Source organism: Phytopseudomonas daroniae (assembly GCF_004327285.1).
GTDB lineage: Bacteria > Pseudomonadota > Gammaproteobacteria > Pseudomonadales > Pseudomonadaceae > Aquipseudomonas > Aquipseudomonas daroniae.
This window is the reverse complement of record NZ_QJUI01000001.1, coordinates 341,976-398,974: the sequence shown is the minus strand read 5'-3', so window position 1 is coordinate 398,974 and position 56,999 is coordinate 341,976. Positions and strand designations below refer to the sequence as shown.

Genomic DNA, 56,999 nt, shown 5'->3' with positions numbered 1-56,999 from the left:
GTGCCTACCCCCTGGCCGGCAGCCTGGTGCGCCTGCCGTGGCGGTTGATTCCTACGGCGGCTGTGCAGGTCAGCATGCACCCGCAGGAAGGCATGCCAGCCAGTGTTGCCGATCCGCGTCATGTACTGGTTCAGGTGATTGAGCGGCTACAGGCCGAGGGCTTTCACCCGGTGATGGCCTGCGAGCTGGAGTTCTATCTGCTCGATGCCAAGCGCGACGCCCACGGCAACCCGCAGCCAGCCCTGGATGCCGATGGTGGGCGGCCGCGCAATACCCAGGTCTATGGCTTGCGCGAGCTGGAGCAGATCGAGCCGTTTCTCGCGGATCTATATGCCGCGTGCAAGGCCCAGGGCATCCCCGCGCGCACGGCGATTTCCGAGTATGCGCCGGGGCAGGTGGAAATCACCCTGGAGCATGGCGATGCGCTGCAGGCCATGGATCAGGCGGTGCGCTACAAGCGCCTGGTCAAGGGCGTGGCTCACCGGCATGGCATGCAGGCCTGTTTCATGGCCAAGCCGTTCGATCACCTGGCAGGTACCGGCATGCACATGCATGTCAGCCTGAACGACGCCGTGGGCCGCAATCTGTTCGCCAGCGAGGCGCCTGCCGGTACGCCGCTGCTGCGTCATGCGGTTGGCGGCATGCTCGCCAGCCTGCTCGATTCGCTCTTGCTGTTCTGCCCCAACGCCAACTCCTATCGGCGTTTTCAGGCCAACAGCTACGCGCCGCTGGCTTTGAGCTGGGGTGTGGATAACCGCACAGTCAGCCTGCGTGTGCCGGGCGGCCCGGCGGTGACCCGGCATATCGAGCACCGTATCTGCGGCGCCGACGCCAACCCCTACCTGGCTGCTGCGGCGATTCTTGCCGGCATTCATCGCGGGATCAGCGAGGAGCTGGATCCTGGCGAGCCAATCGAAGGCAATGGCTATGCCCAGGCCACGACCCTGCTGCCGACCGACTGGCTGACTGCGCTGTGCGCGCTGCAGGCCTCGACCTGGGCGGCCGATGCCCTGGGGGCGGAGTTTCTGCGGGTGTATCTGGCGGTCAAGCGCGAGGAGCACCGGCGCTTCATGAGTGAAGTCGGCGAGCAGGACTGGCGCTGGTACCTCAATCAGGCGTGAACTTGCAAAACATGATAATCACGGCGCGCCCAGGCGTGCCGCTAAGGAACTGACATGAGAGACAAGGCGACGGCAGCCGAGCGCAGCCCGTCCTACTACAGCGCGAGCATCGACCAGGAAAGCGACTACCCGAGCGTGCAGGGTGAGGTGCGGGTGGATGTGGCGATCATCGGTGGTGGGTTCACCGGCGTGGCCACCGCGGTCGAGTTGGCCGAGCGCGGCTTCAAGGTGGCCGTGGTGGAGGCCAACCGCATCGGCTGGGGCGCCAGTGGGCGCAATGGTGGGCAGGTCACCGGCAGCCTGTCCGGCGACACCGCCATGGCCAAGCAGATGCGCAAGCGGCTGGGCGGGGAGGTCGATGATTTCATCTGGAGCCTGCGCTGGCGCGGCCACGCCATCATCGAGCAGCGTGTGCGCCGCTACGGCATCGCCTGTGACCTCAAGCACGGCCACCTGCACGCGGCGATGAAACCGGCGCACCTGAACGAACTGCGCGCCTCCTACGACGAGGCGCTGAGCCATGGCATGGAAGCGGACGTGACCCTGCTGGATGCGTGCGGCGTGCGCGCCCATCTGGCCAGCGATCTGTACCTCGGCGCGCTGAAGAACACCCGCAACCTGCACCTGCATCCGCTGAACCTGTGCCTGGGCGAAGCGCGGGCGGCACACAGCCTGGGCGCGCTGCTGTTCGAGCGCTCGCCGGTGCTGGAGATCGTGCACGGCGCCACGCCGACGCTGGTGACGGCCGAGGGGCGGGTGGTCGCCAATCAGGTGCTGCTGGCCGGCGACGTGTACCACAAGCTGGAGCCGGAAAAGCTCAAGGGCATGATCTTCCCGGCCATGGGCGGCATCGTCACCACCGAGCCGCTGGGCGAGCTGGCGGCGCAGATCAACCCCCATGATCTGGCCGTCTACGATTGCCGTTTCGTGCTCGACTACTACCGCCTGACCGCCGACGGGCGCCTGCTGTTCGGTGGCGGGGCCAACTACTCAGGGCGCGATTCGCGGGATATTGCGGCTGAGCTGCGGCCCGGCATCGAGCGCACCTTCCCAAGCCTGAAAGGCGTGCCCATCGAGTTCCAGTGGAGCTGCGCCATGGGTATCGTCATGAACCGCATCCCGCAACTGGGCAAGCTGTCGCCCAACGTCTGGTACTGCCAGGGCTACTCCGGCCACGGCATCGCCACCAGCCATGTGATGGGCGAGATCATGGCCGAGGCCATGAGCGGCGAACTGGCGCGCTTCGACACCTTCGCAGGTTGCTCGCATATCAAGGTGCCAATGGGCGACGTGTTCGGTAACCCCATGCTGGCGCTGGGCATGTGGTACTACCAGATGCTGGAGAAGCTGCGCTAGCAGGCTGTTGAAAAACTACCTGCGTTGCCGCTACGTCGTTAGAAACAGGCTCGTGTGCGAGTCCAGGCTAGGCGCCCCCATCAAAATGCTCATTTACAACTCGTAAACTCCGCTTTTTCGCCTGTTTCTGCCTCGCATCGGCTGTCTCACCTACGTTTTTTCAACGGCCTGCTAGAAGCGGCAAAGGAGCGTCACTGTGCAATTATCCCCGGCCATTTCCACCCGGCAGATTCTATTGCGCGGCATCACGCAAACGCTGCAAGTCGAGAATCTCGATTTCGCCATAGGTCAGGCGCAGGATACTCTGGGCTTCCAGCTCCTTGAGAATCTGGTTGGTGGTCTGCCGGGAAATCGCCAACATCAGTGCCAACTGTTCCTGGGCCAGGTGGATGATGCGCCGCGGGCCCTGGGTTTCGCCATAATGCTCGGCGATCAACAGCAGGCGCCTGGCCAGACGCTGGGCGGCGGGCAACAGGCTCATCTCTTCCAGCGTGATGAAGGCCAGACGTACCTTGTGGGCCATCAGCAGGGCGATGTCGCGCCAGTAGCCGGGGTGCGCGTCGAGCAATGCCAGCAGGTCGGCCTGGGGCACCCGCAGCAGGGTGCTGGTGCTTTCGGCGAAGGCGTCGTGGGTACGTGGCTGGCCGTCGAACAAGGATATTTCGCCAAACCAGTACGGTGGTTCGATCAGGGTCAGCAGGGCTTCCTTACCCTGGCGGTTGACCGCGCCGATGCGCATGGCGCCGCTCACCACGGCGTACAAGCCGCTGGGCGCATCGCCGCGGCGGAACAGGCGCTGGCCGGTCTCCAGGTGAACCTCCTGGCCCATTTCCAGCAAGGCTTGCTGGAGAGCGGCGGGCAGAGCGGCGAACCACTGGCCCTGAAGCAGGTGGGCGTGCAAGTCGGTCATAAGGGCTCCCGGTTTGTCGGCTACCTGACAGTACGCGGCCGGGTAGCGGGTTCATTATCGCTTGACCATTGCCTTGGAGAACAATAATGAAAACTCTGGTCGACCATCTGGCTCAATACGCGACCTATCACCGCGATCGGCGCAACATCGTCAGCCACTTCATCGGCGTTCCCATGATCGTGCTGGCGGTGGCCGTGCTGCTGTCGCGGCCTGGCCTGCCCGTGGCTGATGTGTGGCTGTCGCCGGCGACTCTGGTGACCTTGGTGGCCGTCTGGTTCTATGTGCGCCTGGATCTTCGTTTCGGGCTGGTCATGGCGTTGTTGCTCGGGCTCAGCCTGTGGGCCGGCGCCGTGCTGGCGACGAGCGGTACGCTGCTGTGGTTGAGTGCCGGGCTCGGCTTGTTCGTGATCGGCTGGGTCATCCAGTTCATCGGCCATTTCTATGAGGGGCGCAAGCCGGCTTTCGTCGACGACATCATGGGGCTGATGGTCGGGCCACTGTTCGTGGTAGCCGAGGCCGCCTTTCTGTTAGGCCTGCGCCATGAGGTGGAGCAGGCGGTGGTACAGCGCGCCGGGCCGACCTGCATCCGCGGCAGGAACGCCACGGTCTGAGCCGTTCAGGGCTGCGTCTGGGTCAGGCCACGCAGCCGCTCGGCACTCTCCGGGTCGGCGGGGAAGAAGGTCTCCAGAGCCAGCTCGGCCAGGGTTACATCGGTGGGTGTGCCGAATACCGTGGTGGTGCTGATCAGGTTGATCACCCCCAGGTCGCTGCGAAATTGCAGCGGCATCAGCACCCTATCCGCTGATGGCTGCGGGTCGCAGGCTGGTGCCGGATAGCTTTCCAGTTCCTCCAGCAGTGTCTGCAGCTGCGCATCCGCGCTGCTGTCGATGTCGCTGCGCAGGCGATTGAGCAGGTAGGCACGCCATTGCCCCAGGTTGACGATACGCGGCGCCAGGCCCTGTGGGTGCAGGCTGACGCGCAGCACATTGAGTGGCGGCCCGAGCAGTTGCGGGCTGATGCCGCTGAGAAACGGGGCGATGCAGGCGTTGGCCGCCAGCAGGTTCCAGTGCCGATCAAGGGCCAGGGCCGGGTAGGGTTCGTGGGCCTTGAGCAACTGATCGATGGCGCTGCGTGCGGCCTGCAGTGCCGGGTCAGCGAGACCATGCTGGCTGAACATCGGGGCATAACCAGCGGCGGTGAGCAGACGGTTCCGTTCGCGCAGGGGGATCTCCAGCTGTTCGGCCAGGTGTAGCAGCATCTCGCGGCTCGGCCGGGCGCGGCCGGTTTCCATGAAGCTCAGGTGGCGTGTGGAAATATCGGCCTCGCAGGCGAGGTCGAGCTGGCTGAGGCGACGACGTTGGCGCCATTGGCGCAGCAGGGCGCCGACGCAATGGATGGAGGCATTCATGGGCTGAACGATAGCCCAGCAACGTCATCGCAGCCATTACCTGGCAGGTAATCGACGGGCCGCGTCGATCAGGCAAATCTGGGTGCAGGCGCCAGATCCCGGCGTCGCATCCGGAGGAACGATCATGAATACGCTGCAACCTTCTCTGCTGCTCAGTCGCGCTCTGCTCGTCGATGGTCTGGCGGGAGCCTGCACCGGTGTCTCGCTGGTTCTGGCCAGCGACTGATGGGGCGCCTTTCTGCAACTGCCGAGCGAACTGCTGTTCGCTGCCGGCCTCACCCTGCTGCCCCTGGCGGCGTTGCTGCTGTGGCTGGGCAGCCGCACAACGCTCAATCGCTACGCGATATGGGCCGTGCTCGCCATCAATGCCCTGTGGGTGATCGACAGCGTGCTCCTGCTGCTCAGTGGCTGGGTGGCGCCTAACCTGATCGGTTATCTGTTCCTCGGCGCTCAGGCCGCGCTGGTGGCGCTGTTCTTCGAGCTGGAGCTGATCGGCCTGAGGCGTTCTCAGCCGTTGCCGGCATAATGCGTGTAGCTGGCGCTGCTGACCCGTGGCCTCAGAATCCACCGCGCAGCGCCAGATCCGCGCCGAGCAGTAGCAGGCCGATAAAGAACCAGCGCTTGAAGCGCTCCGGGCTGATGCGCCGGCGTAGCCATTGGCCGCCGGCCATGCCCAGAAGGGCTGGCAACAGCGCCAGGCCGGATATGCCTAGCACTGCTGGCTGCAGCAGTTCGCCGCTGTGCCCGAGGCTCAGCGCGAGGGCCAGGGTCGAGACGCTGAACGACAGGCCGAGGGCCTGCACCAGGTCGTCCTTTTCCAGGCCGATGGCCTGCAGATAGGGCACCGCGGGAATCGCGAACACGCCGGTCACTGCCGTGATCGCTCCAGTCGTGGCGCCGATCAGCGGGGCCAGCCAGCCTTCATGAGCCGGTCTCACGGCGAAACGCACCGATGCCAGGCCAAGTACTGCGTAGAGGATCAGCGCCAGACCCAGCCAGCGTGTGGCGTTCGGCAGGTTCTGGCCCTGCAGGTAGAAGCCGGTGGCCAGGGTGCCGACCATGATACCCAGCAGCTGTGGCCATAAACGGCGCATCATCGGTAGCGGGCTACGGCCGTCGCAGAGTTGCCAGATATTGGTGACCATCGACGGAATGATCAGCAGCGCCGCCGCCTGCATCGGCATCATCACCAGGCCCAGCAAACCGACCGCTATGGTGGGCAGACCGAGGCCGACCACGCCCTTGATCATACCTGCGAGCAGAAAAGTGAACAGGATCAGCGGCAGGTAGGCGGCGAGGCCGTCGAAGGTGAGCATGCGAACGCATCCATAGGGTGGCAGAGCCCCATGTTAGGTCAACGGAAGTGGTTTGCGAGAATGGATCGGCGCTGGTCATCGGCGCCCGGGTGATCACCGTGCCCATTGGGGCACGGTGTGGTGCAGGCTTTTAGCTGGCCGCGGTGACCGGTTTGCCGCCCTTGGGCTTGAAGTACAGGGTGGCGCCACGGCTGAGGTTGTCCAGGCTGAGGTGATCCTTGGCCACTTCGGCCTCGATCAGTTCGTCCTGGCCTTCGACCTTCAGGGTGATGCGGGTGATGGCACCGAGCAGGCGGATATCGCGCACTTCGCCCGCCTTGTGGTCGGCCTGTGGTTCGGTGGACAAATGCACTTCGTGCGGGCGGAACAACACGTGGTGGTCGTCGCCGACATACAGGCGGTTGGCGTCACCGAGGAAGTGGTAGACGAAGTCGCTGGACGGCTTCTCGTAGACCTCGCCCGGCGAACCGATCTGCTCGACCACGCCCTTGTTCATCACCACGATGCGGTCGGCCACTTCCATGGCTTCTTCCTGGTCGTGGGTCACGAACACGCTGGTCAGGTGCACTTCTTCGTGCAGGCGCGCCAGCCAGCGACGCAGCTCTTTACGCACCTTGGCGTCAAGGGCGCCGAAGGGTTCGTCGAGCAGCAGCACCTTGGGTTCCACCGCCAGTGCACGGGCCAGGGCGATACGCTGGCGCTGGCCACCGGAGAGCTGCTCCGGGTAGCGGTCGGCCAGCCAGTCGAGCTGTACCAGATCGAGCAGGTCGTGCACCTTCTTCTTGATCACGTTTTCGTTCGGGCGCTCGCCCTTGGGCTTCATGCGCAGGCCGAAGGCGACGTTGTCGAATACGGTCATGTGGCGGAACAGGGCGTAGTGCTGGAACACGAAGCCGACCTTGCGATCGCGCACGTCGTGCTCGGAAACGTCTTCGCCGTGGAACACGATGCTGCCGCTGTCCGGGACTTCCAGGCCGGCGATGATGCGCAACAGGGTGGTCTTGCCGCAGCCGGACGGGCCGAGCAGGGCCACCAGCTCACCGCTGTTGATGTTCAGGTTGATGTCGTTGAGCGCCTTGAACTGGCCAAAGTGCTTGTTGATGCCTTGAACTTGAATACTCATGGGTTACACCTGCTGATCTGTGTTGCCTGGGCTGCGCTCTGGCGCAACCGGCGGAATGATTCAATCGTCCTGATTCGCCTTGAGCTGCCGGCTCAGGCGCGCTTCGCTCCATTGGCGAAGCAGCAACACGACCAGGGCCATGACCAGCAACAGGATGGCCACGCTGAACGCGGCGACGATGTTGTATTCGTTATAGAGAATCTCGATGTGCAGCGGCAGCGTGTTGGTGTAACCGCGAATGTGCCCGGAAACCACCGATACCGCGCCGAACTCGCCCATCGCCCGCGCCGTGCAGAGCACCACGCCGTAAACCAGCGCCCATTTTACGTTAGGCAGCGTGACATGCCAGAACATCTGCCAGCCATTGGCGCCGAGCAGGCGAGCGGCTTCCTCTTCGGTAGTGCCCTGTTCCTCCATCAGCGGGATCAGTTCGCGCGCGACGAAGGGGAAGGTGACGAAGATGGTCGCCAGGACGATGCCCGGTACGGCGTAGATGATCTGCAGGTTCTGATCCTGCAGGTAGGGCGCCAGCTTGCTCTGCGCACCGAACAGCAGCACGTAGATCAGGCCGGCGACCACCGGCGAAACCGAGAACGGCATGTCGATCAGGGTGACCAGCACGCTCTTGCCGCGGAACTCGAACTTGGTCACCGACCAGGCCGCAGCGACACCGAACACCAGGTTCAGCGGCACGGAAATGGCGGTAGCCAGCAGGGTCAGCTTGAGCGCGGAAATGGCGTCCGGCTCGCGGATCGCTTCCCAGAAAAACGCCAGGCCACGGCTCAGGCCCTGGGTGACGACGATGTACAACGGCAGCACGAGGATCACCGCGAACACCGCCCAGGCGATGACGATCAGGGCGATGGCGCCGGGGGAGCGGCGTACCGGGCGCGCAGCCGTGTTCTTGCTAAGGGTTGCAAGGCTCATGACGGGCTCCTCAGATTTGCGGCTGGATGCGGCGCTGCAGCAGGTTGATCAGCAGCAGCAGGATGAACGAGACCACCAGCATCAGCACGCCAATGGCGGTGGCGCTCGGGTAGTCGTACTGATCCAGCTTGGAGACGATCAGCAGCGGCAGAATCTCGGTCTTCATCGGAATGTTGCCGGCGATGAATACCACTGAACCGTACTCACCGACACCGCGGGCGAAGGCCAGGGCGAATCCGGTGATCCAGGCGGGCAGCAGACTCGGCAACAGCACGTGCCAGAACACTTGCAGCGGCTTGGCGCCCAGGCAGGAAGCCGCTTCTTCGACTTCCTTGGGGAAGTCCGCGAGTACTGGCTGCAGGGTGCGCACCACGAACGGTAGGGTGACGAACACCAGCGCCAGGGTGATGCCCAGTGGGGTGTAGGCGATCTTGAAGGGGAACAGCGAGCCGATCATGCCGTTGGGGGCATACAGCGCGGTCAAGGCGATACCGGCCACCGCGGTGGGCAAGGCGAACGGCATGTCGACCATGGCATCGATGATGCGCCGGCCAGGGAAGGTGTAGCGCACCAGCACCCAAGCGATGACGGTGCCGAGAATGCCGTTGAGCAGGGCTGCCGCCAGGGCGGTGCCGAAGGATAGCTTGAGAGAGAACAGCACCTGTCGGTTGGTGATCAGGTTCCACCACTGCTCCAGCGACAGCTGCAGCGAGAAGAGGAACATGGAGCCCAGCGGGATCAGCACCACCAGGGCGAGATAGGTCAGGGTGTAGCCCAGAGTCAGCCCGAAGCCGGGTATGACCGAGGAGGTTCGACGAGACATGGAGAGTCCTTTTGATCAGGTCCGCAGAGCGAAGCCCGCCATTCCTTCAGGAATGACGGGCTTCGTCGATCGGGCTGAACTTACTGATTGATCTTTTTGAAAATGTCGTCGAACACGCCGCCGTCGTCGAAGTATTTGGGCTGTGCGGAAGCCCAGCCACCAAAGTCCTTGTCGATGGTGACCAGTTCCAGATCCTTGAACTGATCCTTGAACTCGGCAGCCACTTCAGCGTTACGCGGACGGTAGAAGTTCTTCGCCGCGATGCGCTGGCCTTCATCGCTGTACAGGTACTGCAGGTAGGCCTCGGCGGCTTTGCGGGTGCCTTTGCGGTCGACGTTCTTGTCGACTACGGCTACCGGCGGTTCGGCGAGGATGGACAGCGACGGGGTGACGATTTCCAGCTGGTCGCCGCCTTCTTCGGCCAGCGACAGGTAGGCTTCGTTTTCCCAGGCCAGCAGCACGTCGCCCAGGCCACGTTGCACGAAGCTGATGGTCGAACCGCGGGCGCCGGTGTCGAGAACCGGAGCGTGACGGTACAGCTCGGTCACGTATTCCAGGGCTTTTTCGTCGCTGCCGTACTGCTTCTTGGCATAGGCCCAGGCCGCCAGGAAGTTCCAGCGAGCGCCGCCCGAGGTTTTCGGGTTCGGGGTGATGATTTCGACGCCATCCTTGACCAGGTCATCCCAGTCCTTGATGCCTTTCGGGTTGCCCTTGCGAACCAGGAAAACGATGGTCGAAGTGTAGGGGGTGCTGTTGTCGGCCAGGCGGGACTGCCATTTCGGATCGATCAGCTCCTGGTTCAGGTTGATCGCGTCGATGTCGCCGGACAGCGCCAGGGTCACCACGTCGGCCTGCAGGCCGTCGATCACCGCACGGGCCTGTTTGCCCGAGCCGCCGTGGGATTGCTGGATGGTCAGGGCTTCGTTGCCTTGTTCCTGCCAGTGCTTGTTGAAGGCCTTGTTGAATTCGACGTACAGCTCACGAGTCGGGTCATACGAAACGTTGAGCAGGGTCTGAGCGGAAACCGGGCCGGCTACCAGGGCGCTGGCGAGTGCGGCGAGTGCGAAACGGCGAATGGACATGGTGAAGCTCCTCGATACTGAATACGGTGCTGGGCGTGTTTGGCGTGCTCTTTTATTCGATACCTGCTCTAGGCCGGCATTCGTGGGTTACATCGGGAGTAGCGGTAGGGGTTCATGCTGGGCGGCCCGTCGTCGGGTTGGCGAAACTGCTATCAGGCGTTCTTGCTACCGGATTGCTGCAGGCGGAATTTTTCTTTGCGTTCGATCTGAACCACCTGGCCGTTGTGCACGGTGATTTCTACCGAGCCGAACTTCAGGCCGTTCAGGGCGCTTTGGATCTCGCGCAGGATGGTGGCGTCATCCTGGCCTTCCAGATTGCGAAGGGTTGCGGTCATGGCTAAAAGGCTCCTTGCCCTCGTTCTAGATGCGACGACTGTCGGCTGTGGGGCGTGGAGCGGATACTAGGGAATCTGAAATATTCTTAAAAATACTGTTTAAGAACATTTATATTTCTTATTGGTATATGGGAGATTTGCGGCTGCTACGGATCGATATTTGCTTATATGGAATAAGTAAATAAGTTCTTATTCTTTTTAGTCTCTTTCTTGGCCTCCTACACTGCAAGCCATGCAGATACAGGAGGCGCCCTTATGCGCAGTGAAGCGATTCGATACCTGATAGTGCCGGGCTGGCAGGGCTCGGGCGACGACCATTGGCAAAGCCACTGGCAGCGCAGCCTGCCTAACAGTGCGCGGGTCGAGCAGCTGGACTGGCTGACGCCACGCCGTGAGGATTGGGTCGCGGCCCTGGAAAAGCAGATCGCCGCCGATCCGCGGCCAGCGATTCTCATCGCCCATAGCCTGGGTTGCGTCACCGTCGCCCACTGGGCTGCACAGGCGCCGGTGGCTTCGCTGCGTCGGGTGCGCGGTGCGTTACTGGTCGCGCCGGCTGATGTGCAACGCCCCAACTGCCCTGAGCCGTTGCGCAATTTCGCACCGATTCCCCAGCATCTGCTGCCGTTCCCCAGCCAACTGGTCGGTTCCGACAACGACTCGGCTGCCAGTGCTGCGCGCGTCATCGAGCTGGCCCGCGAGTGGGGCAGCGAGACCGCCATCCTCAGCGGTGCCGGGCATATCAATGTGAAGTCCGGGCACCAGCGCTGGGAGCAGGGGTTCGCCTACCTGTTCCGATTGCAGAGCCGGATAGAACAGCAGATGCGTCGTCGCGCCTGAGAAGCGCTGGCCGGTACCGGCTCGCTGGCCTTCATAGCGGCTTGAGCGCACTTCGCTAAGTCCATTTTCCCACTGGTCGTCTGCGGCCTGACCTCAAAGAGAGTGTGTTATGAACCTGTCATCGGCTGGCGATCAGTCGCTGCTGATTTTTCCCGACGCGGACAAGAGCCCACTGAGTATTCGTGCCAAGGCACTGGTGTTCATCGATCCACGAACCCGCCAGTTGCGCGAAGAAGTCGAGCGTCTGGCCGGTTTGCCAGTGCCGATCCTGATTCAGGGGGAAACCGGTACCGGCAAGGAGTTGCTGGCGCGGCACATCCATCGGGCCAGCGAGCGCCCCGGCCTGTTCGTCGCCCTCAGTTGCAGCGGGTTGAGCATCAATCATGCCGAGGCCGAGCTGTTCGGCTACGTGGCCGGTGCCCATCAGGGGGCGCCCAGCAGCCGTGCCGGCTGGCTGGGTTCCGCCAATGGCGGCACTCTCTATCTGGACGAGATCGCCGACCTGCCGCTGCCCTTGCAGGAGCAACTGCTCAGCGTGCTGGAGACCGGTGAGGCCTGGCGGGTTGGCGCGGCGCAGCCGACGCCGCTGGATGTGCGCCTGGTGGCGGCTACCAGCATCGATCTGTGGCAGGCCGTGAAGGCCGGCAAGTTCGACGAGCGCCTGGCCCACTACTTGAGTGATGGTCGCCTCGAATTGCCGCCGCTGCGCGAGCGAGTCGGCGATGTGCTGCCGCTGGCCGAGTACTTCCTCGGTATCTATGCCCAGCGTCTGCGTCTGCCGCTGCCTGGCATCAGTCTGGCCGCCCAGGCGGTGCTCGAACGGCACGACTGGCCTGGCAATACCCGTGAACTGGAGAACGTGGTGCACTTCGCGCTGCTGGTCTGCGGCGCCGACGAGATCGACGCGCAACACCTCAATCTGCCGGCGGCACTGCCGCTGAAACGCATCGAATACGCGCTCGAGCAACTGATCGATGATGGCGATGCAGCGCAGCTCTCTGCGCTGCGCGAGTTGCTACGCCGCGCCGAGGCACGGGCACCGGTGTTGGCAGCCTCATAAGTAGCCGTTGCGTTTCGCTGCGCTCAATCCGGGCTACGGAATGCGGTGTGGGTGAGTCAGGCGCTTGTTACGCTGGCGAACACGACGCAGGTTCGGTTGCGCCGTAACCCACCATGTGCGCAATACGGAAGATCGCCTGGTGGGTTACGCGGTGCGCCGCTATCGAAGTCACTGAAAATCCACGGTGCAGCGCCGCTGACCCATCCTGCTGAGGGTTAAGACGCCAGCAGCGACACCGATTTGACCTGCGCCCACAGTGGTTGCCCGGCTCGGATGTCCAGTTGATCGAAGGAGTAGCGGGTGATGCGCGCGATGATGCGCTGTTCGCCCAGCTGCAGTTCGACCAGCCGGTGGGCCGGGTTGGGCAGATCGAACCAGCGCTCGACCGTCGCCGGCAGCAGGTTGAGCACGCTGCTGTCCCGGGCCTGTTCCAGGCTCAGGCTGACGTCGCGGGCCTTGATCTTGATCCGCACCTGGCGTCCGGCCGGCAGTGGCGCGTGGGCCAGCCTCAGGCAGGCCGTGCTGCCGGCCAGGCTGATATCGAGCAGGTCGTAGCGCGCATCGTGACGCTCGACCTGCCCCTCGATCACCGCCTCGGCATCGTCCTCGAAGATGAACGGCAAATCGCTGCGAATCAGCGTTTCCTTGAGCGGCCCGCTGGCCTTGACCTGGCCTTCGTCGAGCACCACCAGGTGATCCGCGAGGCGCGCCACTTCGTCCGGTGCATGGCTGACATAGAGGATCGGGATATCCAGCTCGTCATGCAGACGTTCCAGATACGGCAGCACTTCCTGCTTGCGCTTGAGATCCAGCGCGGCCAGGGGCTCGTCCATCAACAGCAGGCGCGGGCTGGTGAGCAGGGCGCGGGCCATGCCGACGCGCTGGCGCTCACCGCCGGAGAGACGATCCGGCAGGCGCTGCAGCAGGTGCCCGATGCCGAGCAGCTCGACCGCCTGTTCAAGGGGCACGCGACGTTCGGCCCTGGCGATGCGTTTGAGGCCGTACTGCAGGTTGCGCAACACCGACAGGTGGGCAAACAGGTTGGCATCCTGGAATACGTAGCCGACCGGGCGTCGGTGGGCGGGCAGCCAGATGCCGTTGGTGCTGTCCTGCCAGGTTTCGCCGTTTATCTGCAGGTAGCCGCTGCCCGGCCGCTCCAGCCCGGCGACGCAGCGCAGCAGCGTGGTCTTGCCCGAGCCGGAATGGCCGAACAGGGCGCTGACGCCGCGGCCAGGCAACTGCAGGTCGACATCCAGGGTGAAGCCGGGATGCGCCAGGTTGAAGCGGGCGTGGATCTGCGTCTCTCTCATGACCAGGCCTTCTGGCCGCGACGGCCGCTGGAGTAAAGCGCCAGCAGCACCAGGAAGGAGAACACCACCATACCGCCGGCCAGCCAGTGGGCCTGGGCGTACTCCATGGTTTCCACGTGGTTGTAGATCTGCACCGAGGCCACCTGGGTCTTGCCGGGGATGTTGCCGCCGATCATCAGCACCACGCCGAACTCACCGACGGTATGGGCGAAACCGAGGATCGCCGCGGTAAGAAAGCCCGGCCTGGCCAGCGGCAGCACCACAGTGAAGAAGGTATCCCAGGGCCCGGCGCGCAGCGTCGCCGCCGCTTCCAGAGGCGCGCGGCCCATGGCTTCGAAGGCGTTCTGCAACGGCTGCACCACGAACGGCAGGGAATAGAAGACTGAACCGATCAGCAGCCCGGCGAAGGTGAAGGTCAGGGTGCCCAGGCCGAGTGCCTGGGTCAGTTGGCCGAAGAATCCGTTGGGCCCCATGCTGATCAGCAGGTAGAAGCCGATCACCGTCGGCGGCAACACCAGCGGCAAGGCGACGATGGCGCCGATCGGTCGCTTCAGCCAGGAGTCGGTGCGTGACAGCCACCAGGCGATTGGCGTACCGATCAGCAGCAACAGCACAGTGGTCAGGGTGGCCAGCTCCAGGGTGAGGAGAATGGCGGCGAAGTCGTTGGGGCCCAGAGGCATGCAGTGGCCTTTCAGCTGTTGGTGACGAAAAAAGTGCCGGAGCCGGCTCCTGATCTTCAGACGCAGGCTCCAGTATTTCAAATGGATGGCTGCAGAATGGCGTTAGCGGACGGTCGTAGGATGGGTGAAACCCATCGGAAATTGATGGGTTTCACCCATCCTACGGGCTGTAGAACGTAGCCTGGATTAGCCGCAGGCGTAATCCGGGGCCGAAGGCCGTGATCCATGGTTCAACGCGAGTCACCGACCGGCTGCTTCCGCCTTATAGCGGCCATCTATATCGCCTGACCCCTTGCTGCATCAGCACGCAAGAGATCGTTAACGGGCTCTTTAAAGCTGGTAACCATAGGACTTGATGATTTCTGCGGCTTTCGGGCCTTTCAGGTAATCGACCAGCGCCTTGGCAGCCGGGTTGCTGGCGCCTTTCTTGAGGATGAGAGCGTCCTGGCGAATCGGCTCGTACATCGCTTCGGGCACTATCCAGGCCGAACCGCTGGTGATCTGGCCATCCTTGTACACCTGGGAGAGGGCGACGAAGCCCAGCTCGGCGTTGCCGGTAGAGACGAACTGCAGCGCCTGGGTGATGTTCTGGCCTTCGACGATCTTGCCTTTCAGCGTGTCGCTCAGGCCCAGCTTGTCCAGTGTCTGGGTCGCTGCAAGGCCGTAGGGTGCAGCTTTCGGGTTGGCGATGGACAGGTGCTTGAAGTCGCCTTTCTCGAGCACTGCGCCCTTGTCGTCGACGAAGCCTTCCTTGGGCGACCACAACACCAGAGTGCCGATGGCGTAAGTGAAGCGTGAGCCGTCCACGCTCTGGCCTTCCTGTTCGAGCTTGGCTGGTGTGCTGTCATCGGCGGAGAGAAAGACCTCGAAGGGCGCGCCATTGCTGATCTGCGCGTAGAACTGCCCGGTGGCCCCGTAGGAAGCCTGCACGCTGTGCCCGGTGTCCTTTTCGAACTCGCTGGCAATGGCCTGCATCGGTGCGGTGAAGTTGGCGGCGACCGCTACCTGTACCTGATCGGCGAGGGCGTTGCCCGCCATGGCGAGGCTGGCGCAAAGAACGAAAAGCGGACGAACGAGGCGGGTGCGCATGGACAGCTCCTGAGGGTGTGGGCCGCGAACGGCGGCCACTTACGGTAACGCTATATACAAAAATATATGGCGATAGGGAAGTGAAACCGTCCGCTCGTTCAATCTATGTGCGCTGTTCGCTTGTGCTGGGTGGAGTATTTCGCCGTGGAGCGAGGACTTCTCCAGCGGCCAAAACGAAAAATGCCAGTCAGATCGCCTGACTGGCATTTTCGAGACGCCGCGTTAGCGGGCTGTCAGGGTTACTCCAGCCATTCGGCGACGCGATCCGGGTTCTTGTCGATCCATTGCTTGGCCGCTTCTTCCGGCTTCACGCCGTCGCGGATGGACAGCATCACCGCGCCCACTTCCTCGGCGCTCCAGGACAGCTTCTTGAGGAAGGCCGCGGCTTCTGGCGCCTTGGCTTCCAGGCCCGGATTGGCCACGGTATCGACGTGCTCGGCTTCGCCGAAGACGTTTTTCGGGTCTTCCAGGAAGCGCAGTTTCCATTGCGCGAACATCCAGTGCGGAATCCAGCCCGTCACCACGATCGGCTTCTGCGCTTTCTCGGCGCGGGTCAGGGCGGTGGCCATGGCCGGGCCCGAACTCGGCATCAGCTTGATGCTCTTGAGGTCGTATTCCTTGATCGCGTCTTCGGCACGGCGCATCACGCCAGCGCCGGCATCGATACCGGTGATCTTGCCGTCGAAGTCCTTGGCATATTTCTCCAGGTCGGCGATGGTCTTGGCTTCCACGTATTCCGGCACGATCAGGCCGATCTTGGCGCCGTCGTAGTTGGTGCCCAGGACGGTGACCTTGTCCTTGAGCTTCTCGAAATATTCACCGTGGGTGGCTGGCAGCCAGGCGGAAAGGGTGGCATCGAGGTCGCCGCGGGCCAGGCCCTGCCACATGATGGCGGGTTCGACCGGCTGCAGGGTGACGTCGTAACCCAGTTTGGTCTTGAGGATTTCACCAGCGACGTGGGTGACGGCGACGCTGTCGTCCCAGCCATTCACGTAGCCGATTTTCAGAGCGGGTTTGTCCGCTGCCATGGCGCTGGACATACCCATGGCCAGGGCGGCGACACCGAGGCTCTGTAGGCAGAGGCGTTTGAAGTTGTGCATAGGTCTTGCTCCGTCAGTGAGTGGCAGTTCGGGTGGTTTACTGGCTCGTTCTGATCGCGGGCCTTGCGGCACCGGCTGTGCAGAGCAGGGCATGGCCCTGTTGGCACCGGGCGCATGGGAGGCACGCCTCCCGGCGGACAGGCTTCGCACCTTGCGTCGCCTGTCTGTACCTGACCCGGTCGCTGGCAACCGAGTCGCGGTGAGTGCGGGTTCTTACAACCCGACGAATTTCTTCACAGCGGCAGCGCCGTCCTGACCGTCGAAGGTGGTGACACCTTCCAGCCAGGTGTCGAGAACCTGCGGATTAGCCTTGATCCATTCCTTGGCCACGGCGGCCGGATCCTGCTTCTCGAGCACTTTCTCCATCAGCTGGCTTTCGATATCGACGTTGAACTGCAGGTTGCTCAGCAGTTTGCCAACGTTGGCGCAACGCGCTTCGTAGTCTGGCGGTACCACGGTGTAAACCTTGGCGGCGCCGTAATCCGGGCCGAACACGTCGTCACCGCCGGACAGGTAGGTGATGTCCTGCTGGGTATTCATCGGGTGCGGTGCCCAGCCGAGGAAGACCACCGGCTCCTTCTTGCGAATCGCGCGCTGTACCTGCACCAGCATGCCGGCCTCGCTGGACTCGATCATCTTGAAATCGCCGAGATCGAAGGTGTTGCCCTTGATCATGCCGTCAATCAGCAGGTTGCCGTCGTTACCCGGCTCGATGCCGTAGATCTTGCCGCCCAGCTGATCCTTGAACTTGGCGATGTCCTGGAAGCTCTTCAGGCCCGCTTCTGCAGCGTAGGTCGGTACGGCCAGGGTGTATTTGGCGCCTTCGAGGTTGGCCTTGGGCAGTACCTTGACGCTGTTGTCCTTGGTGAACGGCTCGATCACCGCGTCCATGGAGGGCGCCCAGTAACCGAGGAATACGTCGATCTGCTTGTTCTTCACGCCGGTGAAGGCGATCGGCACCGAGGCCATGGTCTTGCGCGGCTGGTAGCCGAGGCCTTCGGTCAGCGTCATGGCCACACCGGTGGTGGCAGCGATGTCGGCCCAACCGATTTCGGCGAAACGCACCTGCTTGCAGCTCGCCGGCTCCTGAGCCCAGGCGCCCTGCATCAACGCGCAGGACAGCACGCCCACGCCCGCCGCCTTGTAGAAGTTGTTCATTCGCGGATCCTTGTAAAGTTGAAAGAATGCTGAGTATGGTCGGCTTTACTGGCGTTGCAGGCGAGCGCTCAGCCAGTTCAACCAGCCGGCACGGTTCGCGGCGGTTTGCGGGGTGCCGAAGCTCTCGGTAATACGGTCGAGGATGATCGCCAGCAGAACCACGGCCATGCCGCTTTCGAAGCCCAGGCCGATGTCCAGACGCTGGATACTGGCCAGTACGTCGTTACCCAGGCCGCCAGCACCGACCATCGAGGCAATGATCACCATCGACAGGGCCATCATGATGGTCTGGTTGACGCCTGCCATGATCGACGGCATCGCGTTGGGCAGCTGTACCTTGAACAGCAGTTGGCGACCGTTGCAGCCAAACGACTGGCCGGCCTCGACGATTTCCTTGTTGACCTGGCGAATGCCCAGACTGGTCAGGCGTACCGCCGGCGGCATGGCAAAGATCACCGTGGCGATGATGCCGGGCACGCGACCGAGGCCGAACAGCATGGCCGCCGGAATCAGATAAACGAACGCCGGCATGGTCTGCATGAAGTCCAGAATCGGCCGGATGATGGTCGACACGCGCTCGCTCTTGGCAGCCCAGATGCCCAGGGGAATGCCCATCAGCAGGCTGATCAGGGTCGCCGAGAAGGTCAGGCCGAGAGTGACTACGGTCTGCTCCCAGAAGCCGGTCATGACGATCAGCACGAATGCGATGGCGGTGAATACGGCGAAGCGCAGACCAATACGCCACAGACCGAGGGCGACGAAAATGGCGATCAGCAGCCAGGCCGGCGGCAGCATGAGCACGGCTTCGATGCCTTCGGAAAAACCACTGACCACACTGCCGATGCTGTCGAAGGCGCCGCTGTAGTTATCCAGCAGGTGTTGCACCGAGTCGTTGACCCAGCTACCCAGATCCAGTTTCTCGCTCATGTCATTCTCCCTGCAGACGAGTCAGGAGGCGGCCTTTGCTGATGGCGCCGCTGTAATTGCCATCCTGGTCGACCACCGGGATCGGACCCTCGTTGTCCACCAGGCGGCCGATCACCTGATCCAGTGGCATATCTTCGGGAACCGGGTTGATTTCCTTCAGAACGGCCTGCTCCAGCGAACAGGATTCGCCACCCTCGACCATCAGGGCGATCCTCTCCAGGCTGATGGAGCCCTGAAACTTGTTGTCTTCGTCGACGATGAAGGCGTAGTGCTTGTCCTGCTCCTGCAGCTCCCGGCACACGGTCTGCGCGTCCGGCGCTTGGCCGTTGTGCACGTAGATCGGCACGCTGTCGGCCTTGAGCTGGCCGGCGGTGAGATAGCGGCTGGTGTCGACCGTATCGAAGAAGTTGCGCACATATTCGTTGGCAGGATTGTCGATAAGCTCCTGCGGTGTGCCGACCTGGATCAGCTTGCCGCCTTCCATGATGCCGATGCGAGTACCGATGCGCATGGCTTCCTCGATATCGTGAGATACGAAGATGATGGTACGGCGGTCGGTCTTCTGCAGTTCGAGGAGGATGTCCTGCATCTCGCGGCGCTTGAGCGGGTCAAGGGCCGAGAAGGCCTCGTCCATGATGATCATCGACGGGTCGACGGCCAAGGCGCGGGCCAGGCCGACCCGCTGCTGCATGCCGCCCGAGAGTTCGTGAGGAAATTTGCCGGCGAAGGTATCCAGGCCAACCTGGGTGAGTACCTGCATGGCGCGTTCTTCACGCTCCTTGCGGCCCTTGCCCGCCACTTCGAGACCGAAGGCGGCGTTATCCAGAACGGTGCGCGACGGCATCAGTGCGAAGGACTGGAAGACCATGCTCATGTCGCGACGACGCAGATCGATGAGCTGATCCTTGGGCAGTTTGGCGACGTTTTGCCCGTCGATGTAGACATTGCCGGCGGTGGGCTCGACCAGTCGGTTGATCAGGCGGATGAGGGTGGATTTACCTGAGCCGGAAAGACCCATCAGCACGAAGATTTCACCTTCCTCGACGCTGAACGATACGTCGCTGACGCCAATCACGGCGCCCTTCTCGGCGAGAATTCTGTCCTTGCTCCAACCCTGCTTGAGCAGGTCGATGGCTTCTTGCGGCTTGTCGCCGAAGACCTTGTAGAGGTTCTCGACAACGATTTTTCCAGACTGCATGGGATGGTTCCCCTTCAGTAGACATCCAGAGCAGTTACACGCAGCTTGCCGCGCGCCCACAGGGCGTTCGTCAGGCGATGTCGACTGTTCTTGCTTGTGGGTATATACACGGTTCCGAGGTTTGGACAGCGGTCTGGTACATGGCGTTCTGCTGGCACTCGCGCACGCTCCCGAAGACCTGCTATGGCGGCTTGCAGCCCCCAGCATTCCTGGTTGATGTGTCGAATGAATATCGCGTTGCCGTGCTGCAAACTGCTTTCCAAACCCTCTGGCAGTGTTACGAAGCCCAATCCTTGGGGAATTCACATCTCATCCGAGATGCGCGTACGTCCGAAATTTCTTGTTGGGCTGGCGCCCTGTTGCGGTAGCCAGCACTTATCTGTTCTTCGGTCCGGAGCGGAGGGCTCCAGTCTGCCACTCTGGTCAAGAGGGACAGCGACGAAATCGGCTGACTCAACGATATAGTCTTGCGGTCGTGGCAATTATCGAATTGCGACCCTGACGTGTTGGGCGACGACACATAAGCCCTCGCCTAAAAAACCATAACAGATTTTTTCTACCCTTGGCCAAGGCTGAAAGCCACGCGCGGCGCGGTTTCCAGCTTTTCGGTAGGCCTTAGGCTAGGTGAGCCGGGGGCTGTAGCGAATTCGAAAAAAATCGTATGTAAAGCTGTCGGTAGAGGAAAAACGGCGGGTCGAGAGCGGTTTTTTTGCACCGTTTTGGTTCTTGCGTACATGCATGGGTGGCAGGGTTTTCGTGCAGAACGCCGCCTATGTGTGGCGTCACGTCGTCGCGAATTGACGGCGTTCATGGGCATGAGCGGGATGACGCTCAGTGCCATCGAGTACTGATTGCCGGATGATCGTCATGCCCAGCCGTTTGGAACGGTTTCTGTGTCCGCCCGTGAGCGCTTTTCGCTCAGATTTCCGGTCACCCGCCAGCTTTTGGTGCAGGCCATTCGATGGCCGAATCGTCACCTGAGTGACCGGGCGGTCACGCTCCCCGTTACTGTCGCCAGGTAACCACCCTAAAAGCGCGGGAACACCCTTTCCCGGGAGTGCTACCAAAATGCTCAGGCCCTTGTGGCATGGCACTTTGCGCCCGTTTCACGATTGCTGATCCCGCACGACAGGTTCCCGCCGCCGGGGCGTTCCAGCCTGGGCGATATTTTTTATTGAACGGGTGTTCAATGTCGGCATGACCTTTGCGTTGTATAGGCCATCTGCTTGACTACCGTATGCCGTAATCACAAGAAAATCAGAGCCTCGCGATGAAGGCTCACAACGTGCTTAGCGTGAGGGTTCACTGATGTCACAGTTCAATCAAGGAGCGCCGCTCCCGAGCCGTGTTCCCCAGTCCATCGGGTTTCTCCTGCTGGACAATTTCACCCTGATCTCTCTGGCATCCGCCGTGGAGCCCCTGCGCATGGCCAACCAGCTCTCCGGCAAGGAGTTGTATCGCTGGCACACCCTGACCCTCAATGGCCTGCCGGTCTGCGCCAGCGATGGTTTGCAGATCACTCCGGATGCCAGCATGGCCAACTCGCCGGCGCTGAGTGCGGTGATCGTCTGTGGCGGCGTGGACATCCAGCGCAGCGTCACCCGCGAGCACGTGCAATGGTTGCAGGCTCAGGCACGTCAGGGCCGGCAGATGGGCGCCGTGTGTACCGGCAGTTGGGCGCTGGCCAAGGCCGGGCTTCTCGATGGCTACGATTGCAGCGTGCACTGGGAGTTTCTCGCTGCGATGCAGGAGGCATTCCCCCGCGCAGCCATCACCACGCGGCTGTTCTCCATCGATCGCAACCGCAACACCTCGTCCGGCGGCACCGCGCCGATGGACATGATGTTGCACCTGATCGGCCGCGAGCATGGCCGCGAACTGGCGGCGGCGATCTCCGAGATGTTCATCTATGAACGCATCCGCAACGAGCAGGATCACCAGCGCGTACCGCTCAAGCACATGCTCGGCACCAACCAGCCGAAGTTGCAGGAAATCGTCGCGCTGATGGAGGCCAATCTCGAGGAGCCTATCGACCTCGACCAGTTGGCGCTCTATGTCGATGTATCGCGGCGTCAGCTGGAGCGCCTGTTCCAGAAATACCTGCACTGCTCGCCGTCGCGCTACTACCTCAAGTTGCGCCTGATTCGCGCCCGCCAACTGCTCAAGCAGACGTCGATGTCGATCATCGAAGTGGCATCGGTCTGCGGCTTCGTCTCCACGCCGCACTTCTCCAAGTGCTACCGCGAATACTTCGGCATTCCGCCACGCGATGAGCGCGCTGGCAGCAGCTCGAACGTGGTGGCGCTGGTGCCGATCCATGACGACCTGATGCCCGAGTCTTCTTCCGCCATGTCCGCGCTCAGCCGTGCTCAGGGTGAGTCGACCTTCGCCAGCGTGCGCATCGTCTGATTTGTGGCGGTAACGGCCCACGGCCGTTACCGCCATGTCTCCTGAACAAAAATCGCCGGGAGCGATTTTTGACGTCGCCTGCGACGGCCCGAAGGGTAGCCGCCAGGGGTGGTGGGCACAAAAAATTGCCGGGAGCAATTTTTGACGTCGCTCCGCGACGGCCCGTTAGGGTTGCCGCCAGGGATGGCAGGCAACAAAAAAACACCCAGTCGCTCGAGAGCCCCGCAGCGCCAGGCTTTCAACGCTTTCCAAACAGCTTATCCACAGCCACGCACACAGTATTTGTGCGCAAGCTATTAGTGCTGATGAATACTTCGTCTGTTTTTTGCGATTTTTACTGGGAAGGCCCTGGAAAGGGCTTCTCGGCAATCCTGCAGGACAACGTCTGGGCAAAAAAACGGCAAGCGGCTGTAGCGCCCGTGAGACCGGGCGGCTGGCAGTTATTCAACAGGTTATCCACAGCCGCATACACAGTATTTGTGTGCAAACCATGGCGGTTGGAAAGGCGGGCGGCTGCGCTGCAACCTACCCTGATGTTCGAGAGCCCCTAGCGACGTGGCACGAGAGCCGGCAGCAGGGTTCGGGAGATGGCTTCGCGTACGGTCGGCAGCACGGTGGCGCTACCGGCGAGTATGTCTTCGACCATGTGTCGCAAGGCAACGGCGCGCTCGGGGCACAGGCCGGTGACCGCGTATTCGCAGGCCTGCTCGGCACTCGCACCGCTGGGAATGCTGATGCCCAGGGCTACCAGGCGTTCACGGAGATCTTCCTGGTCGATCAATTCGGCGTGCATCATCGTCCTGTCCTCGTGGCGTGTTTGAAGATCGGCGCCTGGTCAACGCAGCACGCCTTCGTCCAGCAGTAACTTGAAGATAGCCTCTGCTCCTTCCTGTGGCGAGACGCCGTTGAGCACCTGGCCACCGCCGCCCGATGCTTTTGCCGTGGCGGCCTTCATACGCTCGGCGCCGGTCTTGGCCTTGATCACTTTCAGGCGCTTGGGTCGCGGACGGGCCGGTTGCCACTGGGCATCGGCGTAGAGCGGGTCGTCGACCAATTCCACCGATTCACTATCCAGAGTGCCGCGCCGCGCCGGGCCGAATGCGCTCTGGCGAGCTGCCGGTGCTGCACCGTCGACACTGGCGACGAACGGCAGGCGCACCTTGAGCCGGCGTCGTTGCCCGCGGGGCAGGGCCTGCAGCACCTGGGCGCTGCCACCTTCGATGCTTTCCACTTCCGCCAGGCCGACGATCAGCGGCCAGCCCAGGCGCTCGGCCAGCAGGTAGGGCAGCATGCCCGAACCTTCGCCCGTTTCCGCCTGGCTGCCGGTCAGCACCAGTTGTGCCTTGGCCAGTTTCAGGTGTTCGGTGAGAGTGGGCAAGGCATCGGCCTCGCGGGGCTTTTCGAGTACCGTGAGGCCGGGCAGGCCCATGCCGAGATAGGCGCGCAGGGTTTCTTCCCGTGGGTCGCCGGCGTGCACCACATCGAGTTTCTCGCCGGCCAGTTTGAGGCCCAACTCCACGGCACGGGCATCCTGCTCGGCACGGCGTGGCCGCCCCGACGCGGGGTGCGAGCCGATCGATATGAGGGCGACTACGTTCAGTTCAGCCATGATGCAGCCCTCGCAGGTGCGGCGTAGGGTGGAAGACGCTCTTTTCTTCCACCATGGATTCTCTGGCAAAGCCGGTGGATGGGGCGGGCCGCGCAGGCAGGCGTCATCCACTCTGCGGAGTTGATCCGTGACCTATGCGGCATCGCGCTTGGCTCCGTGACGGTGGGCTTCGACCTTGTCGATCAGCGCCTGGAGGATCGCGGCGGAATCGCCGATCACCGCCATGTCGGCGCGCTTGATCATGTCGCAGCCGGGATCGAGGTTGATCGCCACCACCTTGTCGCAGGCGCCGATGCCCTGCAGGTGCTGGATGGCGCCGGAGATGCCCACCGCCAGGTACACGCGGGCAGTGACCCAGGTGCCGGTGGCACCGACCTGACGGCCTCGCGGCATATGACCGTCATCTACCGCCACGCGCGAGGCGCCTTCGGTGGCGCCGAGGGCGCCGGCGGTGCGATGGAACAGCGCCCAGTCCTTCACGCCATTGCCGCCGGAGAGGATGAACTCCGCTTCGGCCATGGGAATCTGCGCCGGGTCGACGGCCACCGAGCCGAGGTCTTCGATACGCGGCAGGTTGCGCGCGACCTGCGCCGACAGCTCGACCGCCCGCGCTTCGTGGCGGGTTTCGCTGACCGGGTCGGCGCACTCCGCGGCCGCCAGAATCAGGCGCGGCGTGGCCTGGGCGATGTCCTCGCGGCCAGCGCCGGCGCGGCCGGTACTCTGCCCGTCCTTGACCTGCCAGACGCGGGTCGCCGGGCGTTCGCCCAGGCTCGCCGCCAGGCGCCGGCCCAGTTCACCACCACCGTTGCGGCTGTCCGGCAGCAACCAGTGACGCGGCGCGAACTGGCTTTCCAGCGCACGCAGGGCGAGCACGCGTTGCTCCGGCGAATAGCCTTGGTACTCATCGCCGTCGAGCATCAGCAGGCGGTCGACGCCCGCGGTGTCGAACGCGTTTTCCTTCACCTCGCCAAACACCACGGCAAGCACCGCGCCATCTTCACCTGCAAGCTGATGGGCGAGACCGAGCAGATCCTTGTCGTGGCCGCTCAGGCGACCGCCGACCATGTCCGGTACTACGGCGATGAAGAATGCCGGTTGTTCGATGACGTGCAATGGCAGTTGCACCTCCACGCTGACGCTCTGACGCTTGCCTGAACCGCCCTGCTGGGCGCCACTGCGGTCGATACGCTTGAGCCCGGCCGGGCCGATGAAACCGGCGGCAGCCGCGTGCGGGTTTTTGCGGATGACGCCGTTGGGGCCCAGCCACTGGATTTGCTGGGTCTGCATGGCGGCATGCAGCGGATGCAGACGATTGCGGGCGATCCACTCGGCGTGCGGGTCGCGGCGGATGATGTCACTCATAGCTGCCTCCCCCGCCAGCGCGGCACCGTAGGATGGGTGGTAACCCATCGGCCATTGATGGGTTATCACCCATCCTACGCATATGAGCCATCACGCCACCTCCACGGTGGCTGGTTTGGCCACCGGTTTCTTCAGTTGTGCTTCGCTCTCGATCAGTACATCGGCGACCAGTTCGGCGATGTCCTTGATCTGCGGGCGTGGTTCGACCACGCCTTCGAGCATCACGGTGCATTGCGGGCAGCCGACGGCCACCAGCTCGGCGCCGGTTTCCTTGATGTCTTCCATGCGCATGTCGGGAATCCGCTGCTTGCCGGGGATATCGGTGATCGGCGCGCCGCCACCGCCGCCACAGCAGCGCGAGCGGAAGCCGGAGCGGGCCATTTCCCTGACCTCGATGCCGATGGCCTTGAGCACCGCGCGCGGCGCCTCGTACTCGCCGTTGTAACGGCCCAGGTAGCAGGGGTCGTGATAGGTCACGCTACCGCCCTTGTGTTGACCAAGGGCGAGCAGGTCGCGCTGCATCAGCGTCTCGATGAAGGTGCTGTGGTGCATGACCTGATAGTGGCCGCCCAGGGCGCCGTACTCGTTCTTCAGAACGTGAAAGCTGTGCGGGTCGCAGGAGACGATGGTCTTGAACTGGTACTTGGCGAGGGTGGCGATATTGCGCCTGGCCAATTGCTGGAAGGTCGCTTCGTCCCCGAGGCGACGGGCCACGTCACCACTGTCGCGCTCTTCCAGGCCGAGCACGGCGAAGTCCACGCCGGAAGCTTTGAGGATCTTCACGAAGGCGCGCAGGGTGCGCTGATTGCGCATGTCGAAGGCACCGTCGCCAACCCAGAACAGTACGTCGGTGTGTTCCCTTTCGCTCATCAGCGGCAGGTTCAGATCCGCCGCCCAGTTCAGTCGCCCGCCCGGTGCGAAGCCGCCCGGGTTGTCGGTGGCGATGAGGTTTTCCAGGACTTCGGCGCCCTTGTTCGGCGTCGAGCCTTTCTCCAGGGTCAGGTGGCGGCGCATGTCGACGATGGCGTCGACATGCTCGATCATCATCGGGCATTCCTCTACGCAGGCGCGGCAGGTGGTGCATGACCACAGGGTGTCCGCATCGACCAGCGCCTTGCCCTGCAACGACACGATCGGCTGGTGCGGCCCGCCGCTGTGCTCGCCCAGCGGTTTGCCCGGGTAGGGCGAGCCGGCGAATTTGGCGTCGCTGCCGCCGGCCAGACCGATGACCATGTCCTGGATCAGTTTCTTCGGGTTCAGCGGCTGGCCGGCAGCGAAGGCCGGGCACATGGCCTCGCATTTGCCGCACTGCACGCAGGCGTCGAAGCCGAGCAACTGGTTCCAGGTGAAGTCGCTGGGTTTTTCCACGCCCAGCGGCGCTTTCGGATCGTCGAGATCGAGAGCTTTCAGCCCGGTGGAGCGGCCACCGCCAAAGCGTTCGCTACGGCGGTGCCAGGCCAGGTGCAGGGCGCCGGCGAAGGCGTGCTTCATTGGCCCGCCCCAGGTCATGCCGAAGAACAGCTCGGACACACCCCAGGCCACACCGACAGACAGCAGCGCAGCGAGAATCCAGCTACCGCTGCTCTGCCAAGAAAAGTCATCCGGCAGGATGCCGGCAACCGGCAGCGTGGTGATAAAGAAACTCACCGAAAACATCAGCAGGCTTTTCGGCAAGCGCATCCATGGGCCTTTCGACAGGCGCGCTGGCGGGTTGCGCCGACGCTTGGCGACGAACAGCGCGCCAATGAACATGCACGCCGTCGCGGCCAGCAGGGCGAAGCCGAGGATGCGGTTGTGCAGGCCGAAACCATGCACGACGATCGCCAGCACGGCGGCGAGCACGAAGCCGCCAGCGGTGGCCACGTGAGTCCTGGACATGTAGCTGTCGCGCTCGACCACATGATGCAGATCGACCAGATAACGGCGCGGCATTTTCAGTAGGCCACCGAGCCAGTCGACCTTCGACGGCCGCCCGCGACGCCACATGAAGAAGCGTTTCGCCGCGCCCAGCACGGCGAGGCCCAGGGCGGCGAACAGCAGGATGGGGAGAATGGTGCTAAGCATGGTGAAGCTCCCGCAAGGGTCTTGTAGGAGCTGGCTTGCCAGCGATTCGGGCTCCGCGGTTATCGCTTGGGCCGCGTTATCGTTCATCGCCGGCAAGCCGGCTCCTACAGGGAGGCTGCTTAAAAGTCCTTGCACAACCGCAGCGCGTCATAGATCGCCGCATGGGTGTTGCGCTGGGCCACGCAGTCGCCGATACGGAACAGCAGGTAGCCGTCACCGACCTGGCTCAGACTTGGCTGCGGTTGAATGGCGAACAGCGCGTCGATATCCATCTGCCCCTTGTTGCGCGAGCCTTCTTTCAGCGCGTAATAGAGCCCTTCATCCGGGCGCACGCCGTTCTCCACGACCACCTGATCGACTACCCGCTCTTCCTTGGCACCGGTGTATTCGTTCTCCAGCACGGCAATCTTCTTGTCGCCCTCGGCATAGACCTTCTCCAGCATCATGTCGCCGGTCATGATCACTTCCTTGGGGTACATGCTGCGGTAGTAGGTCGGGAAACTGGTGCCGCCGATGGCCACGCCGGGCTTGATGTCGTCGGTGACGATCTCGACCTGGCAGCCCTTGTCGGCGAGAAAGTCTGCCACCGACATGCCGGTGAATTCGCAGATGGTGTCGTACACCAGTACGTTCTTGCCCGGTGCCACCTTGCCGCTGAGGATGTCCCAGCTGCTGACCACCAGGCCTTCGTCCGCGCCCCAGTGCTCGACCTGTTCGAGGAACGGGTGACCGCCGTTGGCGAGGACGACGATGTCGGCGCGCAGGTCATTGATGGTGTCCACGTCCGCCGCGGTGCCCAGGCGCAGATCGATGCCCAGGCGCGCCAGTTCTAGTTGATACCAGCGGGTGATGCCGGCGATCTGGTCGCGTTGCGGCGCTTTCGAGGCCAGGGTGATCTGTCCGCCAAGGCTGTCCTGTTTTTCAAAAAGCGTCACGTCGTGGCCACGCTCCGCTGCGACTCTCGCCGCCTCCATCCCGGCAGGGCCGCCACCGACCACCACTACCTTGCGCTTGGGCCCGGTGGATTTCTCGATGATGTGTGGCAGCCCCATGTATTCGCGGCTGGTCGCGGCGTTCTGGATGCACAGCACGTCTAGGCCCTGGTACTGGCGGTCGATGCAGTAGTTGGCGCCGACACACTGCTTGATCTGGTCGACTTGGCCCATCTTGATCTTGGCGATCAGGTGCGGATCGGCGATATGCGCGCGGGTCATGCCGACCATGTCCACGTAGCCGCCTTCGAGAATGCGTGTGGCCTGGTTGGGATCCTTGATGTTCTGCGCGTGCAGCACCGGCACGTTGACCACTTCCTTGATACCGGCCGCCAGGTGCAGGAACGGCTCCGGCGGGTAGCTCATGTTGGGAATGACGTTGGCCAGGGTGTTGTGGGTATCGCATCCCGAACCGACCACGCCGAGGAAGTCGAGCATGCCGGTGTCGGTGTAGTACTTGGCGATCTGTTTCATGTCGTCGTGGGACAGGCCGTCCGGGTGGAACTCGTCCCCGCAGATGCGCATGCCCACGCAGAAATCGTCGCCCACTTCGGCGCGCACTGCCTTGAGCACTTCCATGCCGAACTTCATGCGGCCTTCGAAGGTGCCGCCCCATTCGTCGGTGCGCTTGTTGACCCGTGGCGACCAGAACTGGTCGATCATGTGCTGGTGCACGGCGGACAGCTCGACGCCATCCAGGCCGCCCGCCTTTGCGCGACGAGCTGCTTGCGCGTAGTTGCCAATGACGCGCCAAATTTCTTCTTCCTCGATGGTCTTGCAGGTGGCGCGATGCACCGGTTCACGGATGCCGGACGGCGACATCAGGGTCGGCCAGTGGCCGCCATCCCAGCGCGAGCGACGGCCCATGTGGGTAATCTGGATCATGATCTTGGCGCCGTGCTTGTGCATGGCGTCGGCCAGGTTCTGGAAGTGCGGGATGATGCGGTCGGTCGCCAGGTTCACCGAGGCCCACCAGTGTTGCGGGCTGTCGATGGCGACCACCGAGGAGCCGCCGCAGATCGCCAGGCCGATGCCGCCCTTGGCCTTTTCCTCGTAGTACTTCACGTAGCGGTCGGTGGTCATGCCGCCGTCGGTGGCATACACCTCCGCGTGCGCGGTGGAGAGCACACGATTACGGATGGTCAGTTTGCCGATCTGGATCGGCTGGAACATTGCTTCGAAGGCCATGACCTTCTCCTCGATTCGGCGACTTGCACGCTACGTTTCGCGTTCACGGTTAACGCGGGTCTGGAGCGCCTTTATCGAGTGGCGCTCCTGATTTGGATAGGTCAGAGCGGGCGGGTGACGAACAGGCCATCGTCGTGGCCTTCTTCGGAACCGCCGTATTCCTGCACGGTGGCCGTACGGATGGCGCTGCCCTTGGCTGCCAGGATCTGGTCGAGGGCGCCGGAGAACCAGCCGGTGAACATGTAGTCCACCTTGCGGCCGACCTTGCCGTACACGTACACGAAAGCCGAATGCTTGAGGCGCACTTCGGCGGTACCGGCGTCAAGGTCGAACTTCTCCACCTCGAACAGGCCCCAGCCACGCTGCGACAGACGCTTCATGTAGTGCTCGAACACCGCGGCGCCTTCGATGCCGTGGCACTCGGCTTCCTTCTCGCACCAGTGCCAGGCGGATTTGTAGCCGGCCTTGTAGAGAATTTCGGCGTACGTGTCGGCGCCGAGCACTTCCTCGATACCCATGTGGTTGTTGACGAAGAAATGCCGCGGCACGTAGAGCATCGGCAGAGCGTCAGTCGTCCAGACGCCAGTTTCGTCATCGACCTGGATGGGCATTTCGGGGGCGTGGGTGGCCATGTGGATAACTCCATAATCAAGTCGTTTGTAGGGTGGATGGCGCTTTATCCATCCACCAGAAAGGTGAGTCACCGCGCTGTGGAGTGGTGGATGAAAAGAGCGTCAGCTACGCGCCCCGATCCACCCTACGGATTTGGCGGCGCGTCCGGCCTATTCGCCCCAGACGTCGGCCAGTACCCTCACCCAGTTTTCGCCCATGACCTTGCGCACGGTGCGCTCGCTCATGCCGCGCTTGATGAGGGTTTCGGTGAGGTTGGGGAATTCGCCCACGGTGCGGATACCCAGCGGGTTGACGATCTTGCCGAAGTTGGTCAGACGCCGGGCGTAGCCCTTGTCGTGGGTCAGGTACTCGAAGAAGTCCTGGCCGTGCCCTTGGGTGAAATCGGTGCCGATGCCGATGGCATCTTCGCCAACGATATTCATCACGTACTCGATGGCCTCGGCGTAGTCGTCGATGGTCGAGTCGATGCCTTTGGCCAGGAAGGGCGCGAACATGGTCACGCCGACGAAGCCGCCATGGTCGGCGATGAACTTCAATTCGGCGTCGGATTTGTTGCGTGGGTGTTCTTTCAGCCCGGAAGGCAGGCAGTGTGAATAGGTGACGGGTTTCTTCGATTCGAGGATGACTTCCTCGCTGGTCTTGCTGCCGACGTGGGACAGGTCGCACATCACGCCGACGCGGTTCATCTCGGCGACGATCTCGCGACCGAAACCGGACAGGCCGCCGTCACGCTCGTAGCAGCCGGTACCGACGAGGTTCTGGGTGTTGTAGCACATCTGCACGATGCCCACGCCGAGCTGCTTGAAGATCTCCACGTAGCCGATCTGATCCTCGAACGCATGGGCATTCTGGAAGCCGAAGAGGATGCCGGTCTTGCCCAGCTCCTTGGCGCGGCGGATGTCGGCGGTGCTGCGTACCTGCATTACCAGGTCGCTGTTCTCGCGGATCAGTTTCTGGCTCGAGGCGATGGCGTCGATGGTCTCCTGAAAATCCTCCCAGACCGACACCGTGCAGTTGGCCATGGTCAGGCCGCCCTTGCGCATGTCCTCGAACAGTTCGCGGTTCCACTTGGCGATGATCAGACCGTCGATGACGATGCTGTCGGCGTGCAATTCGGCTGGGCTCATCAGGCTGCTCCCCTTGATTGGTGGCACCAGATTCGTTGCTGGCGCTTTGTGGGGAGCATATGCCTCGGCGCCTTATCGACCGGGTGCAAAAACGACCGGGGGATTGCCGAAAGCGTCAAGGCGAGGTCGTGATTGGATAAGCCCTTTGGGGGAGACCTGTTCCAAAGCAGGGGATGACCGACAGGCCGCTACAAGGTTCAAGCGGACGTAGGGTGGATGACGCTCTTTTCATCCACCATCGCGGTTGCAGAGCGGTGGACGGGGCGGGCCGGGTAGGTGAAGCGTCGTCCACCCTTGCAGGCTACAAAAAACGCACTCGTAGAGTGGGCTTCAGCCCGCATGCTTGGGCGCAGGCGGTTGGTGATTCGAACAGCCGTTGTCCCCTGTAATCGCCCCTGACAATCTCAGCCGAACCAGCATTATCCGTTCTGCGGCGGGGCGGCGTAAAACCATGTAAAACACCTGCGCCGCCTTGGTACGTGCTCTACGCCATACTGCCGCCACGTGTTTCAGGATGTCGGCGCTCATGCCCCCAAATTCCCGCCTCTGGCGGCCGTTCTGCCTGGCCGTCCTCGTGGCCACGCTGCTCGGCAGCATCGTTCAAACCCAGTTCAATCTCGCGGCTCTGCAACAGCTTGGCGCCAGTATTTCCCCGGGTGTGCGGATACAGGCAACGCTGCATGATCTTTTCGGCTTCAGTCCCACGTTCGCTGCGCTGGTTATCGCTGCATTCATTGTCGCGCTGCCATTGGCCACTTGGCTCGCGTCTGTCTTGGGCACCCTGCGCTGGCTGGTTTTTTTGCTCGCCGGCGCCTTGGCCGTCTGGTTGGCGCTAAGCGTGGCCAACGCCATAGCGCCCATGCCAACGCTGATCGGTGCCAACCGCACCTTGGCCGGTACGCTGGCGCTGATGGTCTGCGGCAGCCTTGGCAGTTTGGTCTTCGCACGCTTCAGCGGTGCCGGCCGTTAATGATCTCTCTTCGAACCAAAGGTGTGACGTTGAAAGCTGTCTTGCTGGTGCTCGGTCTTTGCGTAGGTGCCTTGGCCCATGCCGATTACCGTATCGAAACCGTTACCAGCGGCCTGGAGCACCCCTGGTCGCTGGCCTTCCTACCCGATGGTCGCATGTTGGTCACCGAGCGCGTGGGTCGACTGCGGCTGATCGATGCCCAGGGCAAACTGCAGGCAGACCCGGTTGGCGGTTTGCCCGCGCCCTTCGTCGCCACCCAGGCTGGCTTGATGGAAGTGGCGCTGGATCCGGAGTTCGCCAGCGATCCCTGGATCTACCTGAGCTATGCCCATGGCAGCATCGACGCCAACAACACGCGGCTGGCTCGGGCTCGATTGGTCGATGGAGAGTTGCGCGACCTCGAGGTGCTGTTCACCGCCCAGCCGGCCAAGGCGGGCGCGTCACACTACGGTGGACGGATCGCCTTTCTGCCCGACGATACCCTGGTGCTGACCCTTGGCGATGGCTTCGATTGGCGCGAGCAGGCGCAGAATCCAGCCAACCACCTGGGCAAGACGGTGCGTCTGAACCGTGACGGCAGTATTCCAGAAGACAATCCGCTTCGCGGTCAGGCGGGTGCTGCCGAGGAGATTTACAGCCTTGGCCATCGCAACGTTCAGGGCATCGTCTACGACGGCAAGCGCAAGCGCCTCTACAGCCACGAGCACGGCCCAAAGGGCGGCGATGAGCTGAATCTGATCCAGGCCGGCGGCAATTATGGTTGGCCGCTGACCTCCTTCGGCGTCGATTACACCGGGGCGATGGTCACACCATTCACCGAGCTGCCTGGTTATCTGTCGCCGCAACTGCACTGGACGCCATCGGTGGCACCTTCGGGGCTGGCGCTATACACCGGTAACCGTTTCCCGCAGTGGAAGGGCGATCTTTTCGTCTCGACTCTGGCCGAAAAGAGCGTGCGCCGCGTGCGCCTGGTTAAAGGCCGGCTGGCCGGCGAAGACATCCTGTTCCAGGAGCTCGAAGAGCGCATCCGCGGTGTGTACAACGGGCCTGACGGCGCGCTGTACCTGCTTACCGACAGCGCCGAAGGGCGGCTGCTGCGTGTGGTGCCGCTGTAGGTTACGGCATAATCCGCCGCCAGCCTCCACTACCGTAAACCGTCATGATGCCATTGAAGTATCTCCAGGGTTATCCCGCATCGCTGCAGGATCAGGTGCGCCAGATGATCGCCGGAGAACGGCTGGGCGACTATCTGGCGCAGCGATACCAGGGACGCCACGCCATCCAGAGCGACAAGGCGCTGTACGCCTATGTCATGGCGCTCAAGCAGGAGCACCTGAAAAACGCGCCGGCCATCGACAAGGTGCTGTTCGACAATCGCCTCGACCTGACGCATCGCGCGCTCGGCCTGCACACGACGATCTCGCGGGTGCAGGGCGGCAAGCTCAAGGCCAAGAAGGAAATTCGCGTCGCCTCGCTGTTCCGCGAGGCCGCGCCGCAGTTCCTGCAGATGATCGTGGTGCACGAGCTGGCACACTTGAAGGAGAGCGACCACAACAAGGCGTTCTACAAACTCTGCGAATACATGCTGCCGGACTATGGGCAGCTGGAGTTCGATCTGCGTCTGTACCTGACCTGGCGCGATCTGCAGTCTGGCACGCCAGCCTGACGCCTTGGGGTTATTCAGTACGCCTCGATGATCTCGTGATGTTGCAGCCGGCCGCCGATCTGTAGCTCGATTTCGTCACCCGGATGGCGACCCAGCAAGCGCTGGCCAAGCGGTGCGTTGGGGCTGAGCACGAGAATTTCCCGCTGTTGCACGCGTACCTTGATAGCCGCCCCATCCGGGCCGAGGAACAGCCATTGCTGTTGGTCGTTGTCATCGGCCAGCAGCACCAGAGCGCTAAGACGGATGCCCAGCGCTTCGTCGTAGGGGCGCAGTTGCAACTGCCGCCATGCCCGTAGACTCAGCCCGATTTCCTCCACCCGGCGAGCCTGTCCGGCAGCCAGGTAAGCCGCTTCCAGGCCCAGGGTGTCGTACTTGTTTTCGGCGATGTTCTCTTCATGGGTCGCCGTTTCGTGAGCGACCCGCGCTGCCTGCTCGGCGGCCAGCAGGCCGGCATCGAGTCGCTCGATGACCTGCTGCACGATGGGCTGTTTATCCATAGGGGATTCTGATCCGGGTCAGGTGGTCGCCGCAGGGCGATTCTTGAGCAGATGGGCGGCCAGTGTTCGCAACGAACCGAGTTGTCGGGCGATCAGCGATAATTGGGTCTGGATCAGGCGCTGTGCATCGTCCAGCTCTTCCGGTATCTGTTCCAGGGAACCGGCGAGGTTCTCCTCGCAATCGCTCTGAATGGCGATTGGGCTCTGTTCATTCAAGCCGCGAGCAATCTCGTCGAGGCTGTCGGCAATCCGCCTTGCACTCGTCAGCAGGTCGCTCTGTTCGTCGGCCAGCAGCACCTCACCCCGGTGCGCACCCAGGCCCGACAGGTAGCTGAGCAGGGTGTGGGACAGCACCAGGAAACGGAAGCCGATGTCCGCCTCCTTGCGAAAGTGGCCCGGCTCCATGAGCATGTTGCCCAGGGTGGTCGACAGCGCCGCGTCGGCGTTGTGCGCGTTACGCCGGGCCAGGCGATAGGCGAGGTCGTCGCGCTTGCCTTCGGCGTACTGGCGGATGATCTGGCGCAGGTAGGTGCTGTTGCAGCTCAGGGTATTGGCGAGCACCCGATTCAGGCGTCGGCCCTGCCAGTCCGGCAGGATCAGAAACACCGCCAGGCCGGCGATCAGGCTGCCGAGCAGGGTATCGAACAGGCGCGGCAGGATCAGCCCATAGCCGTCGCCCACCTGGTTGAAGCAGAACAGCACCAGCAGGGTGATCGCTGCCGTTGCCACGGTGTAGCGACTGGAACGGGTGGCGAAGAACACCACGCCGGCCGCGACGGCGAAGAACGCCTGCACCAGGGCGTTGGGGAACAGCTCGATCAATGCCCAGCCGAGCAGCAGGCCGAGTACGGTGCCGATGATGCGTTGCACCAGCTTCATCCGCGTGGCGCCATAATTCGGCTGACAGACGAACAGAGTCGTCAGCAGAATCCAGTAGCCCTGGGTCGGGTGAATCCAGTGCAGCACGCCGTAGCCCGCGGCCAGGGCGATGGACAGGCGCAGGGCGTGACGAAACAGCAGGGACGTGGGTGTCAGCTGCAGGCGGATACGTTCCCAGACGTCACGCAGCGATTGCGGCTCGCGGTCGAGCAGGGAGCTGTCCTGCTCCTCGGCCAGGGCATCCGGATTGCTGGTGCTGCCCAGCAGGCGGTCGAGGGTGCCGAGGTTGCCGGCCAGGGCGCCGAGCGAGCGCAGCAGGTGGCGCCACGCCGGGTTGCTCTGGATGCGCAAATGCTCCAGCGACGCCTGCAGATCGGTCAGGGCCTGGCCGTGCTGCTCGCCATACTCGAACGGCTGGCGCAGCTCGATGGCCTGGGCCAGCGCATGGCAGGCCTTGCCATGCAGGCGCAGCAGACGCTGGCAGCGGAACATCACGTCGCTGTGGAAGAACGCCTCGGCCAGGGCGTTGTAGGGGTAGTGCGAGGAGCTGGCGCGCTCGTGGATGTCCTGGGCGAGAAAGTACAACTTCAGGTAGCGGCTGACTTTCGGGCCTGGGCGACCGTTGCCGACCCGGTGCAGGATGATTTCCTTGGTCGCGTTGAGCGCCGCCACCACTCGACCGTTCTGCTTGGCCAGGGCCAGGCGACGCGCTTCCACATCCAACTGGCGCAGTGGTTCGAACAGTGCCGCCTTGAGCTTGAGGTACAGGCCCAGTTCGCGGAACAGGCGCGCCAGGCTGTGCTGCACCGGTTGATGGGCGAACAGCGCGTTCCACAGTACCGACAGCACGCCGTACCAGGCAGCCCCCGCGACAAGCAGCAAGGGCTCCAGCCACAGGCCGGCGATACCGCCACGCTGCTCCACGCCGATCATGCTGTACACCGCCAGGATCAGCGTCGCCGAGCCAAGGGTGGCGAAGCGCTCCCCGAGGGCGCCGAGCATGGTCAGGGCGAAGGTCGACAAGGCCAGGGCGCTGACGAACAGCCACGGGTAGGGAAACAGGAACTCGACCGTGTAGGCCGCGGCGCTGAAGCAGCCCAGGGTCACCAGCAGCGCGGTGAGCCGGCCCTGCCAACTGTCGTCGGTTTCCGCCAGGGCGCTGGCGATCACGCCGAGGAACAGCGGGATCAGGCTGTGCATCCAGCCCTGGTACCAGCACAGCGCCAGGCTGCCGCCGAGGGCGATGAACACCCGCAGGCTGTAGCTGAACTTGTCCAGTGCCCAGAGACGACGCAGTGAGTGGCGCAGAGAGGGGGACGACATCCGGATCGGCAACCTTCGCGGGTGGAGTGACTGAGCCGCTGCCATCGGCATACGGCGTTTCGATTGTGCCTCGCTTGCGGCCCACAGAGCGAGAGGCGGTATACCTGATGTGCTGAAAAGTGCCGTTGCGCCATCGGCGTGGCGACAGCATGCTGGACGCCTCGCGCGCAGGGCGGGTCACCGGGCCTGAACTCTGCGCTGACGGCTCCGCTCCAAGATACCTACCGACAGCCGTAAGGCGGCTGCGCCCGATCGACAGGAGTGCCCCATGATCGACCTCCATTACTGGACGACCCCCAACGGCCACAAGATCAGCATCTTTCTCGAAGAGAGCGGGCTGGACTACAACGTGCATCCGGTGAATATCGGTACCGGCCAGCAATTCGAACCAGCCTTCCTGAAAATCGCGCCGAACAACCGGATTCCGGCCATCGTCGACCACAATCCCAGCGATGGCGGCGAACCGATCTCAGTGTTCGAGTCCGGCGCGATCCTCGAGTACCTGGCCGACAAGATCGGGCGTTTCCTGCCACTGCAGCCGCGTCTGCGTGTCGAGGTTCAGCAGTGGCTGCACTGGCAGATGGGCGGCCTCGGGCCAATGGCCGGGCAGAATCATCATTTCGTGCGTTTCGCGCCCGAGCAGATCCCGTACGCCATCGACCGCTACGTGAAGGAAACCGCGCGCCTGTACGGGGTGCTGGACCGTCGGCTGGAAGGTCGCGAGTACGTGGCCGGCGATTACTCGATTGCCGATATGGCCATCTACCCCTGGGCAAAAGGCTGGGAGCTGCAGCGTCAGCGTCTCGAAGACTTCCCCAGCATGGCCGCCTGGCTGGCACGTATGGGCAACCGCCCTGCGGTGCAGCGGGCTTATCAGGTCGCCGAGGCCATTTCCCAGCGCCCCGAAGAAGTGCTTGGCAGCGAGGCGCGCAAGGCGTTGTTCTGATTCTTCGGCTCTGCGTCATACATCCTGGGGGCTGCACGCGCCGAGCGAGCGCTATCTCTGTCGATAGGGCCCGCTGAGTGATCCGCCGCTACTCCAGGTTCAGCGCATCGGCTGGTACGGGCCGGCCGATGAAGTAACCCTGTGCGTAATCGCAGCCGAGTCGGTGCAGATAGTCCTGCTGTTCGGCACGTTCCACGCCTTCGGCGAGTACCTTCATTTCCATGCTGTGGGCGAGGGCGATGACAGCGCGGGTGATCGCCAGATCGTCCTTGTCGTGGGGCAGGCCGGTGACGAAGCTCTGATCGAGTTTCAGCTTGTGCACCGGCAAGCGCTTGAGGCGTGCCAGGGAGCTATAACCGGTACCGAAGTCATCGATGGCCAGGCGTACGCCCAGGCTGCGCAGGCGTTCGAGCAGCGCCTGGGCCTGATCCGGGTCATCCATCACCGCGCTCTCGGTCACTTCCAGTTCCAGACAGTCTGCCGGCAGCCCGGTATCGGCCAGCACCTGAGCGACCCGCTGGTCGAGCTCGCCACGGTTGAACAGGCGGCTGGAAATGTTCACCGCCACAAACTGCAGTTTGCTACCCGACGCCCGCCAGGCAACCATCTGCCGGCAAGCATGCTCCAGCACCCAGGCGTCGATGGCGTTGATCATGCCGCTGTCCTCGGCAATCGGAATGAACTCGCCAGGCGGTACCAGGCCACGCTGCGGATGTTGCCAGCGCACCAGCGCTTCGACCCCGATCATCCGCCCATCGACGAGGCAGCACAGTGGCTGGTAGTGCACGCGCAGTTCGTCGTTTTCGAGCGCATGACGCATGCCGGCGACCAGCTCTACTCGCTGGCGCGCGTATTCGGTCTGCTCCTGGCCATAGAAGGCAAAACCCTCACGGCCACTGCTCTTCGCCTTGAACAGGGCCGAGTCCACATTGCGCAGCACCTCTTCGACGGTCTGTGCGTCGTTCGGGTACAGGCAGATGCCGACGCTGGCGGAGATGAACAACTCCTGGCCGTCGAGCATGAAGGGCTCGTTGAGGCAATCGACCAGTTGTTGAGCCAGGCAGGCGGCCTGTTCAGCCTGGGGGCAATCTTCACTGAGCAGGCCGAACTCGTCGCCGCCCAGGCGGGCCAGCGTTGCACCTTTGTCGAGCTGTTTGGCGAGACGCTCGCCGGTGGCCTTGAGCAGCAGGTCGCCGACGTTATGGCCGAGGCTTTCATTGATGTGCTTGAAGTGATCCAGGTCGACCACCAGTACCGCGCCGCGATGTGCTTCGCTCTGCGCCCGTTCCAGAGCGTGTTCGACGCGCTCGGTGAACAGCAGGCGGTTGGGCAGGTTGCTTAGCGGGTCGTGGTGGGCGAGGTAATCCAGCTCATGTTGGGAATGCTTGAGCACGCTGATATCGGAGAACACTGCGACATAGTGGCTAAGCAGCCCATTGTCGTCGTGGATGGCACGGATGCACTGCCACTGCGGGTAGATTTCACCGTCCTTGCGGCGGTTCCAGACCTCGCCGCTCCAGGTGCCCAGGGTTTGCAGGGTATGCCAGAGGTGCTGGTAGAAGGCTGCGTCGTGACGGCCGGACTTCAGCAGCGTTGGATGCTTGCCGAGGATTTCCGCTTCGCTGTAGCCGGTGATCCGGCTGAACGCTGGGTTGATATGCACGATGTTCTGTCGCACATCCGTGACCAGCACGCCTTCCTGGGTCGCTTCGAACACCGCAGCGGCCTGGCGCAGGCTGTCGGCATCGGCGCGGCGCTGGGTGATGTCCCTTACCGTGCCGATGAAGCGTTCCGGGCGGCCCTGCGCGTCCAGTTGCAGACGGCCACGTGACAATACCCAGCGATAGCTGCCGTCGCGATGGCGCAGGCGATAGGTGTTCTCGTAAGAAGAGTCGCTGGTCGCCTGCACGAATTCGTTGAGGACGCGCTGGTAATGCGGTCGATCCTCGGGGTGCAGCAGCTGTTCCCACTGTTCGCGATCATTGCTCAGTTCGCCATCTTGCATGCCCAGCAGCGCGTGATAACCCGTCGAGTAGTAAACGGTCTGGCGACGCAGGTTCCAGTCCCAAAGACCATCCTCGGTCGCTGACAGGGCCAGGCTGAGACGTTCTTCGCTGGCGTGCAGGGCTGTGCCGATGCGTGCCTGCCGTTCCAGGTGATTGCGTATCGTCAAATACAGTATGGCGCTGGTCAGCAGGACGAAGACCAACCCCTTCCATACCTGGATCTGCTCCGTCTGTCGGACGGTCAGGCCGAGCGATGCCAGCAGCATATCGCTGAAGATGATCCACAGGCCGGCTGCCACCAGGTAGTTCAAAGTCAGGCGTAATGCGCCTTGGCGAGTGCTCATAAAGGGTGATTCGATTCTTGATCTCGAGGGAAGGTCACTGTTGGGGCCATCGTTGTAACATCCTCAGTCAAAAGACCAAGTGGTTTTCCAACTGCTGATGTTGATAATGCGGGAGCTGGCCTTTCGGCCGCACTGCGTCTTTCTCTGTAATGAGGTGCCCCTACCTATGTGGTACAACGGTTTTCTCGACCTGTCGGTCTGGCAGCTCATCATCGTCACCTTGCTGATGACCCACGTCACCATCGTCAGCGTAACGGTCTATCTGCACCGTTATTCGGCGCACCGCTCTCTGGAACTGCATTCTGCGCTCAAGCATTTCTTCCGTTTCTGGCTGTGGCTGACCACTGCCATGAACACCCGTGAATGGACGGCCATTCATCGCAAGCACCACGCCAAGTGCGAAACCGCTGAAGATCCCCACAGCCCGGTGGTAAAGGGACTGGGGACGGTCATGCGTAAAGGTGCCGAATTATATGCCGAAGAGGCGAAGAATCAGGACACTTTGCGTATTTACGGCAAGAATTGCCCTGATGACTGGGTCGAGCGCAAGATTTACTCGCGGTTTCCCATAGGCGGTATCGCGTTGATGCTGATCATCGATGTGGCACTGTTCGGCGCGCTGGGCCTTACCGTCTGGGCGATCCAGATGATGTGGATTCCGTTCTGGGCCGCCGGTGTCATCAACGGCCTCGGCCATGCTGTGGGCTACCGCAACTTCGAGTGTCGCGACGCGGCCACCAACCTGGTGCCTTGGGGCATCATCGTGGGCGGCGAAGAGTTGCACAACAACCATCACACCTATCCCAACTCGGCCAAGCTGTCAGTCAAACGCTGGGAATTCGACATGGGTTGGGCCTGGATACGCCTGTTCAGCTTCCTGCGCCTGGCCAAGGTGCAGCGGGTTGCGCCGATCGCTCACCGGGTTCCTGGCAAGGGTATTCTGGACATGGACACCGCCATGGCGATCCTCAACAACCGCTTCCAGATCATGGCCCAGTACCGCAAATTGGTAATCGGCCCGCTGGTCAAGCAGGAGCTGGCCAAGGCCGACGAGTCCGTGCGTCACCAGTTCCGTCGCGCCAAGCGGCTGCTGTCGCGGGAGCCGAGCCTACTGCACGACAAGCAGCAGGTGCATATCGACGCCATGCTGGCACATAGCCAGGCGCTCAAGGTCATCTACGAGAAACGCCTGGCGCTCCAGCTGATATGGGCCAAGACCAGTGCCAATGGTCACGACATGCTCGAAGCGATGAAACATTGGGTGCAGGACGCCGAAGCCAGTGGCATTCAGTCCCTGCGCGATTTTGCCGAGCAGCTCAAAACCTACTCCCTGCGCCCCGCCACAGTGTGATCTGGTACGCAATCGTACACGGGGCTGTGAACCGCCCGGAGCACCGACGGTCATAGCAGTTGACCCGGTTGCCACCTAAAAGCCCGCCACTCGGCGGGCTTTTTTGATCCCGCTTGGCAACCCACCGCAATCAACTCGACGTTGCTCAGGATCGGTATATGGATGAACTCGGCACTATCGACCTGGAAGAGCTGACCATGGCACTGTTGCACAGCCGCGCGGAAGGTACCCGTTTGCGTGAGCGAGAGCAGCTGTTCAGCACCTTATTGGGTAGCGTCAACGCTGTGCTCTGGGCGTTCGATTGGGAAACCCAGCAGATCATTTACGTCAGCCCGGCCTATGAGCGGGTCTTCGGGCGCTCGGCGGGGCTATTGCTGGCCGATTACGGCGAATGGCTCAACAGCATCTACCCTGACGATCTGGAATTCGCCGCGCAGAGTATGGCCCAGGTGCTGGATACCGGTGCAGTCGAGGCCCGCGAGTACCGTATCATTCGGTCGGATGGCGAGATTCGCTGGCTCAGTGACAAGTGCTTTATTGGCCGTCACAGCGACAGCCTGGCGTCGCCGATCATCTTCGGCATCGCCGAAGACATCACCGAGAAGAAGCAGCTCGAAGGTGAGCTGCATCGCCTGGCCACCACTGACGTGCTGACCCAGAGCAGCAACCGCAGGCACTTCTTCGAATGTGCTCAAGGTGAGTTCGAACTGGCCCGTAGTCAGGGGCAGCCGTTGGCCTTCCTGCTGCTGGATCTGGACGACTTCAAGCACATAAACGACAGCTACGGCCATCAGGTCGGTGACCAGGTGCTGCAACAACTGGCCAGTTGCGCCAGCTCGGTCTTGCGCCGCGGCGATCTGTTCGGGCGTATCGGTGGCGAGGAGTTCGCTGCGTTGTTTCCAGGCTGCGAACCGGAGCTGGCGTCGCAGATCGCCCAGCGCCTGCAGCGAGAAATCCAGCGGCTGGCTTTCAATCATGAGGGCAACGCATTCGGCATCACCGTTAGCCAGGGACTGACCTCGCTGCGCAGCGGTGATCCTGGGCTCGATGTGCTCTACGCCCGTGCCGACGCGGCCATGTACCAGGCCAAGCGCCAGGGAAAAAACCAGATCGTCACGAGCTGATAGTGGCGGAAAGTCGCCCAGCGCTGCCTTTTTATCGGCGGCTAATTGCTCATTTCTCCAGTTGAGCGGCCGCTGGTTATCTCGCTATTTTCGGTAACATGTTGAAATATTGGTTGTTATGCGACTTCAGTCGTTCATGGCACATAACCTGCTGTGCTAGATTCCATTCAGTAACGGCCAGACAGCGGCCGACAATAACAATACAGAGAACCGAACGATGCCCTTTTTCCGCCGCCTTCGCTTTCAATTCCTTCATTCCTGAGCGCTTTCGTGCTGCCGTCCAGGTTACCTGTGGCGTCTTTATGGCTGCCTGGTGCCCGACGGTCGTGCCCCGAATTCGGCTGATTTAGTGCCGTTGAGGCATCACCCATCAGACCGATGTGCTGCAACCAATAAAAGAAAAGACACTGGAGATATCACGATGAAAAAAACTTCCCTGGCGCTGGCCGTAGCAGTCGGTACTCTGGGTCTGACCCTGGGCAACGCTGCTAACGCTGCCTTTATCGAAGACAGCACGGCCAAGCTGGATCTGCGTAACTTCTATTTCAATAACGATATCCGTGACAGCGATAGCCCGAGCAACAAGGAATGGGGTCAGGCATTCCAGTTGAATCTGCAATCGGGTTTCACCGAGGGTACCGTGGGTTTCGGCGTCGATGCGCTGGGCCTGCTGGGCGTGAAGCTGGACTCCGGTAGCCGCACCAACAAGGCGGGTCGTAGCCGTACTCCCGGTGTCCTGTTCCCGACGGACAGCGACAACAGCGCCGTAGACGAATTCAGCAGCCTGGGCCTGACTGGCAAGATTCGCGTTTCCAAGACCATCGCCCAGATCGGTACCCTGCAGCCGAAGCTGCCGGTCGTGGTTTTCAACGATGGCCGTCTGATCCCGCAGACCTTCGAGGGTGCGCAGATCACCTCGAATGAAATTGACAACCTGACCCTGATCCTGGGTCAGCTGGAGCATTCCAAGGGGCGTGCGTCGAGCAACACTGATTCGCTGGCCATCGCTGGCGCCGGTGCCGGTGCGGACAGCAACAAGTTCTACTATGGCGGTGCCGACTACAAGATCAACAAGGATCTGCTGGTTCAGTACTACTACGGCAATCTGGATGATTTCTACAAGCAGCACTTCCTGGGTCTGACCCACACGCTGGCGCTGGGTGCTGGCTCGCTGAAATCCGATCTGCGCTACTTCGACACCGGTTCCGATGGCAAGAACGGCAGTGTGGCCGGTCGGGCCGACGGCTACCTGGGCAGCGGCTACTACGGTAATGGTGTGACTTCCGGTGAAGTGGACAACCGTACCTGGAGTGCCTTCTTCACCTACAGCCTGGAAGGCCATGCCCTGAGCGCCGGCTACCAGCAGGTTTCCGGTGATAGCAACTTCATCCAGCTGAACCAGGGTTCGATCCCAGGCCAGGGTGGTGCTACTACCTACCTGATCACCGACCGCCAGATCACCAACTTCGGCCGTGCCGGCGAGCGTACCTGGATCACCCAGTATGGCTATGACTTCGGCAAGATCGGTGTTCCCGGCCTGACCGCCAACGTACTGTACATGAAGGGCGACAACATCAAGGCGGTGGGCGGCGACCAGAAAGAGTGGGAGCGTGACCTGACCCTCAGCTACGTGCTCCAGGAAGGCGCTCTGAAAGGTGTGGGCTTCGCCTGGCGTAACGCCGCTCTGCGTAGCCAGACCTCGTCCGGTGACGTCGATCAGAACCGCCTGATCGTCAGCTACAGCATCCCGCTGCTCTAAGCTGGAGTGCCGAGCCGCGCCACGCTGCGGCTCGTATCAATGCAAAAGCCCGGACTGGTTCCGGGCTTTTGTTTGAGCGACAACATGACGCGCGCGTATATCCTTTGTTTTTGTATGGTTTAAGGGCAAGGGTTGACCCCCGTCAAAAGCCAGCCTTGCTACTGCGCTCATCGTGGGACGGCCAATAAGCCTGATAGAACGAGGAGCTCTCCATGCGCGGTATTTCTCTGTTGATCGCGGGACTTTGCCTGAGTCTCGATGCCTGGTCCGTGCCGCGAAGCGACGAACCGGTTTCACCCATCCAGCCCTATACGGCCACCGACAGCGCCAAGGTCGAGCTGGGCAAGCAGTTGTTCTTCGACCCGCGCCTGTCGCGTTCGGGGTTCATCTCCTGCAACTCGTGCCACAACCTGAGCATGGGCGGCAGCGACAACCTGCCCACCTCCATTGGTCATCACTGGCAGCAGGGGCCGATCAATTCACCGACCGTACTCAACTCCAGCTTGAACCTGGCGCAGTTCTGGGACGGTCGCGCCGCCGATCTCAAGGAGCAGGCCGCCGGCCCCATCGCCAACCCCAAGGAAATGGCCTTCACCCATATCCTGGCGATCGACGTGCTGCGCTCCATCCCGCAGTACCGCGAATCCTTCAAGCGGGTCTACCAGAGCGAGGAGATCACCCTGGATGCGGTGACCGATGCCATTGCCGAGTTCGAGAAGACCCTGGTCACGCCCAATTCGCGTTTCGACCTGTGGCTCAAGGGCGATGATGCGGCCTTGTCCTCGGCCGAGCTGGAGGGTTATCAGCTGTTCAAGTCGATCGGTTGCGTGGCCTGCCACAACGGCCCGGCCATGGGCGGCAATTCCTTTCAGAAGATGGGCCTGGTGGAGGCCTACCAGACCGACAATCCCGCCGAGGGCGTGGCCGGTCTGACCGGCAAGGATACCGACCGCTTCCTGTTCAAGGTACCGACGCTACGCAATGTCGAGCTGACCTACCCCTACTTCCACGATGGCGCCTACTGGGAGCTGGAGAAGGCCGTGGACGTGATGGCGCGTCTGCAGTTGGGGCGTCAGTTGAGCGAGGGGGAGATCGGCTCCATCACCGCTTTCCTGAAGACCCTGACCGGCGAGCAACCGGCGTTCGCTGTGCCGATGCTGCCGCCTTCGACCAATGACACGCCACGACCGGCGCCCTTCGAGCCGGCGCTGGTCATGGAGGAAGTGGAAACGGCCGAGTGACCGGCCGCTGATCCCGGCGGTGGCTGTTCAGCCTTTCTGCGCCAGTGGCTGCTGCTGGGTGATGCAGTGGATATTGCCGCCTCCCAGCAGGATCTCCCGGCCCGGCACCATGACCACGCGATGCTCGGGAAACAGGCGTTCGAGCATGGCCTTGGCTTCCTCGTCCTTGGGGTCATCGAAGCTTGGCGCGACGATGCCGCCATTGACGATCAGGAAGTTCACGTAGGAGCCGGCCAGGCGTACCTCCGGACTACGTTCCTGGCTGCCGAGCACGCGGTCGACTCCGGCGCATTCTTCCTCGCTTGCATACAGCGGGCCGGGAATCGGCATCTTGTGCACGGTCAGGGCACGACCCTTGGCGTCACGGGTATTCTCCAGCACGTGCAGGGCGGCCTGGCAGCGCGGGTAGTTGGGGTTTTCCCGATCGTCCGTCCAGGCCAGCAGCACTTCACCTGGGCGTACGTAGCAGCAGAAGTTGTCGACGTGGCCATCGGTCTCGTCGTTGTACAGGCCATCCGGCAGCCAGATGACCTTGTCGATGGCCAGGTGTTCGGCCAGCACGGCTTCGATCTGCTCGCGGTTCAGGTGCGGATTGCGGTTGTGGTTGAGCAGGCATTCCTCGGTGGTGATCAGGGTGCCTTCGCCATCGACGTGAATCGAGCCGCCTTCGAGCACGAAGCCTTCGGTGCGGTAACCGTCGCAGCCTTCCAGACCAAGAATCTTGTTGGCGACCTGGTCGTCGCGCAGCCAGGGGAAATACAGACCACCCTCGAAACCACCCCAGGCATTGAAGCCCCAGTCAACGCCGCGCAGTTCACCGCGCGCGCTGGTCACGAAAGTCGGCCCGGTATCGCGTACCCAGGCGTCGTCGGTGGTCATTTCCACGACACGGATACGCTCGTGTTGCAGGTGTGCACTGGCATTCTCGTATTGCCCGGCGGATACGCAGACCGTCACTGGTTCGAATTCGGCGATGGCCCTGGCCACAGCGGTGAACGCGTGTTGCGCGGGCTTGCCGCCCAGTCGCCAGTTGTCCGGACGCTCCGGCCAGACCATCCAAGTCTGGCTGTGCGGTTCCCATTCAGCCGGCATGCGAAAGCCATCGGCACGGGGTGTGGTGGTTAGGGTCGACATGTAGTACTCCGAGGCAAGGCGCGGCTGAAATAGGCAGAAGTCTATCTCAGCAGGTGTTGTAGGGTCTGTTGACGTTTCACGCACGGCTCGCGTTGAAACGTCAACAGATCCTAACAGTGGCTTCGAACGATGAGGCGTGAAGCCACAGAGCATCAGACCGTGTGCAGGTACCAGTTGTATTCCAGATCCGAGATGGTGGTCTCGAATTCCTGCAGCTCGGCTTCCTTGCAGGCGACGAAGATGTCGATGTAATCCGGGCTGATGTACTTGTTCAACACTTCGCTGTCGTCCAGCTCGCGCAAGGCATCGCGCAGGTTGTTCGGCAGGCTCTGCTCCAACTGTTCGTAGGAGTTGCCCTCGATCGGTTCGCCTGGCTCCAACTGGTTGGTCAGGCCGTGGTGAATACCGGCGAGGATCGAGGCCATCATCAGGTACGGGTTGGCATCGGCGCCGGCTACGCGGTGCTCGATACGAATGGCATCGCTGCTGCCAGTCGGCACGCGCACGGCCACCGTACGGTTATCCAGGCCCCAGCTCGGCGCGTTCGGCACGTAGAACTGGGCGCCGAAACGGCGGTACGAGTTGACGTTCGGGCACAGGAACGCCATCGAAGCGGGCATGGTTTCCAGGATGCCGGCGATGGCATGGCGCAGCGGTGCATGCTGCTCCGGATCGTCGGTGGCGAAGATGTTCTCGCCGGTCTTCTTGTCGAGCAACGAGATGTGTACATGCAGGCCGTTGCCCGCCTGGCCCGGGTAGGGCTTGGCCATGAAGGTCGAGTCCATCTCGTGGTCGTAGGCGATGTTCTTGATCAGGCGCTTGAGCAGCAGCGCGTGGTCGCAGGCCTTGAGCGCGTCCTTGGTGTGGTGCAGGTTGACTTCGAACTGCGCCGGGGCGCTTTCCTTGACGATGGCGTCGGCCGGCAGATCCTGTTCCTTGGCGGCTTCGAGCATGTCCTGCAGGCAGTCGACGTATTCGTCGAGGTCATCGATCAGGTAGACCTGGGTCGAATGCGGGCGCTTGCCGGAAATGGGCGAGCGCGGTGGTTGTGGTCGGCCATTCACGTTCTCCTGGTCGATCAGGTAGAACTCGAGTTCGAAGGCTGCGCAAATGATCAGGCCGAGTTCGTCGAACTTCTGCACCACCTGGCGCAATACCTCACGGGGGTCGGCGAAGAAGGGGCTGCCGTCCAGTTCGTGCATGGTCATCAGCAATTGCGCGGTTGGGCGCTTCTGCCAGGGTTCCTTGCACAGGGTATTGGGGATGGGGAAACAGATACGGTCGGCATCGCCGATATCCAGGCCGAGGCCGGTGCTTTCCACGGTGGCGCCGTTGATGTCCAGGGCGAACAGCGAGGCGGGGAGGTTGATGCCCTTTTCATACACCTTGTGGAGGCTGGCGCGTTCGATGCGCTTGCCGCGCACCACGCCATTCATATCTGCAATCAGAAGGTCGACGAACTGAACCTCAGGATGTTCCTTGAGGAACGCGTTCGCTTCATTAAGCTGAACGGCACGCGGGGGTACCGACATGATGCAACACCTATGTTGTTAAAAATATCAATCAATTACTGACACACCGGGAGTCAATCCCAAACGCCAGGTACTGTCAAGATAAGGCGATGCTGCCCTAAAGAAGAGCGCAGTGGCCATTTTCAGGGCGTTTCAGCTCATTTCGAAACGTAAACCCCGGCAGCATTTTTGTCATGCATATGAGTGGGCCGTGAGCTGATGCTGCCGTGTTGTATAAAAAAATGAACAAGGATAAGCTCGGTCGAACCCCTGATAATCCAACAATACGGGTGTTTCATGATTTGCATGCCGCTCTCCAGCGTCATTGCTTGTGCCGCGCAGTTCGGGGCATACCCTGACTCAGACGCTGGCGACGATCATCATCGGGGTGCGACTGCTCGTCATCCAGCCTGCTGCCTGAGCGGGTCAGCCCAGGTTGCTCGTCCCGCTCGAAAATCTGCACACCCTGTCAGTATTCCCTATCCTTTCCCAGTCACCTTGCCTCGCCACCCAGAATTGCGTCGTGCTTCATCTCGTTCGTTAAACCGAGAATGCGCTTTTGCTTTTTGTCATACCGGCTCGCGCCATCGTGTAGCGGCCCGCGCTTTGCAGATGCAGGGTCTGTCGAGTGCAACAAAGGTCGGTTACAGTCGTGGGCAGTGTGGCAAAACAGCGCTTTCCGCGCGTGGCGGTCTCGCTCGCACGCCTGTGCGTGCCGGGCGCTTGTCGGAGGCTGCGTGGCAACCCGAATTATCCTGTGTTCCAACGAACCTCCAGCCGAGGTTCGTTGGAACGTGGGCATGTCGAGCCGGCCGAGGATGCCGGTTTCATAAACCCTGAGGTCTCTATGAGTACCAAATTGGACCAGCTTTCCAGCTGGCTGAAAGAACGCAAGATCACCGAAGTCGAATGTCTGGTCAGCGACCTGACGGGTATCGCCCGTGGCAAGATCTCGCCGACCAACAAATTCCTCGACGAAAAGGGCATGCGCCTGCCCGAAAGCGTATTGCTGCAGACCGTGACCGGCGATTACGTCGAAGATGACGTCTATTACGACCTGCTCGACCCGGCTGATATCGACATGATCTGCCGTCCGGACGAGAACGCCGTGTTCATCGTGCCCTGGGCCATCGAGCCGACCGCGCAGGTGATCCACGACACCTACGACAAGCAAGGCAACCCGATCGAGCTGTCGCCGCGCAACATCCTCAAGAAAGTGCTGCGGCTCTATGCCGACAAGGGTTGGCAGCCAATCGTGGCGCCGGAGATGGAGTTCTACCTGACCAAGCGCAACAGCGATCCGGATTTCCCGCTGGTGGCGCCGATGGGCCGTTCCGGGCGTCCGGAAACCGGTCGGCAGAGCTTCTCCATCGATGCGGCCAACGAATTCGATCCGCTGTTCGAAGACATGTACGACTGGTGCGAGCTGCAAGGCCTGGATCTGGACACCCTGATCCACGAAGAAGGCCCGGCGCAGATGGAGATCAACTTCCGTCACGGCGAAGCCTTGCACCTGGCCGATCAGATTCTGGTGTTCAAGCGCACCATGCGTGAAGCGGCACTCAAGCACGATGTGGCGGCGACCTTCATGGCCAAGCCGATCACCGACGAGCCCGGCAGTGCCATGCACCTGCACCAGAGCATCATCGACAAGAACACCGGCAAGAACATCTTCTCCAATGAAGACGGCTCGATGAGCGAGCTGTTCATGCATCACATCGGCGGCCTGCAGAAATACATCCCTGAGCTGTTGCCGCTGTTCGCTCCCAACGTCAACTCGTTCCGCCGCTTCCTGCCGGACACCTCGGCGCCGGTGAACGTCGAGTGGGGCGAGGAGAACCGCACTGTGGGCCTGCGCGTGCCGGACGCCACGCCGCAGAACCGCCGGGTCGAGAACCGCCTGGCTGGCGCCGACGCCAACCCCTATCTGGCCCTGGCGGCCAGCCTGCTGTGCGGCTACATCGGCATGGTCGAAGGCATCGAGCCAAGCGCTCCGGTGGTGGGGCGCGGCTATGAACGCCGCAACCTGCGCCTGCCGCTGACCCTGGAAGCTGCGCTGGAGCGCATGGAAACCTGCCAGGTGGTCGAGCAGTACCTGGGCCACAAGTTCGTTCGCGGCTACGTGGCGGTCAAGCGTGCCGAGCACGAGAACTTCAAGCGCGTGATCAGCTCCTGGGAACGCGAGTTCCTGCTGCTCTCGGTCTGATTCAGCCGGGGCTGGCGCGCGATCCGCACGGCCCCGTATATAGATGAGGTGTATATGACGGCAAACAACCCGAAGACCCAGCAATGGCAGGCCATGAGCCGCGACCATCACCTGGCGCCTTTCAGCGATTTCAAGCAGCTGGCCGAGAAGGGCCCGCGCATCATCACCCGCGGCGAGGGTGTGCACCTGTGGGATAGCGAGGGCAACAAAATCCTCGATGGCATGGCCGGGCTATGGTGCATCGCCATCGGCTATGGCCGTGAAGAACTGGTCGAGGCCGCCAGCAAGCAGATGCGTGAGCTGCCGTTCTACAACACCTTTTTCCAGACCGCTCACCCGCCAGTGCTGGAACTGGCCAAGGCGCTCTCCGAGGTGACCCCGGCGGGCATGAACCACGTGTTCTTCACCGGCTCCGGTTCCGAAGGCAACGACACCATGCTGCGTATGGTGCGCCATTACTGGGCGCTCAAGGGCAAGCCCGAGAAGACGGTGGTGATCGCCCGCGAGAACGGCTACCACGGCTCCACGGTCGCCGGTGCCAGCCTGGGCGGTATGAAGGGCATGCACGAGCAGGGCGGCCTGCCGATTCCTGGCATCGTGCATATCGCCCAGCCGTACTGGTTCGGTGAAGGGGGGGACATGACCCCGGAAGCTTTCGGTATCTGGGCGGCCGAGGAGCTGGAGAAGAAGATTCTCGACGTCGGCGAGAACAACGTCGCGGCGTTCATCGCCGAGCCGATCCAGGGCGCTGGCGGCGTGATCATCCCGCCGGACAGCTACTGGCCGAAGGTGCGCGAGATCCTCGCCAAGTACGAAATCCTCTTCGTCGCCGATGAGGTGATCTGTGGGTTCGGCCGCACCGGTGAGTGGTTCGGTAGCGATTACTACGGCAACACGCCGGACATGATGACCATCGCCAAGGGCCTGACCTCCGGCTATGTGCCAATGGGGGGTCTGGTGGTGCGTGACGAAATCGTCGAGGTGCTCAACGAAGGGGGCGACTTCAACCACGGTTTCACCTACTCCGGGCATCCGGTAGCGGCGGCGGTGGCGCTGGAAAACATTCGAATTCTGCGCGAAGAAAAGATCGTCGAGCGAGTCAGAGAAGAAACGGCACCGTATTTGCAGAAACGACTGCGTGAGCTGGCGGATCACCCGCTGGTGGGGGAGGTGCGTGGAGTCGGCATGCTCGGCGCCATCGAACTGGTGAAGGACAAGCAGACCCGCGAGCGTTATCCAAGCGACAAGGCTGTCGGCATGATCTGCCGCGGTCACTGCTTCGAGAACGGGCTGATCATGCGCGCCGTTGGCGACACCATGATCATTTCGCCGCCATTGGTGATCAGCAAGACGGAAATCGACGAGCTGGTGGAAAAGGCCCGCAAATGCCTGGATCTCACCGCCCGTGCTTTACTGGCTTGAGCAACAGGGCGGTTATCGCCAGACTGCGCCGGCCAACAAAAGGGATCACGCGGCAATGCGTGGCAACCCGGATAATCAACACCACAAATGGAGCTGAACCGCATGATCAAGACTTTCGGCAAGACTCTGCTAGCCGTGACGCTGGCCGGCACCATGGCCGGCATGGCACAGGCTGATAGCAAGGTACTGAACGTCTACAACTGGTCGGACTACATCGCTGCGGATACCGTGGCCAAGTTCACCAAGGAGACCGGCATCAAGGTCGTCTACGACGTCTTCGATTCCAACGAGACCCTGGAAGCTAAGCTGTTCGCTGGCAAGTCCGGTTACGACATCGTGGTGCCGTCGAACAACTTCCTGGCCAAGCACATCAAGGCCAAGGTCTATCAGCCGCTGGACAAGTCCAAGCTGCCGAACTGGCAGAACCTGGATACCGCCCTGCTGAAGACCGTCGAGGTCAGCGATCCGGGCAACCAGTACGCGTTCCCGTACATGTGGGGCTCGATCGGTATCGGCTTCAACCCGGAAAAGGTCAAGGCCGTGCTGGGCGAGAACGCCCCGGTGGATTCCTGGGATCTGCTGTTCAAGCCGGAAAACATCGAGAAGCTGAAATCCTGTGGCGTTTCCTTCCTCGACTCACCGACCGAGGTTCTGCCGATCGCCCTGCAGTACCTGGGCTATGAGCCGACCAGCACCGATCCGCAGGAGCTCAAGGAAGCCGAGGCGCTGTTCCTGAAGATCCGTCCGTCGATCACCTATTTCCACTCCTCCAAGTACATTTCCGACCTGGCCAACGGCAACCTCTGCGTAGCCGTGGGTTATTCGGGTGATGTGTACCAGGCCAAGTCCCGTGCTGAAGAAGCCGGTGGCAAGGTTCAGGTGGCCTACAACATTCCGAAGGAAGGTGCCGGTACCTTCTTCGACATGGTGGCCATCCCGGCCGATGCGGAAAACGTCGAGTCGGCCTACGCCTTCATGAACTTCCTGATGAAGCCGGAAATCATGGCCGAAATCACCAACGAAGTGCAGTTCCCCAACGGTAACCTCAAGGCTACGCCGCTGGTGGATGAGGCTATCCGTGACGACCCGGGCATCTATCCGAGCGAGGAGACCATGACCAAGCTGTACGCTTTCCCTGACCTGCCGCCGGCTGCCCAGCGCGCCATGACCCGCAGCTGGACGAAGATCAAGTCCGGTCGCTGATCAAGCAGCAACCGCGGCGGCGTTTTGCGCCGCGGTTCGCGCTCCAGCAGGGATAACGGGCGGATCGCCGCCCGCCGAACGTTGCGGCCCAGTCGCGATGCTCACTCAAACCGCGATGCGTCACCGATTGGTGATGATTCACAAGAAGAGGACGACCTGTGCATTTTCCCCTGGGCAAGATCCTGACAACGACCGCGCTTTCGGTTGGCTTGGCAACCCTGGCACATGCGGACGGTACCGTGCATATCTACAACTGGAGCGATTACATCGGTGAGGACACCCTGGCCGAGTTCCAGAAAGCCACGGGCATCAAACCGGTCTATGACGTCTTCGACTCCAACGAAACCCTGGAAGGCAAACTGCTCGCGGGCCGTAGCGGCTACGACGTGGTGGTGCCGTCCAACCATTTCCTCGGCAAGCAGATCAAGGCGGGCGCTTTCCAGAAGCTCGACCGTAGCAAGTTGCCGAACTGGAACAACCTCGACCCGGCGCTGCTCAAGCAGCTCGAAAGCAACGATCCGGGCAATCAATATGCGGTGCCTTATCTGTGGGGTACCAACGGCATTGGCTACAACGTCGCCAAGGTCAAGGAAGTGCTGGGCGTCGACGAAATCGATTCCTGGGCCGTGTTGTTCGAGCCGGAGAACATGAAGAAGCTGGCCACCTGTGGCGTCTCCTTCCTCGACTCGGCGGATGAGATGATCCCCTCGGTACTCAACTACCTGGGCCTCGATCCAAACAGCCAGAGTAGCGATGACTACGCCAAGGCCGAGGCCAAGTTGCTGGAAGTGCGGCCCTACGTGAGTTACTTCCACTCTTCGAAATACATCAGCGATCTGGCCAACGGCAATATCTGCGTGGCGCTCGGTTACTCGGGTGACGTCTTGCAAGCGGCCGATCGTGCCGAGGAGGCCGGCAAGGGCGTCGAAATCGCCTACGCGATTCCCAAGGAGGGCGCCAACCTGTGGTTCGACATGCTCGCCATCCCCAAGGATGCCAGCAATGTCGAGCAGGCCCATGCCTTCATCAACTACCTGCTCGATCCGCAAGTGATCGCCGAGGTCAGTGACTATGTCGGTTATGCCAATCCCAACACCAAGGCTGGGGAACTGATGGATCAGGACATTCGTCAGGACGAGTCGGTGTACCCACCGCAGGCCGTTCTGGACAAGTTGTACATCTCAGCCGAACTGCCGCCCACGGCGCAGCGCCTGATGACGCGAAGCTGGACGAAGATCAAGTCCGGAAGATAAACCCATGACCAGGCCGTTGAAAAACTACCTACGTTGCCGTTGCTTCGTTAAAAACAAGCTCAAAATGCTCATGTACTCCTCGTACACTCCGCTTTTTCGCCCGTTTTTGCCTCGCATCGGCTGCCTCGGCTACGTTTTTCAACGGCCTGTTTAGCGCCCGGCTCTTGCCGGGCGCCATTTTTGCTGCGGGAGTTTGGTAATGGCAGTTGCTTCCAGTACCTATAAGAAGGTCATCGAAGGGAGTCAGCAACCGAAAGAGGTGCTGGTCAAGATCGAGCGTGTGACCAAGAAGTTCGACGAGACCATCGCTGTCGAAGACGTATCGCTGACCATCAACAAGGGCGAGATCTTCGCCCTGCTTGGTGGCTCCGGTTCGGGAAAGTCGACCCTGCTGCGCATGCTCGCCGGGTTCGAGCGGCCGACCGAGGGGCGTATCTTCCTCGACGGCCAGGACATCACCGACATGCCGCCCTACGAGCGGCCGATCAACATGATGTTCCAGTCCTACGCGCTGTTCCCGCACATGAGCGTGGCCGACAACATCGCCTTCGGTCTCAAGCAGGACAAGCTGCCCAAGGAAGAGATCGAAGCTCGCGTGGCCGAGATGCTCAAGCTGGTGCAGATGAGCCAGTACGCCAAGCGCAAGCCCCATCAGTTGTCCGGCGGCCAGCGTCAGCGCGTGGCCCTGGCCCGCTCCCTGGCGAAGAAGCCCAAGCTGCTGTTGCTCGATGAGCCCATGGGCGCGCTGGACAAGAAGCTGCGCTCGCAGATGCAACTGGAGTTGGTGGAGATCATCGAGCGCGTGGGCGTGACCTGCGTGATGGTGACCCACGACCAGGAAGAGGCCATGACCATGGCCCAGCGTATCGCCATCATGCACCTGGGCTGGATCGCCCAGATCGGCAGCCCCATCGATATCTACGAGACGCCGGCCAGTCGCCTGGTCTGCGAGTTCATCGGCAACGTCAACCTGTTCGAAGGGCAGATCGTTCACGATGACACCGACCACGCGGTGATCAACTGTCCACAGCTGGACAAGCCGATCTACATCGGCCATGGCATTACCACCCGCGCCCAGGAGACCCAGGTCACCTATGCGCTGCGTCCGGAAAAATTGCTGATGGCCACGCAACTGCCCAGCGATCATGAGCACCCGGACTACAACTGGAGCCATGGCAGCGTTCACGATATCGCCTACCTGGGCGGCCACTCGGTCTATTACGTCAAGCTGACTTCGGGGCAGATCGTGCAGTGCTTCATCGCCAACGCCGAGCGCCGTGGCAAGCGGCCGACCTGGGACGACCCGGTGGTGGTGTTCTGGGAAGACGACAGCGGCGTGGTGTTGCAGTCATGAAGATGAGCAGCCTGACCAAGCGTATGCCTAACGGCCGACACCTTGTGATCGGCATCCCGTTCATCTGGCTGTTTTTGTTCTTTCTGTTGCCGTTCGTCATCGTCCTGAAGATCAGTTTCGCCGAAGCAGACGTGGCGATTCCACCTTACACGGAGATCTACACCTGGGTGGATAACACCCTGCAGGTGGTGCTGAACCTGGGTAACTACATCTTCCTCACCGAAGATGAGTTGTACCTGGCGGCCTATCTGGGCTCGCTGAAGATCGCCTTCTTCAGTACCGTTGCCTGCCTGTTGATCGGCTATCCGATGGCCTACGCCATCGCTCGGGCGAATAAAGAAACCCAGATGGTTCTGCTGTTGCTGGTGATGATGCCGACCTGGACCGCGATCCTGATCCGCGTCTATGCCTGGATGGGCATTCTCAGCAACAACGGTCTGCTCAATGGCTTCCTGCAGAGCATTGGCCTGATCGACTCACCGCTGCAGATCCTCAACACCAACACGGCGGTGTATATCGGTATCGTCTATTCGTACCTGCCGTTCATGATCCTGCCGCTGTTCGCCAACCTGGTGAAGCACGATCAGAGCCTGCTGGAGGCCGCGTCGGATCTCGGTTCGAGCAACTTCAACAGCTTCTGGAAAATCACCGTGCCGCTGTCGAAAAACGGCATCATCGCCGGCTGCATGCTGGTGTTCATTCCGGTGGTGGGCGAGTTCGTCATCCCAGAGCTGCTTGGCGGCCCGGAAACCCTGATGATCGGCAAGGTGTTGTGGCAGGAATTCTTCAACAACCGCGACTGGCCGGTGGCATCCGCCCTGGCGGTGGTGATGCTGGCGTTGCTGTTGATTCCGATCATCCTGTTCAACAGGAACCAAGCCAAAGAGATGGAGGGACGGGCATGAAAAGTTTCCGTTTCTCCACCTTCATGCTCTGGGCCGGTTTCGCATTCATCTACCTGCCGATGCTGATCCTGGTGATCTATTCGTTCAACGCCTCGCGGCTGGTAACGGTATGGGGCGGCTGGTCGACCAGGTGGTACGTCAGCCTGCTCGATGACCGGCAACTGATGGGCGCAGTGTGGCGCTCCCTGGAAATCGCCTGCTACACGGCGATCGCTGCGGTGGCACTGGGCACTTTGGCGGCTTTCGTGCTGACCCGGGTTCACCGTTTCAAGGGGCGCACACTGTTCGGCGGGCTGGTCACCGCACCGCTGGTCATGCCGGAAGTGATCACCGGCCTGTCGCTGTTGCTGCTGTTCGTGGCGATGGCGCAACTGATCGGCTGGCCTGCAGAGCGCGGCATGATGACCATCTGGATCGCCCACACCACCTTCTGCTCGGCCTACGTGGCAGTGGTGGTGTCGGCGCGTCTGCGCGAGCTGGATCTGTCCATCGAGGAAGCCGCCATGGATCTTGGTGCGCGGCCGTGGAAGGTATTCTTTCTGATCACCATCCCGATGATCGCGCCCTCGCTGATGGCCGGCGGCATGATGTCCTTCGCCCTGTCCCTGGATGATCTGGTGCTGGCCAGCTTCGTGTCCGGTCCTGGCGCCACCACGCTGCCGATGGAGGTGTTCTCCAAGGTACGCCTGGGCGTTACTCCGGCGATCAACGCCGTGGCCAGCCTGATCCTGCTGGCGGTGTCCTTCGCCACCTTCCTGGTG

General features: G+C 62.1%; 49 protein-coding genes (2 of these 49 cut by a window edge). 22 read left to right on the top strand and 27 right to left on the bottom strand.

Translation table 11 applies throughout. The features are described 5' to 3' along the window. Positions 1-1,121, top strand: partial view of a glutamine synthetase family protein gene (locus DNK06_RS01760; protein ID WP_131178322.1) — the 3' portion only. The gene continues 244 nt to the left of window position 1, outside the view; 1,121 of the gene's 1,365 nt are visible here — the last part of the coding sequence; its start codon lies off the left edge, out of view; it ends in the stop codon at positions 1,119-1,121. Between the two features lie 54 nt (positions 1,122-1,175). Next, positions 1,176-2,477, top strand: coding sequence for an NAD(P)/FAD-dependent oxidoreductase (locus tag DNK06_RS01755; protein ID WP_131178321.1), 1,302 nt, complete (start codon positions 1,176-1,178; stop codon positions 2,475-2,477). Positions 2,478-2,709: 232 nt separating this feature from the next. Here the strand turns inward: DNK06_RS01755 and DNK06_RS01750 are convergent, their stop codons facing one another. Next, positions 2,710-3,387, bottom strand: coding sequence for a Crp/Fnr family transcriptional regulator (locus tag DNK06_RS01750; protein WP_131178320.1), 678 nt, complete (start codon positions 3,385-3,387; stop codon positions 2,710-2,712). Positions 3,388-3,473: 86 nt separating this feature from the next. Here DNK06_RS01750 and DNK06_RS01745 point away from each other — a divergent pair, with 86 nt between their 5' ends. After that, positions 3,474-3,998: an Mpo1 family 2-hydroxy fatty acid dioxygenase gene (locus DNK06_RS01745; protein ID WP_131178319.1), complete on the top strand. Its 525-nt coding sequence runs from the start codon at positions 3,474-3,476 to the stop codon at positions 3,996-3,998. A gap of 5 nt (positions 3,999-4,003) precedes the next feature. Here the strand turns inward: DNK06_RS01745 and DNK06_RS01740 are convergent, their stop codons facing one another. After that, entirely contained in the window at positions 4,004-4,795 is a 792-nt protein-coding gene (locus tag DNK06_RS01740) for an MmyB family transcriptional regulator (RefSeq protein WP_131178318.1), read from the bottom strand. Positions 4,796-5,147: 352 nt separating this feature from the next. Between DNK06_RS01740 and DNK06_RS25250 the strand changes: the two genes are divergently transcribed. Further along, positions 5,148-5,321: a hypothetical protein gene (locus DNK06_RS25250; RefSeq protein ID WP_242674738.1), complete on the top strand. Its 174-nt coding sequence runs from the start codon at positions 5,148-5,150 to the stop codon at positions 5,319-5,321. A gap of 31 nt (positions 5,322-5,352) precedes the next feature. On the opposite strand, the gene DNK06_RS01730 is transcribed toward DNK06_RS25250, so the two are convergent. The 6 genes from DNK06_RS01730 to oscA all read right to left on the bottom strand — a co-directional run bounded on the left by DNK06_RS01730 (position 5,353) and on the right by oscA (position 10,401). Beyond that, complete coding sequence (locus DNK06_RS01730; protein WP_131178317.1) at positions 5,353-6,111, bottom strand: sulfite exporter TauE/SafE family protein; 759 nt, start codon at positions 6,109-6,111, stop codon at positions 5,353-5,355. 130 nt (positions 6,112-6,241) lie between these two features. Then, positions 6,242-7,234, bottom strand: a complete 993-nt coding sequence (locus tag DNK06_RS01725; RefSeq protein WP_131178316.1) for a sulfate/molybdate ABC transporter ATP-binding protein — start codon at positions 7,232-7,234, stop codon at positions 6,242-6,244. 60 nt (positions 7,235-7,294) lie between these two features. Continuing rightward, complete coding sequence (gene cysW / locus DNK06_RS01720; RefSeq protein ID WP_131178315.1) at positions 7,295-8,161, bottom strand: sulfate ABC transporter permease subunit CysW; 867 nt, start codon at positions 8,159-8,161, stop codon at positions 7,295-7,297. A gap of 10 nt (positions 8,162-8,171) precedes the next feature. Then, positions 8,172-8,984, bottom strand: a complete 813-nt coding sequence (cysT, locus tag DNK06_RS01715) for a sulfate ABC transporter permease subunit CysT (RefSeq protein ID WP_131178314.1) — start codon at positions 8,982-8,984, stop codon at positions 8,172-8,174. A gap of 80 nt (positions 8,985-9,064) precedes the next feature. After that, positions 9,065-10,066: a sulfate ABC transporter substrate-binding protein gene (locus DNK06_RS01710; RefSeq protein ID WP_131178313.1), complete on the bottom strand. Its 1,002-nt coding sequence runs from the start codon at positions 10,064-10,066 to the stop codon at positions 9,065-9,067. A 152-nt stretch (positions 10,067-10,218) separates the two neighbouring features. Continuing rightward, on the bottom strand, positions 10,219-10,401 hold the full coding sequence (gene oscA / locus DNK06_RS01705; RefSeq protein ID WP_042554215.1) for a sulfur starvation response protein OscA: 183 nt from the start codon (positions 10,399-10,401) through the stop codon (positions 10,219-10,221). Positions 10,402-10,656: 255 nt separating this feature from the next. Between oscA and DNK06_RS01700 the strand changes: the two genes are divergently transcribed. Next, positions 10,657-11,238, top strand: coding sequence for an alpha/beta hydrolase (locus DNK06_RS01700; protein WP_131178312.1), 582 nt, complete (start codon positions 10,657-10,659; stop codon positions 11,236-11,238). A 109-nt stretch (positions 11,239-11,347) separates the two neighbouring features. Further along, entirely contained in the window at positions 11,348-12,298 is a 951-nt protein-coding gene (locus DNK06_RS01695) for a sigma 54-interacting transcriptional regulator (protein WP_131178311.1), read from the top strand. A 215-nt stretch (positions 12,299-12,513) separates the two neighbouring features. Here the strand turns inward: DNK06_RS01695 and modC are convergent, their stop codons facing one another. The 7 genes from modC to DNK06_RS01660 form a co-directional block, all read right to left on the bottom strand. After that, on the bottom strand, positions 12,514-13,608 hold the full coding sequence (gene modC / locus DNK06_RS01690) for a molybdenum ABC transporter ATP-binding protein (protein ID WP_131178310.1): 1,095 nt from the start codon (positions 13,606-13,608) through the stop codon (positions 12,514-12,516). Beyond that, positions 13,605-14,288, bottom strand: coding sequence for a molybdate ABC transporter permease subunit (modB, locus tag DNK06_RS01685; protein WP_131178309.1), 684 nt, complete (start codon positions 14,286-14,288; stop codon positions 13,605-13,607). Before modB ends, modC begins: the two co-directional genes overlap by 4 nt. A gap of 330 nt (positions 14,289-14,618) precedes the next feature. Then, positions 14,619-15,326 carry a molybdate ABC transporter substrate-binding protein gene (gene modA, locus DNK06_RS01680; protein WP_242674739.1) on the bottom strand — a complete coding sequence of 236 codons (708 nt, stop codon included), beginning with the start codon at positions 15,324-15,326 and terminating at the stop codon, positions 14,619-14,621. A 290-nt stretch (positions 15,327-15,616) separates the two neighbouring features. Further along, the gene (locus DNK06_RS01675) at positions 15,617-16,477 is read right to left on the bottom strand and encodes a glycine betaine ABC transporter substrate-binding protein (protein WP_131178307.1); all 861 of its coding nucleotides are present in this window, start codon (positions 16,475-16,477) and stop codon (positions 15,617-15,619) included. Positions 16,478-16,690: 213 nt separating this feature from the next. Beyond that, positions 16,691-17,635, bottom strand: coding sequence for a choline ABC transporter substrate-binding protein (locus DNK06_RS01670; RefSeq protein WP_131178306.1), 945 nt, complete (start codon positions 17,633-17,635; stop codon positions 16,691-16,693). A 45-nt stretch (positions 17,636-17,680) separates the two neighbouring features. Further along, positions 17,681-18,562 carry an ABC transporter permease gene (locus tag DNK06_RS01665; RefSeq protein ID WP_131178305.1) on the bottom strand — a complete coding sequence of 294 codons (882 nt, stop codon included), beginning with the start codon at positions 18,560-18,562 and terminating at the stop codon, positions 17,681-17,683. A 1-nt stretch (position 18,563) separates the two neighbouring features. After that, positions 18,564-19,760, bottom strand: coding sequence for a quaternary amine ABC transporter ATP-binding protein (locus DNK06_RS01660; RefSeq protein ID WP_131178304.1), 1,197 nt, complete (start codon positions 19,758-19,760; stop codon positions 18,564-18,566). 1,308 nt (positions 19,761-21,068) lie between these two features. Here DNK06_RS01660 and gbdR point away from each other — a divergent pair. Beyond that, positions 21,069-22,169: a choline metabolism transcriptional regulator GbdR gene (gbdR, locus tag DNK06_RS01655; protein WP_131178303.1), complete on the top strand. Its 1,101-nt coding sequence runs from the start codon at positions 21,069-21,071 to the stop codon at positions 22,167-22,169. 547 nt (positions 22,170-22,716) lie between these two features. Here the strand turns inward: gbdR and DNK06_RS01650 are convergent. From DNK06_RS01650 to DNK06_RS01620, 7 genes are all read right to left on the bottom strand, one after another. Continuing rightward, positions 22,717-22,965 carry a hypothetical protein gene (locus tag DNK06_RS01650; RefSeq protein ID WP_131178302.1) on the bottom strand — a complete coding sequence of 83 codons (249 nt, stop codon included), beginning with the start codon at positions 22,963-22,965 and terminating at the stop codon, positions 22,717-22,719. Between the two features lie 39 nt (positions 22,966-23,004). After that, the gene (etfB, locus tag DNK06_RS01645) at positions 23,005-23,778 is read right to left on the bottom strand and encodes an electron transfer flavoprotein subunit beta (protein WP_131178301.1); all 774 of its coding nucleotides are present in this window, start codon (positions 23,776-23,778) and stop codon (positions 23,005-23,007) included. A gap of 132 nt (positions 23,779-23,910) precedes the next feature. Next, the gene (gene etfA / locus DNK06_RS01640; protein WP_131178300.1) at positions 23,911-25,140 is read right to left on the bottom strand and encodes an electron transfer flavoprotein subunit alpha; all 1,230 of its coding nucleotides are present in this window, start codon (positions 25,138-25,140) and stop codon (positions 23,911-23,913) included. 90 nt (positions 25,141-25,230) lie between these two features. Continuing rightward, positions 25,231-27,204 carry a dimethylglycine demethylation protein DgcB gene (gene dgcB / locus DNK06_RS01635; protein ID WP_131178299.1) on the bottom strand — a complete coding sequence of 658 codons (1,974 nt, stop codon included), beginning with the start codon at positions 27,202-27,204 and terminating at the stop codon, positions 25,231-25,233. A gap of 119 nt (positions 27,205-27,323) precedes the next feature. Continuing rightward, entirely contained in the window at positions 27,324-29,384 is a 2,061-nt protein-coding gene (gene dgcA, locus DNK06_RS01630; RefSeq protein WP_131178298.1) for a dimethylglycine demethylation protein DgcA, read from the bottom strand. 101 nt (positions 29,385-29,485) lie between these two features. After that, positions 29,486-30,016 carry a DUF5943 domain-containing protein gene (locus DNK06_RS01625; protein ID WP_131178297.1) on the bottom strand — a complete coding sequence of 177 codons (531 nt, stop codon included), beginning with the start codon at positions 30,014-30,016 and terminating at the stop codon, positions 29,486-29,488. Positions 30,017-30,166: 150 nt separating this feature from the next. Next, complete coding sequence (locus DNK06_RS01620; protein WP_131178296.1) at positions 30,167-31,144, bottom strand: dipeptidase; 978 nt, start codon at positions 31,142-31,144, stop codon at positions 30,167-30,169. A 514-nt stretch (positions 31,145-31,658) separates the two neighbouring features. Between DNK06_RS01620 and DNK06_RS01615 the strand changes: the two genes are divergently transcribed. Genes DNK06_RS01615 through DNK06_RS01605 form a run of 3 tightly spaced genes read left to right on the top strand, consistent with a single transcriptional unit; the run spans position 31,659 to position 33,780 of the window. After that, positions 31,659-32,114: a hypothetical protein gene (locus tag DNK06_RS01615; RefSeq protein WP_242674737.1), complete on the top strand. Its 456-nt coding sequence runs from the start codon at positions 31,659-31,661 to the stop codon at positions 32,112-32,114. Between the two features lie 29 nt (positions 32,115-32,143). Continuing rightward, a complete protein-coding gene (locus DNK06_RS01610; RefSeq protein ID WP_242674736.1) occupies positions 32,144-33,229 on the top strand; it encodes a PQQ-dependent sugar dehydrogenase in 1,086 nt (361 codons plus the stop codon). Positions 33,230-33,273: 44 nt separating this feature from the next. Then, positions 33,274-33,780, top strand: a complete 507-nt coding sequence (locus tag DNK06_RS01605) for a M48 metallopeptidase family protein (protein WP_131178294.1) — start codon at positions 33,274-33,276, stop codon at positions 33,778-33,780. Between the two features lie 14 nt (positions 33,781-33,794). Here the strand turns inward: DNK06_RS01605 and DNK06_RS01600 are convergent, their stop codons facing one another. Both DNK06_RS01600 and yccS read right to left on the bottom strand, forming a co-directional pair. Continuing rightward, positions 33,795-34,277 (bottom strand): GreA/GreB family elongation factor, encoded by a 483-nt coding sequence (locus DNK06_RS01600; protein ID WP_131178293.1) that lies wholly within the window; start codon positions 34,275-34,277, stop codon positions 33,795-33,797. 18 nt (positions 34,278-34,295) lie between these two features. Next, the gene (gene yccS, locus DNK06_RS01595) at positions 34,296-36,479 is read right to left on the bottom strand and encodes a YccS family putative transporter (RefSeq protein ID WP_131178292.1); all 2,184 of its coding nucleotides are present in this window, start codon (positions 36,477-36,479) and stop codon (positions 34,296-34,298) included. A gap of 268 nt (positions 36,480-36,747) precedes the next feature. On the opposite strand from yccS, the gene DNK06_RS01590 reads away from it, so the two are divergent. Then, positions 36,748-37,425, top strand: coding sequence for a glutathione S-transferase N-terminal domain-containing protein (locus DNK06_RS01590; protein WP_131178291.1), 678 nt, complete (start codon positions 36,748-36,750; stop codon positions 37,423-37,425). 88 nt (positions 37,426-37,513) lie between these two features. On the opposite strand, the gene DNK06_RS01585 is transcribed toward DNK06_RS01590, so the two are convergent. Beyond that, entirely contained in the window at positions 37,514-39,775 is a 2,262-nt protein-coding gene (locus DNK06_RS01585; protein WP_131178290.1) for a putative bifunctional diguanylate cyclase/phosphodiesterase, read from the bottom strand. 166 nt (positions 39,776-39,941) lie between these two features. Between DNK06_RS01585 and desA the strand changes: the two genes are divergently transcribed. The 4 genes from desA to DNK06_RS01565 all read left to right on the top strand — a co-directional run bounded on the left by desA (position 39,942) and on the right by DNK06_RS01565 (position 45,250). Then, positions 39,942-41,126, top strand: a complete 1,185-nt coding sequence (desA, locus tag DNK06_RS01580; RefSeq protein WP_131178289.1) for a delta-9 fatty acid desaturase DesA — start codon at positions 39,942-39,944, stop codon at positions 41,124-41,126. 158 nt (positions 41,127-41,284) lie between these two features. After that, complete coding sequence (locus tag DNK06_RS01575) at positions 41,285-42,250, top strand: GGDEF domain-containing protein (protein WP_131178288.1); 966 nt, start codon at positions 41,285-41,287, stop codon at positions 42,248-42,250. A gap of 421 nt (positions 42,251-42,671) precedes the next feature. Next, positions 42,672-44,009, top strand: a complete 1,338-nt coding sequence (locus tag DNK06_RS01570) for an OprD family porin (RefSeq protein WP_131178287.1) — start codon at positions 42,672-42,674, stop codon at positions 44,007-44,009. Between the two features lie 212 nt (positions 44,010-44,221). Beyond that, the gene (locus DNK06_RS01565) at positions 44,222-45,250 is read left to right on the top strand and encodes a cytochrome-c peroxidase (RefSeq protein ID WP_131178286.1); all 1,029 of its coding nucleotides are present in this window, start codon (positions 44,222-44,224) and stop codon (positions 45,248-45,250) included. A 27-nt stretch (positions 45,251-45,277) separates the two neighbouring features. Here DNK06_RS01565 and aguA read toward each other — a convergent pair whose 3' ends face one another. Both aguA and DNK06_RS01555 read right to left on the bottom strand, forming a co-directional pair. Further along, on the bottom strand, positions 45,278-46,384 hold the full coding sequence (gene aguA, locus DNK06_RS01560; RefSeq protein WP_131178285.1) for an agmatine deiminase: 1,107 nt from the start codon (positions 46,382-46,384) through the stop codon (positions 45,278-45,280). A 152-nt stretch (positions 46,385-46,536) separates the two neighbouring features. Continuing rightward, the gene (locus DNK06_RS01555; protein WP_131178284.1) at positions 46,537-47,916 is read right to left on the bottom strand and encodes a glutamine synthetase family protein; all 1,380 of its coding nucleotides are present in this window, start codon (positions 47,914-47,916) and stop codon (positions 46,537-46,539) included. Between the two features lie 826 nt (positions 47,917-48,742). Here DNK06_RS01555 and DNK06_RS01550 point away from each other — a divergent pair. The 7 genes from DNK06_RS01550 to DNK06_RS01520 form a co-directional block, all read left to right on the top strand. Beyond that, the gene (locus DNK06_RS01550) at positions 48,743-50,101 is read left to right on the top strand and encodes a glutamine synthetase family protein (RefSeq protein WP_131178283.1); all 1,359 of its coding nucleotides are present in this window, start codon (positions 48,743-48,745) and stop codon (positions 50,099-50,101) included. A 54-nt stretch (positions 50,102-50,155) separates the two neighbouring features. Beyond that, positions 50,156-51,523, top strand: a complete 1,368-nt coding sequence (locus DNK06_RS01545) for an aspartate aminotransferase family protein (RefSeq protein ID WP_131178282.1) — start codon at positions 50,156-50,158, stop codon at positions 51,521-51,523. Between the two features lie 102 nt (positions 51,524-51,625). Further along, positions 51,626-52,726: a polyamine ABC transporter substrate-binding protein gene (locus tag DNK06_RS01540; RefSeq protein WP_131178281.1), complete on the top strand. Its 1,101-nt coding sequence runs from the start codon at positions 51,626-51,628 to the stop codon at positions 52,724-52,726. A 170-nt stretch (positions 52,727-52,896) separates the two neighbouring features. Then, entirely contained in the window at positions 52,897-53,979 is a 1,083-nt protein-coding gene (locus tag DNK06_RS01535; RefSeq protein ID WP_131178342.1) for a polyamine ABC transporter substrate-binding protein, read from the top strand. A 199-nt stretch (positions 53,980-54,178) separates the two neighbouring features. Continuing rightward, positions 54,179-55,333 carry a polyamine ABC transporter ATP-binding protein gene (potA, locus tag DNK06_RS01530; RefSeq protein ID WP_131178280.1) on the top strand — a complete coding sequence of 385 codons (1,155 nt, stop codon included), beginning with the start codon at positions 54,179-54,181 and terminating at the stop codon, positions 55,331-55,333. After that, the gene (locus DNK06_RS01525; protein ID WP_131178279.1) at positions 55,330-56,238 is read left to right on the top strand and encodes an ABC transporter permease subunit; all 909 of its coding nucleotides are present in this window, start codon (positions 55,330-55,332) and stop codon (positions 56,236-56,238) included. Before potA ends, DNK06_RS01525 begins: the two co-directional genes overlap by 4 nt. Further along, positions 56,235-56,999, top strand: the 5' portion of a protein-coding gene (locus tag DNK06_RS01520; protein WP_131178278.1) for an ABC transporter permease subunit. The gene runs 111 nt beyond the window's last position; 765 of the gene's 876 nt are visible here — the first part of the coding sequence; the start codon lies at positions 56,235-56,237; its stop codon lies off the right edge, out of view. Before DNK06_RS01525 ends, DNK06_RS01520 begins: the two co-directional genes overlap by 4 nt.

Excerpts from the sequence above, each read along its gene's own strand:
- DNK06_RS01565 (WP_131178286.1), top strand. The coding sequence starts at position 44,222 with ATGCGCGGTATTTCTCTGTTGATCGCGGGACTTTGCCTGAGTCTCGAT.
- DNK06_RS01755 (WP_131178321.1), top strand. The coding sequence starts at position 1,176 with ATGAGAGACAAGGCGACGGCAGCCGAGCGCAGCCCGTCCTACTACAGC.
- modB (WP_131178309.1), bottom strand. The coding sequence starts at position 14,288 with ATGCCTCTGGGCCCCAACGACTTCGCCGCCATTCTCCTCACCCTGGAG.
- DNK06_RS01700 (WP_131178312.1), top strand. The coding sequence starts at position 10,657 with ATGCGCAGTGAAGCGATTCGATACCTGATAGTGCCGGGCTGGCAGGGC.
- DNK06_RS01660 (WP_131178304.1), bottom strand. The coding sequence starts at position 19,760 with ATGCAGTCTGGAAAAATCGTTGTCGAGAACCTCTACAAGGTCTTCGGC.
- DNK06_RS01695 (WP_131178311.1), top strand. The coding sequence starts at position 11,348 with ATGAACCTGTCATCGGCTGGCGATCAGTCGCTGCTGATTTTTCCCGAC.
- DNK06_RS01710 (WP_131178313.1), bottom strand. The coding sequence starts at position 10,066 with ATGTCCATTCGCCGTTTCGCACTCGCCGCACTCGCCAGCGCCCTGGTA.
- DNK06_RS01615 (WP_242674737.1), top strand. The coding sequence starts at position 31,659 with ATGTCGGCGCTCATGCCCCCAAATTCCCGCCTCTGGCGGCCGTTCTGC.
- DNK06_RS01665 (WP_131178305.1), bottom strand. The coding sequence starts at position 18,562 with ATGAGCGAGAAACTGGATCTGGGTAGCTGGGTCAACGACTCGGTGCAA.
- cysT (WP_131178314.1), bottom strand. The coding sequence starts at position 8,984 with ATGTCTCGTCGAACCTCCTCGGTCATACCCGGCTTCGGGCTGACTCTG.
- DNK06_RS01600 (WP_131178293.1), bottom strand. The coding sequence starts at position 34,277 with ATGGATAAACAGCCCATCGTGCAGCAGGTCATCGAGCGACTCGATGCC.
- DNK06_RS01740 (WP_131178318.1), bottom strand. The coding sequence starts at position 4,795 with ATGAATGCCTCCATCCATTGCGTCGGCGCCCTGCTGCGCCAATGGCGC.
- DNK06_RS01605 (WP_131178294.1), top strand. The coding sequence starts at position 33,274 with ATGATGCCATTGAAGTATCTCCAGGGTTATCCCGCATCGCTGCAGGAT.
- DNK06_RS01670 (WP_131178306.1), bottom strand. The coding sequence starts at position 17,635 with ATGAACAACTTCTACAAGGCGGCGGGCGTGGGCGTGCTGTCCTGCGCG.
- gbdR (WP_131178303.1), top strand. The coding sequence starts at position 21,069 with ATGTCACAGTTCAATCAAGGAGCGCCGCTCCCGAGCCGTGTTCCCCAG.
- oscA (WP_042554215.1), bottom strand. The coding sequence starts at position 10,401 with ATGACCGCAACCCTTCGCAATCTGGAAGGCCAGGATGACGCCACCATC.
- DNK06_RS01550 (WP_131178283.1), top strand. The coding sequence starts at position 48,743 with ATGAGTACCAAATTGGACCAGCTTTCCAGCTGGCTGAAAGAACGCAAG.
- dgcB (WP_131178299.1), bottom strand. The coding sequence starts at position 27,204 with ATGCTTAGCACCATTCTCCCCATCCTGCTGTTCGCCGCCCTGGGCCTC.
- DNK06_RS01575 (WP_131178288.1), top strand. The coding sequence starts at position 41,285 with ATGGATGAACTCGGCACTATCGACCTGGAAGAGCTGACCATGGCACTG.
- aguA (WP_131178285.1), bottom strand. The coding sequence starts at position 46,384 with ATGTCGACCCTAACCACCACACCCCGTGCCGATGGCTTTCGCATGCCG.
- DNK06_RS01650 (WP_131178302.1), bottom strand. The coding sequence starts at position 22,965 with ATGATGCACGCCGAATTGATCGACCAGGAAGATCTCCGTGAACGCCTG.
- cysW (WP_131178315.1), bottom strand. The coding sequence starts at position 8,161 with ATGAGCCTTGCAACCCTTAGCAAGAACACGGCTGCGCGCCCGGTACGC.
- DNK06_RS01540 (WP_131178281.1), top strand. The coding sequence starts at position 51,626 with ATGATCAAGACTTTCGGCAAGACTCTGCTAGCCGTGACGCTGGCCGGC.
- desA (WP_131178289.1), top strand. The coding sequence starts at position 39,942 with ATGTGGTACAACGGTTTTCTCGACCTGTCGGTCTGGCAGCTCATCATC.
- DNK06_RS01750 (WP_131178320.1), bottom strand. The coding sequence starts at position 3,387 with ATGACCGACTTGCACGCCCACCTGCTTCAGGGCCAGTGGTTCGCCGCT.
- dgcA (WP_131178298.1), bottom strand. The coding sequence starts at position 29,384 with ATGGCCTTCGAAGCAATGTTCCAGCCGATCCAGATCGGCAAACTGACC.
- potA (WP_131178280.1), top strand. The coding sequence starts at position 54,179 with ATGGCAGTTGCTTCCAGTACCTATAAGAAGGTCATCGAAGGGAGTCAG.
- DNK06_RS01555 (WP_131178284.1), bottom strand. The coding sequence starts at position 47,916 with ATGTCGGTACCCCCGCGTGCCGTTCAGCTTAATGAAGCGAACGCGTTC.
- DNK06_RS01745 (WP_131178319.1), top strand. The coding sequence starts at position 3,474 with ATGAAAACTCTGGTCGACCATCTGGCTCAATACGCGACCTATCACCGC.
- DNK06_RS01625 (WP_131178297.1), bottom strand. The coding sequence starts at position 30,016 with ATGGCCACCCACGCCCCCGAAATGCCCATCCAGGTCGATGACGAAACT.
- DNK06_RS01730 (WP_131178317.1), bottom strand. The coding sequence starts at position 6,111 with ATGCTCACCTTCGACGGCCTCGCCGCCTACCTGCCGCTGATCCTGTTC.
- etfB (WP_131178301.1), bottom strand. The coding sequence starts at position 23,778 with ATGGCTGAACTGAACGTAGTCGCCCTCATATCGATCGGCTCGCACCCC.
- DNK06_RS01570 (WP_131178287.1), top strand. The coding sequence starts at position 42,672 with ATGAAAAAAACTTCCCTGGCGCTGGCCGTAGCAGTCGGTACTCTGGGT.
- DNK06_RS01620 (WP_131178296.1), bottom strand. The coding sequence starts at position 31,144 with ATGAGCCCAGCCGAATTGCACGCCGACAGCATCGTCATCGACGGTCTG.
- modC (WP_131178310.1), bottom strand. The coding sequence starts at position 13,608 with ATGAGAGAGACGCAGATCCACGCCCGCTTCAACCTGGCGCATCCCGGC.
- modA (WP_242674739.1), bottom strand. The coding sequence starts at position 15,326 with ATGGCGGGCAACGCCCTCGCCGATCAGGTACAGGTAGCGGTCGCCGCC.
- DNK06_RS01590 (WP_131178291.1), top strand. The coding sequence starts at position 36,748 with ATGATCGACCTCCATTACTGGACGACCCCCAACGGCCACAAGATCAGC.
- DNK06_RS01725 (WP_131178316.1), bottom strand. The coding sequence starts at position 7,234 with ATGAGTATTCAAGTTCAAGGCATCAACAAGCACTTTGGCCAGTTCAAG.
- DNK06_RS01545 (WP_131178282.1), top strand. The coding sequence starts at position 50,156 with ATGACGGCAAACAACCCGAAGACCCAGCAATGGCAGGCCATGAGCCGC.
- DNK06_RS01675 (WP_131178307.1), bottom strand. The coding sequence starts at position 16,477 with ATGCACAACTTCAAACGCCTCTGCCTACAGAGCCTCGGTGTCGCCGCC.
- yccS (WP_131178292.1), bottom strand. The coding sequence starts at position 36,479 with ATGTCGTCCCCCTCTCTGCGCCACTCACTGCGTCGTCTCTGGGCACTG.
- DNK06_RS01585 (WP_131178290.1), bottom strand. The coding sequence starts at position 39,775 with ATGAGCACTCGCCAAGGCGCATTACGCCTGACTTTGAACTACCTGGTG.
- etfA (WP_131178300.1), bottom strand. The coding sequence starts at position 25,140 with ATGAGTGACATCATCCGCCGCGACCCGCACGCCGAGTGGATCGCCCGC.
- DNK06_RS01525 (WP_131178279.1), top strand. The coding sequence starts at position 55,330 with ATGAAGATGAGCAGCCTGACCAAGCGTATGCCTAACGGCCGACACCTT.